This window comes from Zoogloea sp. (assembly GCF_017302315.1).
Lineage (GTDB): Bacteria > Pseudomonadota > Gammaproteobacteria > Burkholderiales > Rhodocyclaceae > Zoogloea.
In genome coordinates this window covers 1-43306 of the sequence record NZ_JAFLDT010000030.1, presented here as the reverse complement: position 1 = coordinate 43306, position 43306 = coordinate 1, and the positions used below count along the sequence as shown (strand labels likewise).

The window sequence follows — 43306 nt, the reverse complement described above, 5'->3', positions numbered from 1 at the left end:
GTAGATGCGGGCACCCCGCTTCACCGCGTGTTCATACTCCTCCAGCACCAGCACCCCCGCCCCTTCACCCAGCACGAAACCGTCCCGGTCCTTGTCCCAGGGACGACTGGCCGTCGCCGGATCATCGTTGCGTGTGGACAACGCCTTCGCGGATGCGAACCCCCCGACTGCCAAGGGCGTCACAGTCGATTCAGCCCCACCGCATACCATCACATCGGCATCCCCATACTCGATCATCCGGGCACTGGTACCAATGGCATGCAAACCGGTGGTACAGGCTGTCACCACCGCTAGGTTCGGCCCCTTCAGGCCAAACATGATCGACAGATTGCCGGAGATCATGTTGATGATCGTACCGGGGATGAAGAAGGGTGAAATCTTGCGGGGACCACCAGCGAGGAAATCGTTGTGGGTATCCTCGATCATGGGCAACCCGCCGATGCCGGAGCCGATATTGACACCAATGCGATCCGCATTGGCCTCGGTGACTTCGATTCCGGAATCACGGAAAGCCTGTATGCCCGCTGCGAGACCATAATGGATGAAACCATCCATGCGGCGCGCCTCCTTCGGCGAGAGATAGGCCCCAAGGTCAAAACCCTTCACTTCGCCGGCTATCTTCACCGGAAAGGAAGAGGTATCGAAGCGGGTGATCTCACCGATGCCGGAACGCCCATTGGAAATGGCGTCCCATGCTTCAGACACGGTATTACCGACCGGCGAAACAACGCCAAGGCCGGTGATGACGACTCTGCGACGGGTCAAGGCAGGCTCCGGGAGGATTTACTTCTTGAGGTGTGCGGTGACGTAGTCGATCGCCTGCTGAACGCTGGTGATCTTTTCGGCCTCTTCGTCGGGGATCTCGCACTCGAACTCTTCTTCAAGGGCCATCACCAGCTCGACGGTGTCGAGAGAGTCGGCGCCCAGATCGTCCACAAAGGAAGACTCGTTCTTGATCTCGGACTCGTTGACGCCAAGTTGTTCGGCAACGATCTTCTTGACACGCTGTTCAATATTTTCCATGTGATAACTCCTTCCCAGATTGTGCGGGTGAATTCAAAAACCCCCGCATTCTACCAAAAACGCGCACCCCCGCCAGCACGGCGAGATTTACGCCATGTACATGCCGCCATTCACGTGCAGGGTGGCCCCCGTCACGTAGGAGGCTGCGGGGGAGGCCAGAAAGCCCACCACGCCTGCAATCTCTTCCGGTTTGCCGAGACGGCCAAGGGCAATCTTGCCGGCCAGTTCATTGCGCTGGGCCTCGGGCAGATCCTTGGTCATGTCGGTGTCGATGAACCCCGGCGCCACGCAATTGACCGTAATGTTGCGACTGCCGAGCTCCTGGGCCAGGGCGCGGGTCATGCCAGCCACGCCAGCCTTGGCTGCAGCATAGTTGGCCTGGCCAGCGTTGCCCGAGCTGCCCACCACCGAGGTGATGTTGATGATGCGGCCCTTACGGGCCTTCATCATGCCGCGCATGACCAGCTTGGACATGCGGAAGACCGCCTTGAGGTTGGTATCGATAACCGCATCCCACTCCGCGTCCTTCATGCGCATGGAGAGGTTGTCACGCGTGATGCCTGCATTGTTCACCAGGATGCCCACAGCCCCGAAGGTCTTCTCGATCTCGCCCAGCGCCGCATCGCAGGCTTCGGCATTGGTCACATCAAGCGCCAGCCCCCGACCTTTGATGCCTGCGGCTTCAAGGCCGGCCTGGATATCGGCGGCACCGGATTCGGAGGTGGCAGTGCCCACCACCGTTGCCCCAAGACGCCCCAGCTCGAGGGCGATGGCCCGACCGATACCGCGGGACGCGCCGGTCACCAGCGCAACCTGATCTTGCAGAACCTGACTCATGCTTCCCCCGTGATCTTGAGAATGTCTTCCAGACTGGCCACGTCGGCAATCGCCCCGCCCTGGAGGCTCGCCTCGATACGCTTGGTCATGCCTGCCAGCACCTTGCCAGGCCCGCACTCGAAGACGTGGGTCGCACCACGCCCGGCGATCGCCTGGACGGTCTCGATCCAGCGCACCGGCGAATATGCCTGGCGCACCAGCGCATCCTTGATCCGTTCCGGCTGATCCTCGACCGCCACATCCACGTTGTTGAGTACGGGAATGGTAGGCACACGGACTTCGATCCCCGCCAAGGCCTGCTGGAGACGCTCGGCGGCAGGTTTCATCAGGGCACAATGGAAGGGCGCACTGACGGGCAGCAGCACCGCGCGCTTTGCCCCTCTCGCCTTGGCGGTGACGATCGCACGCTCGACCGCAGCCTTGGAGCCGGCAATCACGATCTGCCCCGGAGAATTGAGATTGGCCGCCGACACCACGTCCCCCTGGGCCGCCTCGGCACAAGCCTCAATGGCCTGGGCTTCATCAAGCCCCAGCAATGCCGCCATGGCGCCTTCCCCCTGGGGCACAGCCTCCTGCATGGCCTGGGCGCGCAGTCGCACAAGCTTGACCGCCTCGGCAAAGCCGAGGGCGCCGGCGGCGACCAGCGCCGAATATTCACCCAGGCTATGACCTGCGACAAGGGCCGGAACGGCACCACCGCGGGCGATCCATTCGCGATACACGGCGACGCCGGCAGTCAGCATCAGGGGCTGGGTATTGACCGTCTGGGCCAGCACTTCAGCAGGGCCTTCGGCAACCATCTGCCAGAGATCCTGACCGAGGGCGTCGGAGGCCTCGGCGAAGGCCTGACGGACCATTGCGGATTCGCCATAGGCGGCCATCATGCCGACCGACTGGGAGCCCTGCCCCGGAAACACGAAAGCAAAATTCATCGTTCCCTACCTTTGTTTTGGCTTGCGAAGCGAAGCGGGTTGGGCCGGTTTTGAACCGGCTCAGAACTGAATGAGGGCAGCACCCCAGGCAAAGCCACCGCCGATGCCCTCAAGGATCACCTTGTGCCCCGGCTGGATTCGGCCATCCCGCACCGCCAGATCCAGTGCCAGCGGAATGGAGGCCGCCGAGGTGTTGCCATGCATGGCCACGGTGGCAATGACCTTGTCCATGGACAGGCCCAGGCGCTTGCCGGTGGCCTGAATGATACGGATATTGGCCTGATGGGGAATCAGCCAGTCAACCTCGTCGAGGGCAAGACCACCCAGCGCGGCCACTTCACGCGCCACGTCGGCCAGCACCTTGACGGCGAACTTGAACACAGCCTGCCCGTCCATGCGCAGGAAGGGGTCACCGGTGACCGCACCACGGCTGACCTGACCAGGCACGCACAGGATGGGGTTGTGACTGCCATCAGCATGCAGGGCCGACGCCAGGATGCCGGGGGCCTCGGAGGCCTCCAGAACCACGGCACCGGCGCCGTCGCCGAAGAGCACACAGGTGCCGCGATCGTTCCAATCGAGGATGCGCGAGAACACTTCGGCCCCCACCACCAACGCACGCTTGTGGCTTCCCGAACAGATGAATTTTTCGGCGGTGGTCAGCGCATAGGCGAAGCCCGCGCATACCGCCTGCAGATCAAAGGCCGCACCACCGTTGCCGATGCCGAGCTTCGCCTGCAGCAGGGTTGCCGTACTCGGAAAGATGTAGTCCGGCGTCGACGTGGCAACGATGATCAGGTCAATGTCGGACGGCTGACACCCGGCGGCCTCGATGGCCCGAATGCTGGCCTCATAGGCCAGCTGACTGGCGGTGACATCCGGCTCGGCCAGGTGACGGGCACGGATGCCCGTACGTTCGGCGATCCATTCATCAGAGGTATCGATCCCCCGCGCCACCAGATCGTCATTGGTCACAGGATCACCGGGGAGGAAGCTCCCGGTCCCGGCCACTCGTGCAAAGATCATGCGGCAGACCTTTCTCGTTCCATGCGCTCGCTGATACGCTCGATGAGTCGATTGCGGGCCGCCTCGGCCGCCCGCCAGATGGCCTGCTCAAAGGCAAAGGAATCGGCCGCGCCGTGGCTCTTGACCACCACGCCGCGCAAGCCGAGCAGCGCCGCACCGTTGTAGCGCCGGGAATCAAGCTTATGCTTGAACCCCTTCAAGGCGGACATGGCGAAGACCGCCGCCAGCTTGGTCAGCCAGTTGCGGGAAAACTGCTCGCGCAGGAAGGTCGCCATCATCTGGGCCAGCCCTTCCGACGTCTTCAGGGCAACATTGCCGACAAATCCGTCGCATACGACCACATCGACCGTACCCTTGTAGATGTCGTTGCCCTCCACATTGCCGTAGAAGTTAAGACCACTCTTGCGCAACAACTCACCCGCCTGCTTGACGGTTTCGTTGCCCTTGATCTCTTCCTCACCAATGTTGAGCAGACCGACACTGGGGCGTTCATTGTGCTCCACCGCAGCCACCAGCATGGCACCCATGATACCGAACTGAAGCAGATGCTCCGGAGAGCAATCCACATTGGCCCCGAGATCAAGCACGTGGGTCTGACCACGCAGAGTCGGCAGCGTACTGCAGATCGCAGGACGATCGATGCCGGGCAGGGTCTTGAGCACAAAACGGGAAATCGCCATCAGCGCCCCGGTGTTGCCGGCAGACACCGCAGCCTGGGCCTCGCCGGACTTGACGAGATCCACGGCCACCCGCATCGAAGAATCCTTCTTGTTACGCATGGCCAGGGCGGGCGCTTCGTCCATGCCAACCACTTCGGAGGCACGCTGGATGCGCAAGCGCTCGCCAAACTCGGCCAGGGCCGTCCCCAGGTGCGGCTCGATGGCCTCGGCGCGCCCGACCAGCACGATCCGGGTATCGCGATCGACCCGCATGAAATGCAGGGCGGCGGGGACGGTCACCGAGGGGCCGTGATCGCCCCCCATACAGTCAATCGACAGGGTGACAGTCATTCGGCGCAGTGATATGGATACATGTATAAAAACGGCGCGAGCGCCCGAGGGCGCCGCGCCGCTTCCAGACCGGGGGGATTACTCGCCCTTGGCCTTGGCAACCTTCTTGCCACGATAGACGCCGGAGGGCGACACGTGGTGGCGCAGATGCACTTCACCGGTGGTCGGCTCGACGGCCAGCGGGGGTGCCACGAGGAAATCGTGGGAACGATGCATACCGCGCTTGGACGGGGACTTCTTGTTCTGTTGGACAGCCATGAAACACTCCTTGAGGAATACTTAAACCTTGCCGCGCAACTGGCGCAGAACGGCGAAGGGCGAAATCTCTTCATCAACGCCGGTTTTCACCGGCGGCTCGCAATCATCGTGACGCGGAACCAGGGGCAGGGACAACAACAACTCATCCTCCACCAGGGCAAGCAGGTCAGTCAGCGGCTCCACCTCCAGGGCGTCCACTTCATCATTCTCGAGCTCATCGTCCGGCAATGCATCACCGACACGCAGCAAGAGAAGACGGTTGCTGACTTCACACGGCCACACCAGAGCCTCAAGACAGCGCTGGCACTGCAAGACCAGATCTGCCCGGGCCAGCAATTCGACGTAGAGCTTTCCTTCGTCGTCCCGCTCACCTTGAAACTCGAATTCCACCGAACCCACCGGCTCCAGCAAGGACTCGACCAGACGGCCGAGACGCTCCACCGGCACCGCGCCCTGCACGCGACGTCCGTCTTTGGCTAGCGCCCGCAGGTCAATCACGAAGCTTTCTTGCGACATAAGCGCGGCATGATATTATTTTCGGCTGCCTGTGTCAAAACTCTGCTAAGCCTCCGCTCACCACGCCGACGCCTCCGAGCCCGTTCATGAAACTCGTTCTCGCCTCCACCTCGGCCTATCGCCGGGAACTGCTCACGCGCTTCGGCCTACCCTTCGAGATCGCCCGCCCCGATATCGACGAATCCCCGCAGCCCGACGAAGCGCCCCGCGCCACCGCCGAACGCCTTGCCATCGAAAAGGCCAAGGCTGTCGCGGCGCAGTTCAGCGACGCGCTGATCATCGGCAGCGACCAGGTGGCCAGTTTGGGCAGCCAGCGCTTCGGCAAGCCCGGCACGGTGGATCGGGCCGTGGCGCAACTGCGCTTGATGAGCGGGCAGACCGTCATCTTTGACACCGCACTGGCCTTGATCAACACCCGCAGCGGCCGCATTCAGGTAGAGGTTATCCCCACCGAAGTCCGCTTCCGTGCCCTCTCCGATGACGAGATCGTCCGCTACGTGGAGCGCGAACGCCCCCTCGACTGCGCGGGAAGCGCGAAATCCGAAGGGCTCGGCATTACCCTGCTCGACGCCCTGAGCGGAGACGACCCCAATGCACTCGTCGGCCTGCCCCTGATTGCCCTGGCGCGCATGCTGCGCAACGAAGGCCTGGCTTTGCCCTGACGATGCGCAAAGGCACGCTTTACCTGATCCCCGTCAGCCTCGGCCCCAGCCCCAGCAGCCTGACGACCCCGGCCGACGTTGCAAGCCGGGCGCGCAGCCTGAATTACTTTGTCGTCGAAAACGCCAAGACCGCCCGCGCCGAACTGAAGCGGCTGGAACACCCCGCGCCGCTGCGCGACCTGGATATCCGCGAACTGCCGGAAAAGCCTGGCGCTTCCGATCTGGACGGACTCCTTGCCCCCCTGCTCGCCGGCCTCGATGCCGGGCTGATGTCGGAAGCCGGCTGCCCGGCAGTCGCCGACCCGGGCGCCCTCCTCGTCCGCCGCGCCCACGAGAAGGGCATCGCCGTCGTCCCGCTGGTTGGCCCCTCCTCCCTGCTGCTGGCCCTGATGGCCTCGGGGCTCAACGGACAGAGCTTTGCCTTTCACGGCTACCTTCCGGTCGATGAAGAGGCGCGCAACAAACGCATCCGCGAACTGGAAGCGGAGTCGGCACGCCACGCCCGCACTCAGCTGTTCATCGAAACGCCCTATCGCAACGAACGCATGTTCGAGGCCCTGCGCAGCACCTGCCGGCCCGACACTCGCCTGTGCGTGGCCCGTGACCTGACCCTGGAAAGCGAACAGATCTCCACGCGCACCATCGCCGACTGGAAGCAGGTCTCCCCCCCGGACCTGGCCCGGCGCCCCACGGTATTCCTGATCCTCGCCGCCTGAGCCCGGCCAACCGGCGGGCTCCGGGCTCACTCGAGCAGATAGACCCCGCCGTCCCGCTCCTCGACCTGCAGCGGCACCAGGCGCGCACCACGGCACGGACCGGAAACGCAGCGGCCCGTCTCCGGCTCGTACATGGCGCCATGGGTCGCGCAGATCACATAGAGGCGGGAATCATCGAAGAACTTGCCGGGCAGCCAGTCCAGCTCCACCGGCACATGGGCACAACGGTTGAGGTAGGCATGGACCCGCCCTTGAAAGCGCACCAGGAAGGCGGGCTCCGCGCCCGTCACACGCGTCACGGTGAAGCGCACGCCATCCTCCCCCTCGCGCACATCGGCCGACTTGCAGATCACGCATGCGCCTCCAGCCAGGCACGCAGCTCCGCAGGGGTATGGACACACGCCAACGGCGCCTCAGCCAGCAACTGCTCGACCGGATGGGCACCGAAGCTGACGGCCAATCCAGCCACGCCCGCATTCCTGGCCATCTGCAGATCGTGGGTGGTGTCACCAATCATCAGGCTGGCGCCCCTCGCCACGCCCAGTTCATCCATCAGCTCTTCGAGCATGGCCGGATGGGGTTTGGAAAAACACTCGTCGGCACAACGGGTGGCATGGAAGAAGCGCCCCAAGCCCGAAAACTCAAGGGCACGCACCAGCCCCTTGCGACTCTTGCCAGTCGCCACCGCCAGACTGTAGCCCTGCCCATGGAGCGATTCGATCAGAGCATGAGTCCCGTCAAAAAGCTGAAGCTCATGATCACCTGACAGGTAATGATGGCGATAACGCTCCACCATCGCCGGATAGTCCTTCTCGGCCAGCTCCGGGACCGCATGCCGCAGGGCATCCACCAAGCCCAGCCCAATGACGTGCCGCGCCCGCGCATCCGGCGGCACCGGGAGCCCGAGGTCGGCACTGGCCGCCTGGATGGCGCGGACGATGGCCGCCGCCGAATCCATCAGCGTGCCGTCCCAGTCGAAGACGATCAGTTCGAAACGCTTAGCCATGCTCCCTCTCCCGGGTCTGCTCGACAAAGGCCACGAAGCCCTCCAGTTCGGCCGGCAGGGACGCGGAGAGTTCAATCGCCTGATCGGTCAGCGGATGCCGGAACGCCAGCTTCGCGGCATGCAGGAACATCCGCTTGAGTCCTTCCTTTTCAAGCTGCTTGTTCAACGCAAAATCGCCGTACTTGTCATCGCCACACAAGGGAAACCCGAGATGACTGAGATGGACACGGATCTGGTGGGTCCGGCCGGTCTTCAGCTCCACCTCCACGAGGCTGTAGCCGCTCCAGCGCTTCACCAGGCGGACAATGCTGTGGGCGGGCTTGCCCTCCGGATTCACGCTGACACGGCGCTCGCCGTTCTCCAGCAGATATTTGTGCAGCGCCAGCCTGACGTGCTGTTGCGGATTGAGCCAACGCCCCGCCACAAGGGTCAGGTAGCGCTTCTGCACCTTGCCCTCCCGCATCATGTCGTGGAGCACCGTAAGGGCACTGCGTTTCTTGGCGACGATCAACAGGCCCGACGTCTCGCGGTCGAGTCGATGCACCAGCTCAAGGAACTTCGCCTCCGGACGCTGACGGCGTAACTGCTCGATGACGCCGAAACTGACGCCGCTCCCGCCATGCACGGCCAGACCGGCCGGCTTGTCGAGGACCAGCAAGGCCTCATCCTCAAAGACGATGTCAAAAGCCTTGCCCACCGGCACCGCCGCCGCTGCGGGCTTGTCCGCCAGGCGGATCGGCGGGATGCGCAACTCGTCTCCCTCCTGCAGGCGGTAGGTTTGATCGACGCGCCGGCTATTCACCCGTACCTCGCCACTACGCAGGATGCGATAGATGTGGCTCTTGGGCACCCCCTTGCAGATCCGCACCAGGAAGTTGTCGATGCGCTGCCCCGCACTGCCTTCATCCACGCGGGTATGGCTTACTGCGGGAGCTTTACTCAAGGCCATCTTTTTGAAATATACTAATTAACGGTTTTTTCGGTCCTGATGCGTCGCGCTCACCTGTAGCTGTGTTGTCAGATTTCAACACCGGTCCGCGTCGTCCCAGAGCGACTCAACGCCTGGCTATCCAGCGCCATCACCGCTCCCGAGAAAATCACAGGAAGGTCCATCGCCGGACAAAAAGAGGGCGATGGTACTGTATTCGACAATAAACTTGTACCAATTGCGCGCAGGCGCACACGCAGATTGACGGCCCTGAAACCGGGAGCCGCGAAGCACACCAGGCAAGCAGGCCCGAGGTCGCAACGAGAGACGCCGTCGTACCCGTGAGTACGCTCCGTCCCGGAATGGCGAGACCAGGCGACGCAGCCGGCACTTCGCAGCCCCCTAGCGTATATCGCGGTTCAGGGTGCAAAAGACGAATCCCGCCACCCACTTTAGTTTGTTTCCCCCCGATGAAGGATAGTCGCGAAAACGCCAAACTAAGTCACCGCAGTTAAGCGGGTGGCGCGCTTCGTCCTGCCCGTGTGCCGCGCGGGAGAAGAAGACGAATGAAGCGCATGCTCTTCAACGCGACGCAAGCCGAGGAACTCCGCGTTGCCATTGTCGACGGTCAGAAGCTGATTGACCTCGACATTGAATCGGCCGCCAAGGAACAACGCAAAAGCAACATCTACAAAGCCGTCATTACGCGCATTGAGCCCAGCCTCGAAGCCGCGTTTGTCGACTATGGCGCCGAGCGCCACGGCTTCCTGCCGTTCAAGGAAATCTCCCGCTCCTACTTTCAGCCTGGCGTGGAAGCCAGCCGTGCCTCCATCAAGGAAGCCCTCAAGGAAGGCCAGGAGCTGATCGTCCAGGTCGAGAAGGACGAACGGGGTAACAAGGGTGCAGCCCTTACTACCTTCGTTTCCCTGGCCGGCCGTTACTTGGTGCTGATGCCCAACAACCCCCGCGGCGGCGGTGTATCCCGTCGCGTCGAGGGTGACGAGCGCGCCGAACTGCGTGACGTCATGGACCAGCTCGAAGTACCCGGTGGCATGAGCCTGATCGCCCGTACCGCCGCCATCGGCCGCAACGCCGAAGAACTGCAATGGGACTTGAACTACCTCCTGCAACTGTGGCGCGCCATTGACGGTGCCGCCCAGTCCCAGGACGGCGCCTTCCTGATCTACCAGGAAGGCAGCCTGGTCATCCGTGCCATCCGCGACTACTTCCAGCCCGACATCGGCGAGATCCTGATCGACACCGACGACGTGTACGAGCAGGCCCGCCAGTTCATGGCCCACGTGATGCCGCAGAACGTGAACCGCGTGAAGCGTTACCACGACGACGTGCCATTGTTCTCGCGTTTCCAGATCGAGCATCAGATCGAGTCGGCCTACTCGCGCCAGGTCAGCCTGCCCTCTGGCGGCGCCATCGTGATCGACCACACCGAAGCCCTGGTCTCCGTGGACGTGAACTCCGGTCGCGCCACCCGTGGTGCAGACATCGAGGAAACCGCCTTCAAGACCAACTGCGAAGCCGCCGACGAGGTGGCCCGTCAGCTACGCCTGCGCGACCTGGGCGGTCTGATCGTCATCGACTTCATCGACATGGAGTCCCAGAAGAACCAGCGCGAGGTCGAGAACCGCCTGCGTGACGCCCTGCGCTACGACCGCGCCCGCGTCCAGACAGGCAAGATCAGCCGCTTCGGCCTGCTCGAACTGTCCCGCCAGCGCCTTCGCCCGGCCCTGGCCGAGACCAGCTACATCCCCTGCCCGCGCTGCAACGGCACCGGCCATATCCGCAGCACCGAATCCTCGGCCCTGCACATCCTGCGCATCCTCGAAGAAGAGGCGATGAAGGACAACACCGGTGCCCTGCACTGCCAGGTCCCGGTGGACGTCGCCACCTTCCTGCTCAACGAGAAGCGCGACGACATCGCCAAGATCGAAGTGCGCCACAAGGTCGGCCTGGTGCTGATCCCCAACCGCCACCTCGAGACGCCCCAGCACGAGATCGTCCGCCTGCGCCACGACCAGCTCAACCAGGAAGACAGCGTCCTGCCGAGCTACCGCATGGCCACCAAGCCGGCCGACGAATCCTACTCCCCGCCCTCGGCCAGCACTGATCGCCCGGTGCGCCAGGAAGCCGCGGTCAAGGGCATCACGCCGGATCAGCCCGCCCCCATCGTGGAAGCGAAGGCTGCACCGGCCCCCGCGCCCGTACCGGAAAGCCAGCCCGGCCTGCTGGCACGCATCTTCGCCTTCTTCCGGGGCGAGAAGCAGCCCGAACCCGCCCCGGTCGTCGTCCAGCCGGAAACACCCCGTCGCGAATCCCGTCCGCGCAACGAACGCGGGCGTCGTGAAGGTCGTGAGGGCCGTGAAGGTCGCGGTCGCCGTGACGGCCAGCGTGAAGAACGCGGCGAACGCAGCGACAACCGTGAAGCCCGGGACAATGGCAATCGCAATGCCCCCGAAGCCCAGACTGAGGCCCGCGAAAAGCCCCAGCGTCAACGTGGCGAGCGCCAGGAGCGGGAAGGCCGCAACGGCGAGCGCACGGAGCGTGCCGAACGCGGTGACAAGGCGGAACGCGGCGAGCGGAGCGAACGCGGTGAACGCGGCCGTAACCGCAACGCCCAGACCCCCAAGCCGGTCGAGACCGAAGCCCTCGTGGCCACCGAGCAACTGAGCGCCGTTGCCGTCGCTGCAGCCATCACCCCCCCGGAAGCGGTGCCTCCCGTCGAAGGCGAAGCGGGTGCCGAGCGCAGTCGCCGCAGCCGTCGTGGTCGTCGTGGCGGACGTCGCAATGACGAGACCGGCAGCACCGAAGCCGCCGCCCAGGGCGAGCTGGAGATGGGCGAGCAGGCTCAGGCCGCAGAAGCCGCAGCCAGCACGGCTGCCGAGGTGGTCGCTGTCGCCACCGAAGCCGCTGCTCCGGTTCCGGCTCCCGAACCGGTAGCCGAGTCTGCACCGGCGGAAGCACCCGTGCTTGCCGCAGTGGCGGAACCGGCAGCAAGCGAATCGACACCCGAAGCCGCACCGGCTGTAGCTGTGCCGACTCAGGTGGCTGCAGCCGTCCCGGAAGTCGCCCAGGCGGCCCCTGCCGCAGTGCAGACCGCCGACCTTGACCTCATTGAGCAGGCCGTGGCCGCCAGCCTTCAGCCCGTCATCGAGCCGGCAGTTGAAGCGCCTGTCACGGCAAGTGTCGTCGAGGAAAGCATCGCGGCCCCGGTCGAAGTGGCGCCCCCCACCGTGGAAGTTGTCGAGGCGACGCCGACTGAGCCCGTCGCCGCCGAGGCCCCGGTGGAAGCATCCGCTCCGGCAGCCCAGGCCGAGCCCGACGCATCAAGGAGCATCGAGGTCGCCACCAAGGCCGCGTCCGCCCCCATCACACTGCCTGACCTGCAAGCCAGCGGGCTGGTGATGATCGAGACCCGGGCCGAGTCTGTAATCGCTGCCCAGGCGGCGATTCCTGCAGAGCCATCCCAACCCCTTGGCCGTCGTCGCACCCGCAGTGCCGCACCGGTTGTAGAGGAAGCCCTGGTCCAGGTGGAAACCCAAAAGTAAGCAACAGCACGACAAGTAAAAGGCCAGTCCCGCGGGACTGGCCTTTTGCATTGATTCTGCCCCACGAGGGCAAACCCGATCCATCAGCTCACCGACTGGCGCCTCCGATTCACCTCCGGAAGGATGTCCTCGATCAGCCCCTGCACCGCATCCTCGCACAGGTCGAGGACCGCATCAAAACCCGTAGCCCCGCCATAGTAGGGATCGGGCACATCGTCGCGGCGAAACCGGCGGGCAAAACTCATGAACATCCGCACCTTGTGCTTGCAGCCATCGGGAGCCCGGTCCCGCAGGTAGTTGAAATGGTCCCGGTCCATGGCCAATAGCAGGTCAAAATCGGCGTAATCCTTGGGCTGAACCTTGCGCGCCCGCAGCCGCGACAGGTCATAACCCCGCCTGAGCGCAGCCGTCTGCGCCCGGGGATCCGGTGCCTCCCCGGTGTGGTAGCCCTGGGTGCCGGCTGAATCAACACCAACCACCTCCTCCAGGCCCGACATGGCCAGCCAGCGGCGCGCCACGCCCTCAGCCGTGGGTGACCGGCAGATATTGCCGGTGCACACGAACAGTATTTTCATTATGGGTGTCCCTCCTACCGGTAATTTAAGCAGCCGGCGGGCGGAACGTACAAGCTCAAGGACCAATTTCTTCAGATTCTTTCAGTCAGTGACATCGGGTGACGCGGATGCATCATGCCCATCTGCTCCAAACGCCTGCTGACGCAGGCGGAAAAGCCTGTCGCGCGCGGAGGCGGCCTTTTCAAACTCCAAGTTGCGAGCGTGCTCCTGCATTTCCTTCTCGAGCTGACGGATGGTCTTGGCCAGCGCCTTCTCGTCCAGCACCTCGTACTGGGCACGGGCCTCGTCGGCCTTGACGACAGCATCCCCTGAATTTGCATCATAGACACCATCGATGATGTCCTTTATGCGTTTTGTCACGGACTTGGGTGTAATTCCGTTAGCCGCATTGAAGGCGAGCTGCTTTTCGCGACGGCGCTCCGTTTCGCCCATGGCCGCCTTCATCGAATCGGTGATACGGTCGGCGTAAAGAATCGCCGTGCCATGCAGATGTCGCGCCGCACGGCCGATGGTCTGAATCAGGGAGCGCTCCGAACGCAGGAAGCCCTCCTTGTCCGCATCCAGGATGGCCACCAGGGACACCTCAGGAATATCCAGCCCCTCGCGTAAGAGATTGATACCCACCAGCACGTCAAACTCGCCCAGGCGCAGATCCCGGATGATCTCCACCCGTTCAACGGTATCGATATCCGAATGCAGGTAGCGCACCCGGATTCCGTTCTCGGCCAAGTACTCGGTCAAATCCTCGGCCAGGCGCTTGGTCAGCACTGTCACCAGGATCCGCTCCTGGACCGCCAGACGCAGCTTGATCTCACCCAGCAGATCGTCGACCTGGGTAGTGGCTGGCTTCACGACGATGATCGGATCCACCAGACCGGTCGGGCGTACCACCTGCTCCACCACCTGCCCTTGGTGCGCCTTCTCGTAGGCGGCCGGTGTCGCGGAGACAAACACGGTCTGGGGCAGCAAGCGCTCGAACTCCTCGAACTTGAGGGGCCGGTTATCCAGGGCCGAAGGCAGACGAAAGCCGTACTCCACCAGATTTTCCTTGCGCGAGCGGTCACCTTTGTACATCGCCCCCACCTGCCCGATGGACACGTGGGACTCGTCGATGAACATCAGCCCGTCCTTGGGCAGGTAATCGATCAGGGTCGGTGGTGCATCGCCGGCATTCCGCCCTGACATGTGGCGGGAATAGTTTTCGATACCCTTGCAGAAGCCCAGCTCGTTGAGCATCTCCAGGTCGAAGCGGGTGCGCTGCTCGATGCGCTGGGCCTCCACCAGCTTGCCAGCCTTCTGGAAGGTCTCGATACGCAGGCGCAACTCATCCTTGATGGCTTCGACGGCACGCAACACCGTCGCCCGGGGCGTGACGTAATGGCTGGACGGGTAGACGGTGAAGCGGGCGAGCTTCTGCTTGAGATGGCCGGTAAGGGGGTCAAACAGGGTCAGGTGCTCGATCTCATCGTCGAACATCTCCACCCGCAGGGCGTGCTCAGCGCTTTCTGCGGGAAAGATGTCGATCACGTCACCCCGCACGCGGAAGGTGCCGCGCTTGAAATCCACATCGGCGCGGGTGTACTGCATCGCCACCAGGCGCTGCACCAGCTCCCGATGGACAAGCCTCTCGCCCTCCCGCAGATGCAGGACCATGCTGTGATAGTCGCCCGGATCACCGATACCGTAGATGCACGATACCGAGGCCACGATCACCACGTCGCGCCGCTCCATCAGGCTCTTGGTGGCCGACAGGCGCATCTGCTCGATGTGCTCGTTGATCGCCGAATCCTTCTCGATGAACAGATCGCGGGACGGCACGTAGGCCTCCGGCTGATAGTAATCGTAGTAGCTGACGAAGTACTCCACCGCGTTCTCTGGAAAGAACTCCCGGAACTCGGAATACAGCTGTGCGGCCAGGGTCTTGTTATGGGCCAGCACCAGGGCCGGACGCCCGCAGCGGGCAATCACGTTGGCCATGGTGTAGGTCTTGCCGGAGCCGGTCACGCCCAGCAGGGTCTGGAACATCAGACCGTCGTCGATGCCCTCCACCAGCTTGCGGATCGCCTCAGGCTGGTCGCCGCCGGGCTGAAACGGCTGATGGAGCCGGAACGGGCTCCCGTCGAAAAGCACTACGCGCCCGCTGTCGGATTGATCGGCCATGATAAAATTTCGAATTCCAGTCAGTCGGTGAAGTCCGGACCCAGTTTCGGGCAACCCCGCATTATCGCCCAGCGGCAAGCATAAAGCGCCCCGCACCCTTCGCCCCTTTTGGAGACCCCATGAGCTCTTCGATCTTTGCTGCGGTGGAAATGGCCCCCCGCGATCCGATTCTCGGCCTGAATGAAGCCTTCAACGCGGATACCCGCAGCACCAAGGTCAACCTCGGCGTTGGCGTTTACTTCGACGACAACGGCAAGATCCCCCTGCTCGGCGCCGTCAAGACCGCCGAGAAGGCCCGCCTCGAAGCGGCCCCTCCCCGTGGCTACCAACCCATCGAAGGCCCCGTCGCCTACGCCAACGCTGTGCAGAACCTGCTGTTCGGCGCCGACAGCGCCATCATCCGTGACGGCCGCGTCGTCACCGCCCAGGCCCTCGGCGGCACCGGTGCCCTGCGCATCGGCGGCGACCTGATCAAGCGCGTGGTTCCGGACGCCACTGTTTACATCTCCGACCCCTCCTGGGAAAACCACCGCGCCCTGTTCGAGGCTGCCGGCTTCCCGGTGGACACCTACCCCTACTACAACCCGGAAACCCGCGGCGCCAACGCCGAGGCGATGATCGCCAAGCTCAACACCCTGCCCGCCGGTTCGGTGATCGTGCTGCACGCCTGTTGCCACAACCCCACCGGCGCCGACCTCACCGAAGCCCAGTGGGCCGACGTGGTCAAGGCCTGTGCCAACCGTGGCCTGATTCCCTTCCTCGACATGGCCTACCAGGGCTTCGCTGACGGCATTGAACCCGACGCCGTGGCGGTGAACCTGTTCTCGGCCTCCGGTCTGTCCTTCTTCGTGTCCAGCTCCTTCTCCAAGAGCTTCTCGCTTTATGGCGAACGCGTCGGCGCCCTGTCCATCGTCACCCAAAGCAAGGACGAGTCCGCCCGCGTGCTGTCCCAGCTCAAGCGCGTGATCCGCACCAACTATTCCAACCCGCCGATCCACGGTGGCGCGATTGTGGCTGCCGTGCTGTCCACCCCGGCCCTGCGCCAGGAGTGGGAGACCGAACTGGCCGGCATGCGTGACCGCATCCGCGCCATGCGCACCGGCCTGGTCGAACAACTGGCAGCCCGCAAGGTGGATCAGGACTTCTCCTTCGTGATCAAGCAGCGCGGCATGTTCTCCTACACCGGCCTCACCACCGCCCAAGTAGAGCGCATGAAGGACGAGTTCGGTATCTACGCCGTCGGCACCGGCCGCATCTGCCTGGCTGCACTGAACACCAAGAACCTCGACTACGTGGCCGACGCCATTGCGGCCGTGATCAAAGCCTGACGGCCACTGCGCCATTCCGGGTTGATGTTGAAAAAATCATGCTTCCAGCCTTGACGTCATCAACCTTCGAAACTAAAATGCGCGCCTCTGTTCCTCGATAGCTCAGTCGGTAGAGCGCCGGACTGTTAATCCGTAGGTCCCTGGTTCGAGCCCAGGTCGAGGAGCCAAAGATCCAAGCAAGAGGTCACCCCTTTATGGGTTGGCCTCTTGCTTTTTCCCCTCGTCCGTAAGACCGTCTCCGTCCACCATGGCCGCTCGCGAGACGACGGCCACACCCGATACCGGATTCCCCCCTCCAAGACACGAACCCACAGACGAGGGGCAGAACGCGCTTCAGCGGCTTCAAGCCAGCGGGAAAGCAATGGCAAGCCCTGCGCACCAGCCGCCCGCCATCTTTACGACCGACACACGACGATCAACCGGCCCCAGGCCAGCAAGCTTGAGACGCGGCACAACGCCCCAATGATGTTGACTGCAAGGGGCTCCATGTCTATAATATTTGACTCAATTCCTCGATAGCTCAGTCGGTAGAGCGCCGGACTGTTAATCCGTAGGTCCCTGGTTCGAGCCCAGGTCGAGGAGCCAAGACAAGCAAAGGGCCAACCCGTAAAGGGCTGGCCCTTTTGTTTTGCGCCTCCCAGTGGCACGCGGCCAGCCTTGCGCGGGCGGCAAGGCTGGGGCATCCTTCTCCGGATTCCCGCACCAAGGAGCGAAGACTCTCCGTGCCCTTCCCCCAGGACCCGCGCTTGCAATGACCCGCTTCCTTCTCGTCTTCATGCTTCTGCTGCCCGTCCTGATGGTGCTGGAGCTCACCGCACCGGCCCAGCAGTGGTTTGTCCTCCCTTGGACTTCGCTACTCACCAGGATCACCGCCTTTCTCCTGAGCGCCTTCGACGCCAATGCCATGTCTTACGGCAAGATCCTGTTGGACACACGGAGCGGTATAGGCGTCTCTGTGGAGGCAGGCTGCAACGGCGTCGAAGCCTGCATCATCCTGCTTGCCGCCATGCTTGCCTATCCCGCACCGTGGAAGCTCAAACTGCTGGGCATACTCGGTGGCAGTGTGGCCGTGCAGGCCGTGAACGTCCTGCGAGTCATCTCCCTGTTTTATCTCGCAAGATGGGACAAGGATTTCTTTGAGTTTGCCCACCTGTATTTGTGGCAGGCCCTAATCATGCTGGACGTGCTGATCGTATGGTTGGTCTGGATCCGTATCGTGGCGCAGCGGACGCTTCCACCCCCCCCTTCCACACCCTTGGTTGCCGAGGCCTGAGAGCATGGAGAAGCACTTCAGCATCATCGGCGGCTTCTTCCTGCGCACCTTACTTCTGCTCATTCCGATGCTGGCCCTGTGGTACTGGGCGCGCGAATGGGTCGTCGCGCCTCCTGCCTGGCTTGCCGGAAAGGCTTTGCAGTTTCAGTTTCCATCCTGGGTGCTGGGTATCGAAAGAGAGGGCCTTCACCATGCCCTGCTCACAAACCTTAAGGTCGTCACCCCAAACCGCCAGGTCGGCGAACTGACGCCCGAGATACGTGCGCTGAGCTACTGCTATGGGTCGGCCCTCCTGCCTGCCTTGTTACTGGGTGGCCAAGCCCGCAAGCTATGGTGGAAACTGCCCGCGGGCCTGACCCTTCTTATTCCGTTCCAGGCCTGGAGCATCGCCTTTGCGTGGCTGCTTCAAGTCGCGGTCCAGGCCGGTCCCCAGGTTGCCAGTGAGGCGGGCTTCTCGGCCATGGGCATGAACCTCGTGGCGGCGGGCTACCAGTTCGGCTACCTGATCTTTCCCGCCCTGGCCCCGGTGCTGGTGTGGCTGGCCCTCGACCGCAGATTGATGGCAACGGTGCTGCTCGAGGGCAGCCTGTCGGGCAAACACTGAAACCCGCATCAACATCTACCCGAAGAACATTTGATACAAAATGTAAACTCGGCTATAAATATGCAGTCCTCACTTGCACAAAATCTCAAATGAAAAAAATGCTCAAATCGGCGATCGTTGCCTCTGTCGCAGCCATCTCCATGCCGGCCCTTGCCGCCATCCAGACCCATACCTTCACTGTCACCGGCACTGGCGGTGAAACCGGTGGCGGCACCCTGGTCTGGGACGACACTGTCACCGCGTCAGGCAATACGCTCTCGCTGGCCAATGCCACATCCATCTCCATCACCATCACCGGTGGCGTAGCCGGCGCCGGCCAAAGCTTTACCAAGGCTCAATGTACGTTTTTGGCCGCCAACTCCACGCCGAACTTTGCACTGGATCTTAATTTCGGTTGCAACAACGGAACAACTTCATTCTCAGGCCTCGCGCCCTACACCGCGACCTACGGTGCGAGCACCCTCACATGGGCGCCTGGCACGACCACTGCCACCACCACATCCGTCCCCACCCTCAACGAATGGGGCATGATCCTGTTGTCCGGCCTGATGGCTGCCAGCACCTTGGTCATGATGCGACGCAAGCAGGGCTGATCCACACCTGAAGCCCTGATGAATGCCCACCTCGGTGGGCATTTTTGTTTTTCCGGCCCCTCGCAAGAACACGGCCGCAGAATGCGGCTCTGTCACCCTCACCCCGCCCGCCTTGCCCTTCGCCATGGCAGCCCCCATAATTTTCGACAAAGGCGGGCGTTTTTTAGCACGGAACAAGGTGCTCCCTCGGCGTACCGGCCTATAAGATCCGCTGTGCAGCCCCACCCGACACCACGATGACCCAGCGCGTGATTCCCCTGGCCGACGAGCGCCAACTCCGGCAACAGCCGGCGATCCCGGCCGAACTCAGCGCGGCCACTGGCATGCTCCTGGACAGCAGGGGACGCCCCGTGCGGGATCTGCGGATCTCGGTGACCGATCGCTGCAACTTCCGTTGCGTGTATTGCATGCCCAAATCGGTATTCGACAAGGACTATGCCTTCCTGCCCCGCCAGTCGCTGTTGTCCTTCGAGGAAATCACCCGTTTGGCGAGGCTGTTCGCCGCCCACGGGGTCACCAAGATACGCCTGACAGGCGGCGAGCCCCTGCTGCGGCGCAATCTGGAGCAGCTGATCAGCCAATTGGGCTCCATCCCGCAGATGGAGGTGACACTTACAACAAACGGCGTCCTGCTACCCAAAAAGGCAGGCATGCTGAAAGCAGCCGGATTACGACGCGTCACCGTCAGCCTGGATTCCCTGGACGACACGATCTTCCGTGCCATGAACGACATGGATGTGCCCGTCGCGGATGTTCTCAAGGGCATTGCGGCCGCCGAGGCAGTGGGGCTCGGACCCATCAAGATCAACATGGTGGTCAAGCGGGGCCTCAATGATCAGGAAATCCTGCCCATGGTCGAGCGCTTCCGGGGTACCGGGCATATCCTGCGCTTCATCGAGTTCATGGACGTGGGGAGCTCCAACGGCTGGCGAATGGACGATGTCGTGCCCTCCGCCGAAGTGGTGCGACGCATCCACGAAAAACATGCCCTTGAGCCGATTGATCCCAACTACAGCGGAGAAGTAGCTGAACGGTGGCGCTTCGCTGACGGCAGCGGCGAGATAGGCGTCATCTCCTCGGTTACCCAGGCCTTCTGTTCCACGTGCACGAGGGCCCGTCTTTCGACGGAGGGAAGCCTGTACACCTGCCTCTTCGCCCAAAGTGGCCACGACCTTCGCAGCCTGATGCGTGAGGGCCGCAGCGATGCCGAGATCTCGGCCGCCATCGGGCTCATCTGGCGCCAGCGCATCGACCGCTACTCCGAAATCCGCACAGCGGAGACAGCCGCCCTGCGCAAGATCGAAATGTCCTATATCGGCGGCTGAACCCGGCCCCCTCGTAGGCGCGGAGTGCCCGCCAAGCTGTGACACGCTACCCATTTCGAGGGTGAATTTGTTGGTCGACCGCGTCAGCAGGTCGGATATGGTGCAAAATTTCGTGTTGCAGCAAATTGATACAAAGCCATTAGCTGGCCAAGCCGCCCCCCCAACCTTAGCCAAGAGCGGACCATGGACAACGACGTTCCGGAAGGCACCAAGCAGATCATCAACGGGCGGGAACGGGTTTTTTACTCAGGATACTGGGTCAAGACCTACAAGGTTCCCGAAGACACCCTGCAGGCCAAGCGTAAGTTGATCGGCGCCCTGACCCGCCGTCTCTTCAATCATGTGGAGCACGGCCTCAACATTCCCGGCAGCCGTCTAAATGAGGCGCGAAAAAGCTACGAGGAAGAAGCCGATTCCGACCGTCGCCGTGTCAAGGGTGCCATGCTGGCAGGCGCCCTGTTCAATCGGGCCGCAGACATCTTCACCAAGCTGGTGGAGTTGCAGAGCGTGGGCATCGAGATCCAGTCCGACAATGCCCTGATGCGCGAATGCGGGCGTTGTCTGCAAGAAGCCCTGGGTCTGGGCCGCCTGGTGCTGCACCGTTCGGGTGAAGAAGGCATCGATGAACTGTGGGGCGAGCCCTTCAAGGCGTTCTCAATCCCCCTCGAGGATTTCTACGAGAGTCGCTACGTCAAGATCGCCATGACACTACGCGACATTGATCTGCTGGCGGAGGCGATGGTCGAGACCTTCGAACCTCTGCCCTGTTTCAAGGGTGTTGAGCCCCACGTCCATGAGTTCGCCGGCGCTGCCAAGATCAAGACCGAAACCCTGCGTACCGATCCGGACATCTTCGACATCTGGACCAGTTTCGTCACCGCAGCCGAACGCATGTGCGGCCACTTCAACACTGACGCAATGCCGGTCAATCTCGAGGAACAGCACCTCGTTGCCGACGGCCGCCTGCTCATTGAGCAGGGACGCGACCTGGTGAGCTACATCACTCGGGCACGCACCCCCATGCCAAAGAGTGCAACCGAGTACATCGCACGCTGCAGGGCCTATGCCGAGCGCTGCGCCCGACGGGCAGCCCGTTCCGCCCTCTGAAAAACCATAGCCGTTGCAGGGAATTGCCGCTTCCCAGAGAATGACGGATGAACACCTCATGCTCGCCAAGGCCGCTCTTCGATTTGCGGTGACGAGCCCCCGCCGACCGCAATCACCAAGAAGAAGGAAGAAAAGCCATGAGCGCTAAACCGGACGCTGCCCCTCAACCCCCAGTCAAGGCGCCGCGCAAGCCGACGGCCCGGCGCACCAGTTCGGGCGACACCGCACCGAAGGACACGCCTGACGCCATTGAGAATTTCGAGGTCAACGAGGCCGTTGATGCCGCCCGGGATGCCAAGCTCTCCGCTGTCAGCGACATCGTCGCCACCCTGGCCCGTCACGACACCCACAGTATTGCCGAAACCCTGCAGGCCATCATGGCCGGCGCCTCACCCGACGACGCCAACATTCTGCGCAAGGCCCTGCTCGCTGAGGACGAAGCCGTCTACAAAAAGCTGCCTTCCCATCCCGATGACGAACTCGCCGAAGGCTGGCGGGAAGGCGCCTATCCCTACAAAAACCTGATGTCCCGCAAGGCCTACGAGAAGCAAAAGTACCGGCTTCAGGTCGAGCTACTCAAACTCCAGGCGTGGGTCAAAGAGACGGGGCAGCGGGTGGTCATCCTCTTTGAAGGTCGGGACGCCGCCGGCAAAGGCGGTACGATCAAGCGCTTCATGGAGCACCTCAACCCCCGGGGCGCCAAGGTGGTGGCCCTCGAAAAACCCACCGAAACGGAACGCGGCCAGTGGTACTTCCAGCGCTACGTGCAGCATCTGCCCACCGCCGGCGAGATCGCCCTGTTTGACCGCTCCTGGTACAACCGGGCAGGCGTGGAGCGTGTAATGGGCTTCTGCTCGCCGGACGAGTACCTTGAGTTCATGCGCCAGACCCCCGAGTTTGAACGTCACCTTGTCCGTAGCGGTGTGCACATCATCAAGTTCTGGTTTTCCGTCAGTCGTGAAGAGCAGCGCCGCCGCTTCAAGGAACGCGAGGCTCACCCACTCAAGCAGTGGAAACTCAGCCCCATTGACCTTGCTTCCCTCGACAAGTGGGATGACTACACCAAGGCCAAGGAAGCGATGTTCTTCCACACCGACACGGCCGACGCGCCCTGGACGGTGATCAAGTCGGACTGCAAGAAACGGGCACGCCTGAACGCCATGCGCTACATCCTCCACAAGCTCCCCTACACGAACAAGGAGATTGAGCACATCGGCCCCCTGGACCCCTTGCTGGTCGGTCGTGCCCACGTGGTGTACGAGCGCGGGGAACACGCCGGCAGCCCCCTCTTGTAACGCTTCAAGCCCCTCCGGCGTGCCACCCACGGCCCGGAGGGCACTGGCGCCGCCACGGATCCTCCGGGCGGCGCCAGGGCTCCCCCGATCCGGATGCGGTTCTCGCTCACATGCCCCCTTTCCGGCTCCGCCACTACGCCAATCCGTAGCGAACAGTTAAACTGCGGCGCGTGAACGCCCAGCCCCCCACCTTCGCCCTTTTCGACAACAATCTCGACGGCCCCGATACAAGCGGAACCTGGCTCCTCACCGAACTGAGGGAGAGTGTCGTCTGCCGACACACCGATGACTGGCAGGCCACCCTGCTGCGCCTCGAAGAGGCCGCCCGCAACGGCGCCTGGGTAGCCCTTGCGGCCACCTACGAACTCGGTTACCTGATCGAACCCCGCCTGCGGCCCCTGCTCCCCCCCACCAACGGTTCGCCCCTATTCACGGGCTGGATCTTCGAGCATGGCGAGTGGCTCAGTGACGATGCCTGCGATGCCTGGCTTACCGCCCGTGCAATAACGGTAGCGGGTGGCACCAGCCAACTGGAAGCGCACATCCTTGAAAATGAGTATCTGGCCTGCATTACGCGGATTCGCAAATACATCGAGGAGGGTGACTGCTACCAGGTCAACTTCACTTTTCCCTTGTCGGGTCGCACGTTTGGCGATCCCGCCAGTCTTTACCGGGCGCTCCGCCGAGCCCAGCCGGTACGCTACGGTGCGTTCATCAGCCATCCCGGCGGCGTCATCCTGTCGCGATCGCCCGAACTCTTCCTGGAGCGCCGGGGAAACACCCTGAGCAGCCAGCCCATGAAGGGCACAGCACCGCGTCACGTCACGCCTGACGTCCTCGCGGATTCGGCGAAGGACCGGGCCGAAAACGTCATGATCGTGGACCTGATTCGCAATGACATGGGGCGCCTGGCACCACCGGGTGGCGTCCGCGTCGAAGACCTCTTCCGCGTCGATCCCTACCCGACCGTCTGGCAGATGACATCGCGGGTCATTGCGGAACCGGTCACGGCGAGCCTCGACAAGATCTTCGCGGCCCTTTTCCCCTGCGGTTCGATCACCGGCGCACCGAAGATCCGTGCCATGGAGATCATCCGAGAACTGGAACCCGAGCCCCGCGGCCTGTACTGCGGCGCCCTCGGATGGATACGCCCGGGGGGTGATTTCCGCTTCAGTGTGCCGATTCGCACCCTGCTGGTGGAGCCGTCCGGTCAGGCCCGTCTGAACGTCGGCAGTGGCGTGGTCCATGACTCCCTCCCCGCCGCGGAGTGGACCGAATGCCATCTGAAGTCGCGTTTTCTGACCGAACTGCCGAAAGGGCTTCGCCTCATCGAAACCCTTCGCTACACACCTGGAGAAACGCCCTTCCCCTTCCTGCCCGAGCACCTGGCGCGAATCCGGGCGTCCGCACGGACTTTCGGATTCCCCTTTGATGAACCCCGATTTCTCGATCTGCTCGACAGCGTCGTCGCCGGCGAAGCTTCGCGCGTTCGCGTCACCCTGGGGCAGGCGGGTGACTTCACACTGGAGACCGCCCGCCTGGAGCATGGCGCACCGGGCTCCGATCCGAGCATCGTGCTGTCAACCCTGCTCACCCATAGCGGTGAGCCCCTCTTTCGGCACAAAACCACCGCCCGCGCACTCTACGATGCCGAACTTGCGCGTGTCACCGCACTGGGGCACTTCGACGCCTTGTTCATGAATGAAAAGGGCGAACTCACGGAAGGCGCACGAAGCAATCTCTTCGTGGAAAAGAAGGGTGTATTGCTGACCCCCCCGCTTGAGGCGGGTCTGCTCAACGGCGTGCTGCGTCAGCGTCTGCTCAAGGAAGGCAAAGCGATGGAGGCCCGCCTGAGGATGGACGACCTCCTGCGGGCTGACGCCCTGTTCATGGGCAACGGCCTGAGGGGCCTGATCCGCGTGCGGCTTGAGACCGCGGAGCAGCCCCCCACGTCAACCTGAACGATCCGGCCTTACTTTGCGCCTTTGCCCTTGGGTACCACGACCAGACGCTCGACGAGTGTCCGGATACCCGTCACGTCCTCTTTCAGCAGAAGCTGGACGCCGGCGCGCAACAGCTCAGACTTGGTGCAGATCCGTCCGGCCTTGGCCAGGGTCTCACGTAGCTGCTTGAGTTGGGTATGCTCGCTTTTCGGCATCGAAAAGGAATCCCTCACAACCTTCTCACGGCTGGCCTTCACCGGCTTGTCAGCCTTCACGGCCTTCTCTGCCTTGACGGGCTTCTCCGCCTTCTCGAGCTTGACGCTTTTCGGCGGCTTCTCGGCCTTGGCCGCTGGCGCAGGCTTGGGCGCAACCGCCTTGCTGCGCGCAGCAGGCGTGGCGGCGGCCTTCTTGACGGCCGGGGCAGTCACCTTCTCAGCGCCACCGGCAGGCTTGGATTCGGCAGCCGGCTTCGCAGGCTTCGGTGACACGGCAGGCTTGGCAGGCTTCGGTGAAGCTGCGGGCTTCGCAGCTTTCGGCGCGGTGGCCGGCTTCGCAGGCGTCTGCGCGGCGACAGCAACAGGCTCGGCAGCGATGGACGGCGCAACCGCCTCAACCGCCACCGGGTCAGCGGGTGCCGGGGTCGGGGCGCCCGCGGCGTCCTGAACCGGATCGGGCAAACGAGCCTCAAGGGCTTCGTTTTCTTTCTGCAGCGTGGAACGCAGGGCAGACTTGGTCTTGGTGTTCATCATTTCTCTCCTGTCAGTTTCAGTACTTCAACAACCAGTTTGTCCACTTCACGGGCGGCATCCGCCCCTCCGCGGCCTAGTTGGTAAACGGTTCCACCGATGACGGCACTCTGGGCGAAGGCATTTCGTTGGGACAAGGCAGCCCCCAGGACGGGCAAGGAAAAGTCTCGCATCACCTCGAGAACATCCCAGGCCAGATTCGTCCGTACCACACGGTTCGGCACCAGCGCGGCGCGCAGCCCCTTGCGACTGGCCTGAACCTGAAGGATCAGGCGCTCAACGCCTTTCGTCGACCATAGGTCCGCCGGGCTGGGCACCACAGGCACCAAAGCCACGTCGGCCTCCTGCAGGGCGGCAACGGTAGCCGGGTGCTCGATGGAAGGCGGACAGTCGAGCAGCACAATGCCCCCCTCCCGGACGATCTTACGCAAGCATCCTCCGAGCCCATCAATGGCCGTACCAAGCTGGATCACCGTTGCCGGGAAGGGCGTACCCTCTGGCGCCGCGTGGGACCACCGCAAGGCTGTCTCCTGAGGATCGAGATCGATCACAACCACCCTCAGCCCCTTGCGCACCAAACCACCAGCCAGTTGCATGGTCAGTGTGGACTTCCCGGCACCGCCCTTCTGGGACAGCACAGTCACAACCTTGGCTCTTCCCACAACGCCTCCAATAGGTAATACCGTATTATTTTACTAAAACCTGCGCGCAACACAAGCTATCGCAAGGGGCTGAGCGGATAGCGGACGGCACGGAGAAGAAAATACAGGTGAAACACAAGGCAGGGGATGGAGAACCTGCCCCCGGCACCCACATAGCAAAACGCCCCGGCGAGAGGCCGAGGCGCAAGGAAAAACCAAAACCAGCGAAGCGAGCTCAACGCATGAAATCGCTACCGAAGGAAGCTCGCCGGGGACGTGACTGAATGACGATTCGTCTTGGGCCCGAGGGAGCAGGACGGAGATTGCTGCCGTCACACTCCCTGAGGCCACGACTTCCAAGACGTAGGCATTGGACTTTCTCACAACCGCAATCTGCCGACATATCTGCCGGCTCACCCTCTTCCATGTGATCTATCCGCAGCAGTTCGAGAAAGCGAACGGCCGAGTCCCGACACCCAAAAACAGTGAGCCTGCCATCATTGGCACAAAGCCATCGGTCATCCACGGTAATACCCACACAGCATTCCCGCCCGCCGTTCAGCGCATGCAGACGCACCTGGGTTTGCCCCAGGCGCCAGAGCGGTGCAACAGCGAGTTCAAGCCAGGTCGCATTGCGTCCCTTGAGTTCCATTTGTCCCCTCCATTATTTTTTTGACGTGTCTGCAGGAAACAGCATAATCCGGGCATTTTCCGCGACACTTTGTTTATTATCGACCAATAAACCCACGATTGGGAGAGGGCCATTCCCGGAAGCAGATCAGGGAAAACCCGGACGCAAGACACCTTCCCATCGGCCCGAACGCATTTCAACCGGAGAAAAACACCAATGAAAATCGAGACACTGGCAGTACACGGCGGCTACAGCCCGGACCCGACCACCAAGGCCGTGGCCGTTCCCATCTACCAGACCACCTCCTATGCCTTCGACGACACCCAGCACGGAGCCGACCTGTTCGACCTGAAGGTGGCGGGCAACATCTACACTCGCATCATGAACCCCACCCAAGCGGTGCTCGAAGCCCGGGTGGCAGCCATGGAAGGCGGTATTGCCGGCCTGGCCCTGGCCTCCGGCATGGCCGCCATCACCTACTCGATCCAGACCATCGCGGAAGCCGGCGACAACATCGTCTCCGCCTCCACGCTCTACGGCGGCACCTACAACCTGTTCGCCCACACCCTGCCGCAGATCGGCATCAACGTGCGCTTTGCCGACCACCGCGACCCGGCCTCCTTCGCCCCGCTGATCGACGCCCGCACCAAGGCCATCTTCTGCGAATCGGTTGGCAACCCGCTGGGCAACATCACCGATTTCGAAGCGCTGGCGGCCATCGCCCACGCCCACGGCATTCCGCTGATTGTGGACAACACCGTGCCCTCGCCCTACCTGTGCCGCCCCATCGAGCACGGCGCCGACATCGTGGTGCATTCGCTCACCAAGTACATCGGCGGCCATGGCACCTCCATCGGCGGCATCATCGTCGATAGCGGCAAATTCCCCTGGGCCGAGCACAAGGAGCGCTTCCGCCGCCTGAACGAGCCGGACGTCTCCTACCACGGCGTGGTCTACACCGAAGCCCTCGGCCCCGCGGCCTACATCGCCCGCGCCCGTGTCGTCCCCCTGCGCAACATGGGCGCCGCCATCAGCCCCTTCAACGCCTTCCTGATCCTGCAGGGCGTCGAAACGCTGGCCCTGCGCATGGACCGGATCTGCGAAAGTACGCTGAAGGTGGCCGAGTTCCTGAAGGGGCACGCCAAGGTCGCGTGGGTCAACTACGCCGGCCTGCCCGACCATCCCGACCACGCGCTGGTGCAGAAGTACATGGGCGGCCGCGCCTCCGGCATCCTCAACTTCGGCGTGAAGAGCGCCGATGGCAACGGCCAGGCGGCCGGCGGCCGCTTCCAGGACGCACTCAAGCTGGTGACCCGCCTCGTGAACATCGGTGACAGCAAGAGCCTGGCCTGCCACCCGGCGTCCACCACCCACCGCCAGCTCTCGCCGGAAGAGATGAAGAAGGCCGGTGTGTCGGAAGACATGGTGCGCCTGTCCATCGGCATCGAGCACATTGACGACATCCTGGCCGACCTGGACCAGGCCCTAGCGGCCGTCTGATCGCCCCTGCACCACCAAAGAAAAACGCCGGATCTCAAATCCGGCGTTTTTCATTTCAGACCACCATCAGGAATCAGGCCGTGCAGCCCACCGCATCTTCCGCGGCAACGGGCTCGACATGGACGCCAGCGCGATTCGCCGCGCTAATGATCGCCCGCACCGACGCCGTCACGGTGTTGCGATGCATGCCCGCACCGAAGCGGCTGCCCGCCATGCCGTCCATGGCCACCTCGACGATGCACATGGCCGCCGCATCAGCCCCCTCGCCCATCGAGCGCTCCTCGAAGCTCTGCACACGGATCGGCACGCCGATAGCCGCCACCGCCGCCTCCACCGGGCCATTGCCTTCGCCGACGAACTCCACAGTGCGTCCCTTCACCTCGGCCTCGATGCGGATGCCCTGGCGGCTGCCGGCCTCGAAGAGGTGATGGGTGACGTAACGGATCGGCGCATCGGCCTCAAGGTATTCACGACCGAAAAGGGTCCACAACTGATGGGCATCCACTTCCTGGCCGGTCTCGTCGGTGAGCCGCTGCACCGCGGCACTGAACTCCACCTGCATCCGCCGTGGCATCACGAGGCCGTAGTGGGCCTGGAGCAAATGGGCTACACCCCCCTTGCCCGACTGGCTGTTCACGCGGATCACCGAGTCGTAGGTACGCCCCACGTCGAGGGGATCGATGGGCATGTAGGGCACCGCCCACGGGGCGTCGGTACGCTGCACCTCGAAGCCCTTCTTGATGGCATCCTGGTGAGAGCCCGAGAAAGCCGTGAACACGAGATCGCCCACATACGGGTGACGCGGATGGATGGGCAACTGGGTGCACTCCTCCGCCACCCGGGCCACATCGTTGATGTCGGAGAAATCAAGGCCCGGATGAATGCCCTGGGTGTAGATGTTCAAGGCAAGGGTCACGATGTCCACGTTGCCGGTTCGCTCACCGTTACCGAAGAGACAGCCCTCGACCCGGTCAGCACCCGCAAGCATGCCAAGCTCTGCCGCAGCCACAGCCGTGCCCCGGTCATTGTGGGGGTGAAGGCTGAGGACGATCTGCTCGCGCCGGGCAAGGTTGCGGTTCATCCACTCGATCTGGTCTGCGTAAACGTTCGGGCCGGCAACCTCAACGGTGGAAGGGAGGTTGATGATGACCTTCTCGCCCGGCTGCGGATCCCAGGCGGCCACCACGGCATCACACACCTCCTTGGCGAAGGCGAGTTCGGTGGCGGTGAAGGTCTCCGGACTGTACTCGAGGATGAACTCGGTCTCCGGCTGCTCGGCGGCGAGCTGCTTGACGAGAGTCACGCTATCCACGGCAAGCGCCTTGACCTCGTCCTTGCTCATGCCAAACACCGTCTCGCGGAAGACCGGCGAGGTGGCGTTGTAGATATGGACGATGGCGCGACGGGCCCCCTTGAGGGACTCCATGGTGCGGCGGATGAGGTGCTCGCGAGCCTGGCTGAGGACTTCGATGGTCACATCATCGGGAACCTCGTTCTCCTCGATGAGCTTGCGCACAAAGTCGAAGTCGGTCTGGGACGCCGAAGGGAAGGCCACTTCGATTTCCTTGAAACCGATGGCCACGAGCTTGCGGAACATCTGCAACTTGCGAGCGGGGTTCATGGGCTCGAAGAGCGCCTGATTGCCGTCGCGAAGATCGGTACTCATCCAGATCGGCGGATGGGTGATCGTGCGGCTGGGCCACTGGCGGTCGGTGAGGGCGACCGGAGGGAAGGCGGAATACTTGGTGTTCGGGTTCTTCAACATGATGATCTTGTCCTTTGCTTTCGTCGGAAACGGTTCGGGTGTTCGGATGCGGACGCGGGGCTGCCAGACTGCCGCGGGCTCGTGGCCTGGCAACCGGGACGCAGTCGTAGGGACGGCAGGACAGGGTTCAGCGTGAACATGGTGAGGCTCCGTGGAGGGCGCGTTCAATGACGCATTTCGCCGGCAAGGGCGACGTTTACGACAACAGGAAGGGGAATAGATGTGTGCCCGTCAGGGCAGCAGCAGACCCAGCCCGGGGAGGGCCAGTAGGGAGAGAAGCGTGGTCTGTTGCCTGGAGGTCATGGACGGAAATTAGCAGCTTGGCGACACCGCGTCAAACAATTGACGCGATACTCATCCGCTATGCAACGTTACAGCCGATGATCTGGTAGCCCGGCCCCCCCGCCAGCACACGTCCGGGCTCCAACTTGACCATGCGCGGGCCAAGCCGGGCAAAGACCTGCCCTTCGGAACGCATGAAACCCGGCTCGCATACGACCCTGACGCCACGTCCGCGCACCACCGGATCGCACAGGATGCCGCTCCAGCTACGGCTACCATCATCAAGAACAACCTGCTGCGGATCACTGGAAATGGTCTGCAGGCCTACGGCCGCACCGGTGTGGTCGCTGAAGCGAACCCGGCGCACCAGCGCAAGAATCCAGCGCCCGGTCTCACCGACGTGGGCGCCCACCAGCGCCCCCACCCGGCATACTTCCGGGTCCATCATTGAAGAGGCGACACCAAAGCCGTTTCGACTCGCATCCATCAGCGACCACGCCGCGGCCGGCCGAAGCTGCGCCTCTCCCGACAGCAATGACCGGATGAAGCCCAGCCCCGTTGCGAGCGCCAGTTGCCCTTGTACGGCATGCCGCCGGTATTGGCGCATCGGCGGCTGGGGCCCCCATTGCCGTGACAGGTGGCGAATGGTGGCCGTCACGGACGGCAGGCTCAAGCCCGCAAATGCAGGTGCACTGGCGGCCTCCACGAGGGTTTGTTGCAGCTCGTCGAGCATCGATACCGCATCGGCTGGACGGAAGAAACGCAAGGCCGCTGAAGGGGCTTCGGGCACGCTCAGGCAACGCCGCGGAGGCCCAAGGGTGTCCAGATCAATGGCGAACAAGCCGCCCTGGACCGGTACGCTACTCAGCTCGAGCGAGTGCTGCAGGTACCGAACAAGCTTGTCGGTGGCCTCAATACGCTCCGGAGACAACTGATCGAGGCTGGCGCACTGCAAGGCCACAAGACGGACGAATTCGCGGCCGATGGTCGAACGCGTCTCCCTGCCCTCACGGATGGCGACGGGCGTATTGAGCTCTCCAGTGGCACTGGCCGAACGAAAGGCACCGCCCGCACGCAGCCATACCTCCGGCGCCAGGCCCTGATAGTCGAAGGCCGCCCATTTCATTTCCCCGGCGGCACTGCGCACCGAACGCAGCAGGATCTCCGTTCGCAGCGCGCCCCCCGGGGCAAGCGCCGCATCACCATGCAAGCTCGCGAGCACGAGATCATATGCTCGCCCGAGGCTGGCGTGGAAATCCCGGCCCAGCGCCTTGTAACGCACACTCCGGGACCCGAAGGCATTTGAAAGATATAGACCGGCCGCCTGACGCAACTGGGGCTGGGCAGCCTCATCCAGGGTGACCACCAGCCGGGCAAGCTCGGAAACGGGCAACTCGGCTTCGTAGTGGAAGGAGTCCAGCCACCGGATGAGCTCAACGATGGCCGTGGGCGCCGCGTTGGTGGCAATGTCGGTGAGGGTTTGCGCGAGCGCGTCAGGATGCAGGAGCGGATGCGCATTCTGAACCACCGAGCCACCCCCCATATCGAACCCTGCGCCTCCACGACAGCGTGACTGAAACGTATTTTTACGCGTGCCGATGGTAGCACAAAGGAACATCGGCAACTTCGGGCAGCCGAGCGGCGACACACGCCGGACACAAACTGCGTCACATGCCGCCGGACGCTTCCCGGCCGCCGATCGGGTAAACTGATGGCTTTTGCCGACAAGCCCCATGCGACAGTACCTCGAACTCATGCGCCACGTGGCGGAACGCGGCCACCGCAAGGATGATCGCACCGGCACCGGCACGCTCTCGGTCTTCGGCTGGCAGATGCGCTTCGATCTCGCCGAGGGCTTTCCGCTGCTCACCACCAAGAAACTCCACACCCGCTCGATCATTCACGAACTGCTGTGGTTTCTGCGTGGAGAGACCAACATCAAGTACCTCAAGGACAACAAGGTGTCGATCTGGGACGAGTGGGCCGATCAGAACGGCGAGCTCGGCCCGGTGTACGGCAAGCAGTGGCGCCGCTGGGAAACCGCGGACGGGCGCAGCATTGACCAGATCGCCCAGCTCATCGAGGCTCTCAAGAAGAACCCGGACTCCCGCCGCCACATCGTGTCGGCCTGGAACCCGGGTGAAATCGAGGGCATGGCCCTGCCACCCTGCCACGCCCTGTTCCAGTTCTACGTGGCCGGGGGCAAGCTGTCGTGCCAGCTTTACCAGCGTAGTGCCGACATCTTCCTGGGTGTGCCGTTCAACATCGCATCCTACGCACTGTTCACCATGATGGTGGCCCAGGTGTGCGGCTATGAGCCGGGCGATTTCGTATGGACCGGCGGCGATTGCCATCTGTACGTGAATCACCTGGAGCAGACGCAACTGCAGTTGTCCCGCGAGCCCCGCGCCCTGCCAACAATGCGCATCAACCCCGACGTGAAAGACATCTTCGCCTTCACCATCGACGACTTCACCCTCGAAGGCTACGACCCGCACCCCCACATCTCCGCTCCGGTGGCCGTATGAGCAGGCCCGTGCTGGCCCTGATCGCCGCCTGCGGGCGGGGCCGCGTGATCGGCATCGATAACCGCCTGCCCTGGCACCTTCCGGAAGACATGAAGTTCTTCCGAGAGACCACTCGCGGCAAGCCGGTGATCATGGGGCGCAAGACCTGGGAATCCCTGCCGGAGGCCTTCCGGCCGCTGCCGGGCCGGCTCAACATCGTGGTCAGCCGCAATGCTGGTTTTCGGGCAACGGGCGGAACCGTCGTTGGTAGCCTGCCGGAGGCACTGAGCGCTGCAGGTGATGCGGATATCGCCTATGTGATCGGTGGTGCCGAGCTGTATCGTCAGGCCCTGCCTCTGGCCGACCGCCTGATCCTCACCGAGATCGATCAGGACTACCCGGGCGACGCGTTCTTCCCGGCCTTCAGCCCGGAAGAGTGGGCTGAAGCCAGCCGCCTTCCCCAGCAGTCTGCCACCGGCCTGCCCTTCGCCTTCGTCACCTACGAACGGCGGCGCTGAAGCCCGGCAGGCATCCAACAAAAAACGCCGCAGATCTGCGGCGTTTTTTGTTGTCGCATGCGCATCGGTACGCTTCAGTCCTTCACGCAATCCACGAAGTAGTGGATGCGGCCATCACGGGCTTCCTTCACCAGGCCATGCACGTCGGTCTCGAAACCCGGGAAGCGCTCGTTGAACTCGCGGGCAAACTGCAGGTAACGCACCACGGTACGGTTGAAACGCTCACCCGGAATCAGCAGCGGGATGCCCGGCGGATAGGGCGTCAGCAGTACGCTGGTGACTCGTCCTTCCAGCTCATCGATGGACACCCGGTCGATCTTGCGGTGAGCCATCTTGGCGAAGGCATCCGCCGGTTTCATGGCCGGGATCATGTCGGACAGGTACATCTCGGTGGTCAGGCGCGCCACGTCGTTGGCGCGATACACCGCGTGGATGTCACGACAGAGGTCACGCAGGCCCACCCGCTCGTAGCGCGGGTTCTTCTGGACGAACTCGGGCAGCACCTTCCACAGGGGCTGGTTCTTGTCGTAGTCGTCCTTGAACTGCTGCAGCTCTGTCACCATGCTGTTCCAGCGGCCCTTGGTGATGCCGATGGTGAACATGATGAAGAAGCTGTACAGGCCGCATTTCTCGACGATCACGCCGTGCTCGGCCAGGTACTTGGTGACGATGGCGGCGGGGATGCCCCGCTCGGCAAACTCACCATCCACGTCCAGGCCCGGGGTGATGATGGTGGCCTTGATCGGGTCGAGCATGTTGAAGCCTTCGGCCAGATTGCCGAAACCATGCCAGCGCTCGCCGGGCTTGAGCATCCAGGCGTCACGCTCCTCTATGCCTTCTTCGGACAGATCGTCCGGGCCCCACACCTTGAACCACCAGTCGGCCCCCCACTCCTCGTCCACCTTGCGCATGGCACGCCGGAAATCCAGGGCTTCGGCAATGGATTCCTCCACCAGCGCCGTGCCGCCGGGCTCCTCCATCATCGCCGCCGCCACGTCGCAGGACGCAATGATCGCGTACTGAGGGCTGGTGGAGGTGTGCATGAGGTAGGCCTCGTTGAACACGTCCCGGTCGAGGCGTTGCTGTTCAGCGTCCTGCACCAGGATCTGCGAAGCCTGGGACAGCCCGGCCAGCAGCTTGTGAGTGGACTGAGTCGAGAAGATCATCGACTCCTTGCAGCGCGGGCGGTCGGCGCCGATGGCGTGGTAGTCGCCATAGAAATCGTGGAAGGCTGCGTGGGGCAGCCAGGCTTCATCAAAGTGCAGAGTGTCGATCTTGCCGTCCAGCTCGTCCTTGATGGCCTCAACGTTATAGAGCACGCCGTCGTAGGTGGACTGGGTGATGGTCAACACCCGCGGCTTGGCGGTCTTGTCGGAGATGAAGGGGTTGGCGGCTATCTTGCGCTGGATGCTCTCCCAGTCGAATTCGCTGCGGGGGATCGGGCCGATGATGCCGAAGTTGTTGCGGGTCGGCATCAGGAAGACCGGGATCGCGCCGGTCATCATGATCGCGTGGAGCACCGACTTATGACAGTTGCGGTCCACCACCACGATGTCGCCCGGTGCCACGGTGGAGTGCCAGACGATCTTGTTGGACGTGGACGTGCCGTTGGTGACGAAGTACAAGTGATCGCAGTTGAAGATGCGCGCCGCGTTGCGCTCGGAAGCCGCCACCGGGCCGGTGTGGTCGAGCAGCTGGCCGAGCTCCTCGACCGCATTGCAGACGTCAGCACGCAGCATGTTCTCGCCGAAAAACTGGTGGAACATCTGGCCGACCGGGCTTTTCAGGAAAGCAACGCCGCCCGAATGGCCCGGGCAATGCCACGAATAGGAGCCGTCCGAGGCGTAATGGGTCAGCGCCCGGAAGAAGGGCGGCGGCAGGGATTCAAGGTAGGCCTTGGCCTCACGCACCACGTTGCGGGCGATGAACTCAGGCGTGTCTTCATACATGTGAATGAAACCATGTAGCTCACGCAGCACATCATTCGGAATGTGGCGGGAAGTGCGGGTCTCACCGTGCAGGAAGATGGGGATGTCGGCATTGCGAGCCCGGATCTCGCTGACGAAGGCGCGCAGGTCGGCGATGGCCTTGGCGGCAGCCTCGGGCGACGAGAACTCCTCGTCGTCGATGGACAGGATGAAAGCGGAGCCACGGCTCTGCTGCTGGGCAAAAGAGGCCATGTCACCATAGCTGGTCACCCCCAGCACCTGGAGGCCCTCCTTCTCGATGGCTTCAGCCAGGGCACGGATGCCCAGCCCCGACGTGTTTTCCGAACGGAAGTCCTCGTCGATGACGATGACCGGAAAATTGAAGCGCATGCTCGACTCCTCGATGCCCGATGTTCAGTGCGGGCGGATCAACAAAAAGCTTTGGGCGGACCTGCGTGGCTGCGCACGGTCCGCCCGTCATTCAAACTGTAGCTGACAAGTATTTCAGATTTTCGGCAGGGTTACGCCAGTCTGCCCCAGATATTTGCCACCCCGGTCCTTGTATGAGGTAGCGCACACCTCGTCGGACTCAAAGAACAGCATCTGGGCGACGCCCTCGTTGGCGTAGATCTTTGCCGGCAGTGGCGTGGTGTTTGAAAACTCCAGCGTCACATGGCCTTCCCACTCGGGCTCGAGGGGGGTGACATTGACGATGATGCCGCAACGCGCATACGTCGACTTGCCCAAGCATACGGTCAGCACACTGCGCGGGATGCGGAAGTACTCCACGGTGCGGGCCAGGGCGAAGGAGTTCGGCGGGATGATGCAAACATCGCCGACGAAGTCGACGAAATTGCGCTCGTCGAAGTTCTTCGGATCCACGATGGTGGAGTTGATGTTGGTGAAGATTTTGAACTCGTTGGCCACCCGCACGTCGTAGCCGTAGCTCGACGTACCGTAGGAAACAATCTTGCCGCCCTCGTTCTGGCGCACCAGTTCGGGGGCAAAGGGTTCGATCATTCGCGCGTCGCCTTCCGACATGCGGCGAATCCAGTGGTCCGATTTGATGCTCATGCTGGGCCTCGATTGCGAAAGGGGAGCATTCTACCCAAGGACGGAGCCTGGCGTGTAAGCTAAGACTGCCAAAGACGTCCGCTGCCAACCCACTGCGCGAAGGGCTTCGTGCAGCCAATCACCGAGGTGAGCACAAGATCCGGCGTGCGCCAAGGGCAAACCCGGGTCCCCGGCTGACATATCCGCATCAGGCTCCCATGCATCTACTGATCATCGAAGACGACCTCGATCTCGGCCGGGCGCTCCAGCACGCCCTCAAGGCGGAAGGAATCTCCAGCGAATGGCTGCGCCGGGCCGGAGACGCTCCCCGCGACCCAGCCGCCAGCCTGGCGGATGCGGCCCTCCTCGACCTGGGGCTGCCTGACGGCGAAGGCTTGGATCTGCTGGCCCGTTGGCGCCGTAACGGCGTGACCCTGCCCGTCGTCGTCATCACTGCCCGCAGCGCCCTTGAGGATCGTCTCGCCGGGCTCGACGGTGGGGCTGACGACTACGTGATCAAACCCTTCGCCATCGCCGAGCTGGTATCACGGCTCCACGCCGTACTGCGGCGCTCGGTGCGTCAGGCCAGCGAAGAATGGACTGTAGGCGATCTGCTCATTTCACCCCGCCGCCATGAAGTACGCGTGCAAGGCGAGGTCCTGCCCCTGTCGCCACGGGAGTTCCAGCTACTGCTAGAACTGGCGCGGGAGCCGGGCAAGGTACAGCCCAAGGCGCAACTGGCGCAACGCCTGCAGCCCCTGGGCGATCCGCTCGATTTTGGCGCCTTGGAAGTTCACCTGAGCAATCTTCGGCGCAAGATCGGTGCGGAACGCATCCACACCGTACGTGGCGTGGGCTACCGGCTGGAAGTCAGGGAATCTCCCCAAGCATGAGCCCGGAACGAAAGGCAAAGTGGCATCAGCCCAGTCTGGTGAGACGTATGGTGGTGGCAGTGGTGCTGGCCTTCGCCCTCGTGGCCATGGTTCTCATCACCAAGGACTACACCGACTTTCGGCACCTCCGCGACGAACAGGCCGCGCTGCAAAATGCCGCTGCTCAGATGGCCGATCTGCTGGCCACCAGCACCGACGCCACCACGGCTTCCCAACTGATGCAGACACTGGAGCGCCAGACCAATCGCTCCCGTCAGGACAGCCTGGGCGCGCCCCCCTTGTTGTTTGAGCTGCGCCGACAGGACGGTAGCCTGATCTACGCCAGCGAAGGCGCGCCCCCGCTTGGCGAAGCAACCGGCAAGCCGGTTCTGCAGCTTATCCAGGGCCATCCATACCATGTGGCACGAGCCGACAGGGGTTCATGGCAGATCGGCCTGGCCGAGCCCGAGCCGAGCGATGGCACGATCATCAGCTACCTGGGCCGGGAGCTGGCACCCTCGCTCCTGCTGGCCTTTCCATTCATACTGCTGCCCGTTTGGCTGGCGGTGCGTCAAGGCATCAAGCCCGTCCAGCAACTGGCCCATCACCTCACCGGGCGCGCACCGGACGATCTGTCCCCTCTGGGCGTTGATCTCAAGTATGCCGAGCTGCGCCCGGTGATCGACGCCTTCAATGCCCTGCTTCAGCGTCTGCACGACACCGTGCAGCGAGAGCGGGCCTTCGTACACGACGCCGCCCACGAACTGCGTACCCCCATGGCGGTGATTTCCGCCCAAGCCCATGTGCTGGCCCGCGCCGTCGAAGACACCGACCGACAACAGGCGGAAGCCGCAATGGATGCTGCCCTGGCACGCGCTTCCCATCTGTCCCAGCAACTGCTAGCCCTGGCTGCCCTGGATGAAGCCCGGCCACCCAAGCCCAAAGCCGTGGATGTCGCAGCCCTGAGTCAAAGCCTGCTGGCCCAGGCGGTGCCGGCTGCCCAGGAACGAGGCCAGGAGCTGTCTCTGGACGGGCCGGACAGCCTTGTCCTGGAACTGGAGCAGGCAGCCTTCCAGTCTGCGCTGCAAAACCTGCTGGACAATGCCCTACGCTACGGCGCCCGCGGTGGCCGCGTGGCGGTAAGTCTGTGCCTCGACGGCAACGAACTGCTGTTGTGCGTAGCCGATGACGGACCGGGCATCCCCACCGCTGAGCAGGCTCACATCTTCGAACGATTCGTGAGGGGTAGTGACCAGACCCAGCCAGGCACCGGGCTGGGTCTGGCCATTGTGCGGCAGGCAGCCCGACGACTGGGCGGCCACGTGAACCTGGGGCCCGGCCTGGATGGCCGTGGCGCAGGGTTTTATGTGCGGATTCCTGCTGCCACGCCAGACTTTGACGGCCGCCCTGAGCGCAACGCCCTTTGGTGCCTTTAGGGAAACACTGAACAAATCACCCTTCAGCTTGTCGCCTGCGGGCTCTTTCCCCGAATATCCTAGAAAGTGCCTCTTCAGTCATAAAACTCGATTTTCGAAGGCATTTACCCTCGCCCCCCTCCCTCAGGACGCACCTCGGCTATGGATTGCCGGCATGCGCCTGTTGGCAAGCACCAAATTGGCGAAGCCAAACAGCGAGAGCCGTTGCGCCTCGTTCTTCGCCAGCCCACGGTAGCGGGTCTTGCGATGGCGGAACAGGTTCTTGATCACATGAAAGGGATGCTCGACCTTCGCCCGGATGCTCGCCTTGAGTCTCTCGAACCGATCCTGCAGCCGGCCCAGTTCATCCGCTGGCAAGGCCTTGCGCACGCTACGCTTCATCGCCACAGCCATTCAACGGTCTTGCCCTGGTTCTCGGGACGTTTCTTGACGCCTTGGTAGCCCGCATCACCAAACACCGTGCGCTCCTGACCATGCAGCAGGGCGTGGGTTTGGCTCACGTCGCTGCTGTTGGCGGCCGTCGTGACCACGGTATGCACCAGGCCCGACTGGGCATCGACTCCGATGTGCGCCTTCATGCCGAAGTGCCGGTTGTTGCCCTTCTTCGTCTGGTGCATCTCCGGGTCGCGCGCCTTGGCTTTGTTCTTTGTCGAGGGCGGAGCCGCGATCAGTGTGACATCGACGATGGTCCCTTCACGCAGGATCAGGCGTTGATCGCCTCGCTGGTGAGCCAGCCTTTGGGGGTGTATCAGTTTTAAATCGGTGACCACTGAAAAAGCGTGTCAGTTTTCAGTCGGCATTGACAAACCACATACATACGCAGCATTCGCGACAGGCCAATCGGCGGACGCCCCCGGTCTTCGCCCTTGGGGTAGAACGGCTCGATCTCCAACTACAACGCCGCCCAAGGCGTGGCAGCGTGCATCCCGGCAAGAAAGCTGTCGCGCCGTTTCAGCTTCTTCTTGGCGGCGTACTCCAGGTGAGAAAAGCTCGATTGCATCGGTCAGGGGCTCGTGCGAGAGGGGGCGGGGAGATTACCTCGCGTGTGCTTGCAGGCCGGGGTGGGCGGGGAATAAAACAGTGGTTCCCTAAGTACTGCCGGCAGCCACGCTTCACAACGGCCTACCCACAGATTGACCTAGAGCTGAGCCGGTCGAATCGGGTCATCGACTTCGTGGATGAGGGCTTCGACATGGCCATCCGCCTCGGCGAGCCCCGCGACTCGCACCTTATCACCCATCGCCTCGAGGACGTCAGCGTAGGCATCCTCGCCACGCCGGACTACCTGGCCCGACACGGCACATCCCGCAACCTGACGGACCTAACCGTGCACGACTGCCTCAAGTTCATCCTTACCCACCAGCGGCCACCCGATGCCCTGGATCCTCCGCGATACCCGCAGACAGGACTTGGAGATGACCGTACCCAACCGCTTCCGCATCCTCGACGATGCGCGGGGCTGCATCAGCTAGGGCTTCGCCTACGGCGAGCTATTCCAGATCGACCATTTCATCGCCGCGCCACTCGTCGCCCGCGGCGATCTGGTTGAGGTGCCGCAGGACTTCGGCGGCGGCAGCCGCCCATTCTCCGTCCTCTACCCGCAGAACCGGCACCTGTCCGCACCGGTTTGTGCTTTCGTCGATTTCCTGCCCATCGAATTACGCACAACTCGCCCAAACCCCCTGTAGGGCGTGTCGGGTCGGCAGAAGCCAGCCGGATTTCCATGCGCAACAGGACGGTTCGCGGGCGAATTGATCATTTTCTGAATCGACCCTCCACCTCCCAGGCACGGAATTTAAGAAATAGAGAAGACCAGTGGGTTCGCAATGGATCCGTCGCATATCAGGGCATTTTCGCCGTCATAAAAATACCCATTGAAATCAATTCAGTAAAAACAAAATCCGGCCTCCTTCAATTCCTCTGGCAGACCTGGCACACCCATTGCACTGTCTTTCCCACGGCGTCGTCAGAACGCCCCACAGGAGACATACATGCAAAGGGACATCCCCGAGCCTGCGGGCTCATTCAATCCTTCACGCCGTCTTATCCGCGTACGCCAGTTACGCAGTGACGGCTTTGTCGAGTTCGACTTCGCCATTGGCGACGCCGAACTCTGCGTCGAACTCATCCTCCCGCGGGCGGCTTTCGAGACTTTCGCAAGCCAGCCCGGCATCGAGCGGATGAGTGAGGACGCCGCTGCCCGTGCCTTCCAGCGGCAGCAGTCCTACCTCTACGGTCCTGCCGAAGCACCGCTTTCCCACAGCAACACCTACAACAACCATCAGGAGACTTGAACCATGAGCGTCGAGATCCGGGTCGCCAGCATCGACCCGATACGCCAGACCTTTGCCCGCACGGCCCGCCGCTTCGGCGCCGACAAGCCCGCCAGCCGCTACCAGGAGGCCAGCTTCGACCTGCAGCCGCGGGACAACTTCCACTACCGCCCTGTGTGGGACCCTCAGCGCGACATCTACGACCGCGGCCGCACGGCCATCGTGATGGCGGACTGGGATGAGTTCCGCGACCCGCGCCAGTTCTATTACGCCACCTACGTCATCAACCGCGCCCGCATGCAGGAGAGCGCGGAGAAGAACTTCGAGTTCGTCGACAAGAACGGGCTGATGGCGGGCCTGCCGGCGACCACGCGCCAGGAGCTGGACAGCATCCTGCTGCCCCTGCGCCACGTGGAATGGGCGGCCAACCTCAACAACTGCTTCATCGCCGCCTACTGCTACGGCAGCCCGATGGCCCAGGGCGCCATGTACAACACCAACGACCGGCTGGGCATTGCCCAGTACCTGTCGCGCATCGGCCTGCTGATCGACGGCAACTCCGGCCAATCCCTGGCCGCCGCCAAGGAGAGCTGGCTCCACGACCCAGCCTGGCAGCCCCTGCGCCGCCTGCTGGAGCACTGCCTGGTGCAGAAGGACTGGTTCGAGGTCTTGGTCGCCCAGAACCTGGTGCTGGACGGCCTCATCCATCCCCTCCTCCACGCTCGCTTCCAGGCCCGGGCCGGAGAGGCCGGCAGCGCCATCCTCGGCATGCTCACCGACTTCATCCGCGAATGGTTCGCCGAGAACGTGAAGTGGGTGGATGCCTCCCTCAAAGTCGCCGCCGCTGAATCCGCCGACAACCGCCGCCTGCTGGCCGGCTGGGCGGCGTCCTGGACGGCGCGGGCCGCCGAGGCGCTGGCCCCCATCGCCGCACGCTTCAGCGACGGCAGCGGCGATGCTCACCTGGCCGCAGTACGCGCGGCCCTCGATGAACGGATCCGCAAGCTGGGCCTCGCCCAGGCCTGAGGAAAGAACCCATGAGCACAATCCAGAGCACCGTCTTCATGGCCCTCCAGACCAATGACGACACCCGCCCCATCATCGAAGCGCTGCAGCGCGACAACCCCCACGCAGTGGTCAACCGCCTGCCCGCCATGGTCAAGATCGACGCCCCGGGGCGACTGGTCCTCAAGCGCAGCACGGTGGAGGAGATCCTTGGCCAGGCCTGGGACCTCCAGGAGATCAACCTCAACCTGATCTCCCTGTCCGGCAACGTCGAGGAGACCGAGGACGAAATGATTCTGCAGTGGAACCGCTGACAAGGAGACACCCCATGAACACACCGAACACCGCCAAGCCCGCCGGCAAGAAGCTGAGCCTCAAGGAAAAATACGCCCTGATGACCCGCAACCTGGGCTGGGACACCACTTACGAGCCGATGGACAAGGTCTTCGACCAGCTCGGCCTCGAGGGCATCAAGATCCATGACTGGGACAAGTGGGAAGACCCCTTCCGCATGACCATGGACGCCTACTGGAAGTACCAGGCCGAGAAGGAGCGCAAACTCTACGCCGTGCTGGACGCCTTCCAGCAGAACAATGGGCACCTCAACATCTCCGACGCCCGCTACGTCAACACCCTCAAGCTCTTCTTCACCGGCATCACGCCGGCGGAGTACAACGCCCACCGCCTGTTCGCCATGCTCGGGCGGCAGTTTCCCGGCGCCGGCGCGGCGATCGCCTGTCAGATGCAGGCGGTGGACGAACTGCGCCACGTGCAGACCCAGATCCACAGCATCAGCCAGTACAACAAGTACTTCAACGGCCTGCACGACCACAGCGTGATGAACGACCGCCTGTGGTACCTGTCGGTGCCCAAGTCCTTCTTCGAGGATGCCATCTCCTCCGGGCCCTTCGAGCAGATCATCGCCATCTCCTTCGCGTTGGAGTACCTGCTCACCAACCTGGTGTTCATGCCCTTCATGTCCGGCGCCGCCTACAACGGCGACATGGCCACGGTGACCTTCGGCTTCTCATCCCAATCGGACGAGGCCCGCCACATGACCCTGGGCCTGGAGTGCATCAAGTTCGTGCTGGAGCAGGACCCGGGCAACGTGGAGATCATCCAGCGCTACCTCGACAAATGGTTCTGGCGCGGCTACAAGGTGCTGGGCCTGGTCTCGATGATGCTGGATTACATGCTGCCCAAGAAGGTCATGTCCTGGAAGGAAGCCTGGGAGATCTACTTCGTGCAGAACGGCGGCTCCCTGTTTAACGACCTCAGCCGCTACGGCCTGCGCATGCCCAAGTACTGGGAGCAGAGCGTCGCCGAGGCCGAACACCTGTCCCACCAGACCTGGAATGCCTTCTACAACTTCTCAGGCGCAACGGCCTTCCACGTGTGGCTGCCCTCCGACGAAGACATGGCCTGGCTGTCCGCCAAGTACCCCGACACCTTCGACCGCCTTTACCGCC

General features: G+C 63.0%; 40 protein-coding genes, 2 tRNA genes and 2 pseudogenes. 23 read left to right on the top strand and 21 right to left on the bottom strand.

Annotated features, from left to right (window positions below; translation table 11 throughout):
• The 8 genes from J0L98_RS10900 to J0L98_RS10865 all read right to left on the bottom strand — a co-directional run.
• On the bottom strand, positions 1 to 765 hold a 765-nt coding region (locus J0L98_RS10900), incomplete at its 3' end, for a beta-ketoacyl-ACP synthase II (RefSeq protein WP_296411827.1).
• An 18-nt stretch (positions 766 to 783) separates the two neighbouring features.
• The gene (gene acpP / locus J0L98_RS10895; protein ID WP_079435598.1) at positions 784 to 1023 is read right to left on the bottom strand and encodes an acyl carrier protein; all 240 of its coding nucleotides are present in this window, start codon (positions 1021 to 1023) and stop codon (positions 784 to 786) included.
• Between the two features lie 87 nt (positions 1024 to 1110).
• Positions 1111 to 1860: a 3-oxoacyl-ACP reductase FabG gene (gene fabG, locus J0L98_RS10890; RefSeq protein WP_296411826.1), complete on the bottom strand. Its 750-nt coding sequence runs from the start codon at positions 1858 to 1860 to the stop codon at positions 1111 to 1113.
• Positions 1857 to 2792: an ACP S-malonyltransferase gene (gene fabD / locus J0L98_RS10885; protein ID WP_296411825.1), complete on the bottom strand. Its 936-nt coding sequence runs from the start codon at positions 2790 to 2792 to the stop codon at positions 1857 to 1859. The genes fabG and fabD overlap by 4 nt, the downstream gene beginning before the upstream one ends.
• Before the next feature lie 60 nt (positions 2793 to 2852).
• The gene (locus tag J0L98_RS10880; protein ID WP_296411824.1) at positions 2853 to 3818 is read right to left on the bottom strand and encodes a beta-ketoacyl-ACP synthase III; all 966 of its coding nucleotides are present in this window, start codon (positions 3816 to 3818) and stop codon (positions 2853 to 2855) included.
• Positions 3815 to 4828, bottom strand: coding sequence for a phosphate acyltransferase PlsX (plsX, locus tag J0L98_RS10875; protein WP_296405531.1), 1014 nt, complete (start codon positions 4826 to 4828; stop codon positions 3815 to 3817). The genes J0L98_RS10880 and plsX overlap by 4 nt, the downstream gene beginning before the upstream one ends.
• Before the next feature lie 78 nt (positions 4829 to 4906).
• Entirely contained in the window at positions 4907 to 5086 is a 180-nt protein-coding gene (gene rpmF, locus J0L98_RS10870; protein WP_079435603.1) for a 50S ribosomal protein L32, read from the bottom strand.
• A gap of 21 nt (positions 5087 to 5107) precedes the next feature.
• A complete protein-coding gene (locus tag J0L98_RS10865; RefSeq protein ID WP_296411823.1) occupies positions 5108 to 5584 on the bottom strand; it encodes a YceD family protein in 477 nt (158 codons plus the stop codon).
• A 104-nt stretch (positions 5585 to 5688) separates the two neighbouring features.
• On the opposite strand from J0L98_RS10865, the gene J0L98_RS10860 reads away from it, so the two are divergent.
• Positions 5689 to 6264: a Maf family nucleotide pyrophosphatase gene (locus J0L98_RS10860; RefSeq protein WP_296411822.1), complete on the top strand. Its 576-nt coding sequence runs from the start codon at positions 5689 to 5691 to the stop codon at positions 6262 to 6264.
• Positions 6265 to 6266: 2 nt separating this feature from the next.
• Entirely contained in the window at positions 6267 to 6980 is a 714-nt protein-coding gene (locus tag J0L98_RS10855; RefSeq protein ID WP_296411821.1) for an SAM-dependent methyltransferase, read from the top strand.
• A gap of 26 nt (positions 6981 to 7006) precedes the next feature.
• Here the strand turns inward: J0L98_RS10855 and J0L98_RS10850 are convergent, their stop codons facing one another.
• From J0L98_RS10850 to J0L98_RS10840, 3 genes are read right to left on the bottom strand one after another with little or no spacing between them, the layout of a single operon-like run.
• Entirely contained in the window at positions 7007 to 7333 is a 327-nt protein-coding gene (locus J0L98_RS10850; protein ID WP_296411820.1) for a Rieske 2Fe-2S domain-containing protein, read from the bottom strand.
• Positions 7330 to 7986: an HAD-IA family hydrolase gene (locus J0L98_RS10845; RefSeq protein WP_296411819.1), complete on the bottom strand. Its 657-nt coding sequence runs from the start codon at positions 7984 to 7986 to the stop codon at positions 7330 to 7332. Before J0L98_RS10845 ends, J0L98_RS10850 begins: the two co-directional genes overlap by 4 nt.
• Positions 7979 to 8935 carry an RluA family pseudouridine synthase gene (locus J0L98_RS10840; RefSeq protein ID WP_296411818.1) on the bottom strand — a complete coding sequence of 319 codons (957 nt, stop codon included), beginning with the start codon at positions 8933 to 8935 and terminating at the stop codon, positions 7979 to 7981. Before J0L98_RS10840 ends, J0L98_RS10845 begins: the two co-directional genes overlap by 8 nt.
• A 545-nt stretch (positions 8936 to 9480) precedes the next feature.
• On the opposite strand from J0L98_RS10840, the gene J0L98_RS10835 reads away from it, so the two are divergent.
• Complete coding sequence (locus J0L98_RS10835; protein WP_296411817.1) at positions 9481 to 12477, top strand: Rne/Rng family ribonuclease; 2997 nt, start codon at positions 9481 to 9483, stop codon at positions 12475 to 12477.
• Positions 12478 to 12560: 83 nt separating this feature from the next.
• Here the strand turns inward: J0L98_RS10835 and J0L98_RS10830 are convergent, their stop codons facing one another.
• Together J0L98_RS10830 and uvrB are read right to left on the bottom strand one after the other, a co-directional pair.
• Positions 12561 to 13055: a low molecular weight protein-tyrosine-phosphatase gene (locus J0L98_RS10830; RefSeq protein ID WP_296406136.1), complete on the bottom strand. Its 495-nt coding sequence runs from the start codon at positions 13053 to 13055 to the stop codon at positions 12561 to 12563.
• 78 nt (positions 13056 to 13133) lie between these two features.
• Positions 13134 to 15212: an excinuclease ABC subunit UvrB gene (gene uvrB, locus J0L98_RS10825; protein WP_296411816.1), complete on the bottom strand. Its 2079-nt coding sequence runs from the start codon at positions 15210 to 15212 to the stop codon at positions 13134 to 13136.
• A 119-nt stretch (positions 15213 to 15331) separates the two neighbouring features.
• Here uvrB and J0L98_RS10820 point away from each other — a divergent pair, with 119 nt between their 5' ends.
• The 10 genes from J0L98_RS10820 to pabB all read left to right on the top strand — a co-directional run bounded on the left by J0L98_RS10820 (position 15332) and on the right by pabB (position 24698).
• A complete protein-coding gene (locus J0L98_RS10820; RefSeq protein WP_296411815.1) occupies positions 15332 to 16540 on the top strand; it encodes an amino acid aminotransferase in 1209 nt (402 codons plus the stop codon).
• 91 nt (positions 16541 to 16631) lie between these two features.
• Positions 16632 to 16707, top strand: a tRNA-Asn gene (locus J0L98_RS10815).
• Between the two features lie 342 nt (positions 16708 to 17049).
• Positions 17050 to 17125 (top strand) — tRNA-Asn (locus J0L98_RS10810).
• 166 nt (positions 17126 to 17291) lie between these two features.
• Entirely contained in the window at positions 17292 to 17813 is a 522-nt protein-coding gene (gene xrtH / locus J0L98_RS10805) for an exosortase H (RefSeq protein WP_296411814.1), read from the top strand.
• A gap of 4 nt (positions 17814 to 17817) precedes the next feature.
• Positions 17818 to 18417, top strand: coding sequence for an exosortase H-associated membrane protein (locus J0L98_RS10800; RefSeq protein ID WP_296411813.1), 600 nt, complete (start codon positions 17818 to 17820; stop codon positions 18415 to 18417).
• A gap of 89 nt (positions 18418 to 18506) precedes the next feature.
• Complete coding sequence (locus J0L98_RS10795) at positions 18507 to 19010, top strand: IPTL-CTERM sorting domain-containing protein (RefSeq protein WP_296411812.1); 504 nt, start codon at positions 18507 to 18509, stop codon at positions 19008 to 19010.
• A 323-nt stretch (positions 19011 to 19333) separates the two neighbouring features.
• Positions 19334 to 20335, top strand: coding sequence for a GTP 3',8-cyclase MoaA (gene moaA / locus J0L98_RS10790; RefSeq protein ID WP_365954623.1), 1002 nt, complete (start codon positions 19334 to 19336; stop codon positions 20333 to 20335).
• 183 nt (positions 20336 to 20518) lie between these two features.
• On the top strand, positions 20519 to 21442 hold the full coding sequence (locus J0L98_RS10785) for a hypothetical protein (protein ID WP_296411810.1): 924 nt from the start codon (positions 20519 to 20521) through the stop codon (positions 21440 to 21442).
• A gap of 137 nt (positions 21443 to 21579) precedes the next feature.
• Positions 21580 to 22737: a polyphosphate kinase 2 gene (gene ppk2 / locus J0L98_RS10780; RefSeq protein WP_296411809.1), complete on the top strand. Its 1158-nt coding sequence runs from the start codon at positions 21580 to 21582 to the stop codon at positions 22735 to 22737.
• 170 nt (positions 22738 to 22907) lie between these two features.
• Positions 22908 to 24698: an aminodeoxychorismate synthase component I gene (gene pabB, locus J0L98_RS10775; RefSeq protein WP_296411808.1), complete on the top strand. Its 1791-nt coding sequence runs from the start codon at positions 22908 to 22910 to the stop codon at positions 24696 to 24698.
• An 11-nt stretch (positions 24699 to 24709) separates the two neighbouring features.
• Here pabB and J0L98_RS10770 read toward each other — a convergent pair whose 3' ends face one another.
• Together J0L98_RS10770 and J0L98_RS10765 are read right to left on the bottom strand one after the other, a co-directional pair.
• Positions 24710 to 25429 (bottom strand): hypothetical protein, encoded by a 720-nt coding sequence (locus J0L98_RS10770; RefSeq protein ID WP_296411807.1) that lies wholly within the window; start codon positions 25427 to 25429, stop codon positions 24710 to 24712.
• Entirely contained in the window at positions 25426 to 26088 is a 663-nt protein-coding gene (locus J0L98_RS10765; protein WP_296411806.1) for an AAA family ATPase, read from the bottom strand. The genes J0L98_RS10770 and J0L98_RS10765 overlap by 4 nt, the downstream gene beginning before the upstream one ends.
• A gap of 826 nt (positions 26089 to 26914) precedes the next feature.
• On the opposite strand from J0L98_RS10765, the gene J0L98_RS10760 reads away from it, so the two are divergent.
• Positions 26915 to 28198, top strand: a complete 1284-nt coding sequence (locus J0L98_RS10760; protein ID WP_296405579.1) for an aminotransferase class I/II-fold pyridoxal phosphate-dependent enzyme — start codon at positions 26915 to 26917, stop codon at positions 28196 to 28198.
• A 73-nt stretch (positions 28199 to 28271) separates the two neighbouring features.
• Here the strand turns inward: J0L98_RS10760 and leuA are convergent, their stop codons facing one another.
• Both leuA and J0L98_RS10750 read right to left on the bottom strand, forming a co-directional pair.
• A complete protein-coding gene (gene leuA / locus J0L98_RS10755; RefSeq protein WP_296411805.1) occupies positions 28272 to 29963 on the bottom strand; it encodes a 2-isopropylmalate synthase in 1692 nt (563 codons plus the stop codon).
• A gap of 361 nt (positions 29964 to 30324) precedes the next feature.
• Positions 30325 to 31773: a hypothetical protein gene (locus J0L98_RS10750; protein WP_296411804.1), complete on the bottom strand. Its 1449-nt coding sequence runs from the start codon at positions 31771 to 31773 to the stop codon at positions 30325 to 30327.
• 205 nt (positions 31774 to 31978) lie between these two features.
• Here J0L98_RS10750 and J0L98_RS10745 point away from each other — a divergent pair, with 205 nt between their 5' ends.
• Positions 31979 to 32773, top strand: a complete 795-nt coding sequence (locus tag J0L98_RS10745) for a thymidylate synthase (protein ID WP_296411803.1) — start codon at positions 31979 to 31981, stop codon at positions 32771 to 32773.
• Complete coding sequence (locus J0L98_RS10740) at positions 32770 to 33270, top strand: dihydrofolate reductase (protein ID WP_296411802.1); 501 nt, start codon at positions 32770 to 32772, stop codon at positions 33268 to 33270. The genes J0L98_RS10745 and J0L98_RS10740 overlap by 4 nt, the downstream gene beginning before the upstream one ends.
• 74 nt (positions 33271 to 33344) lie before the next feature.
• Here J0L98_RS10740 and J0L98_RS10735 read toward each other — a convergent pair whose 3' ends face one another.
• Together J0L98_RS10735 and dcd are read right to left on the bottom strand one after the other, a co-directional pair.
• Positions 33345 to 35588 carry an arginine/lysine/ornithine decarboxylase gene (locus tag J0L98_RS10735; protein ID WP_296411801.1) on the bottom strand — a complete coding sequence of 748 codons (2244 nt, stop codon included), beginning with the start codon at positions 35586 to 35588 and terminating at the stop codon, positions 33345 to 33347.
• A gap of 114 nt (positions 35589 to 35702) precedes the next feature.
• Positions 35703 to 36272, bottom strand: coding sequence for a dCTP deaminase (gene dcd / locus J0L98_RS10730; RefSeq protein WP_296411800.1), 570 nt, complete (start codon positions 36270 to 36272; stop codon positions 35703 to 35705).
• A gap of 197 nt (positions 36273 to 36469) precedes the next feature.
• Here dcd and J0L98_RS10725 point away from each other — a divergent pair, with 197 nt between their 5' ends.
• Both J0L98_RS10725 and J0L98_RS10720 read left to right on the top strand, forming a co-directional pair.
• Positions 36470 to 37144 (top strand): response regulator, encoded by a 675-nt coding sequence (locus J0L98_RS10725; protein ID WP_296411799.1) that lies wholly within the window; start codon positions 36470 to 36472, stop codon positions 37142 to 37144.
• Positions 37141 to 38559, top strand: a complete 1419-nt coding sequence (locus J0L98_RS10720) for an ATP-binding protein (protein ID WP_296411798.1) — start codon at positions 37141 to 37143, stop codon at positions 38557 to 38559. The genes J0L98_RS10725 and J0L98_RS10720 overlap by 4 nt, the downstream gene beginning before the upstream one ends.
• Positions 38560 to 38682: 123 nt before the next feature.
• On the opposite strand, the pseudogene J0L98_RS10715 reads toward J0L98_RS10720, so the two are convergent.
• Positions 38683 to 39559: pseudogene (locus tag J0L98_RS10715) on the bottom strand (IS5 family transposase).
• Between J0L98_RS10715 and J0L98_RS21595 the strand changes: the two are divergent.
• Positions 39479 to 39847, top strand: a pseudogene (locus J0L98_RS21595) (LysR substrate-binding domain-containing protein); the annotation flags it as partial. The pseudogenes J0L98_RS10715 and J0L98_RS21595 sit on opposite strands and share 81 nt — an antisense overlap.
• A 202-nt stretch (positions 39848 to 40049) precedes the next feature.
• Here J0L98_RS21595 and J0L98_RS10705 read toward each other — a convergent pair.
• Positions 40050 to 40172, bottom strand: a complete 123-nt coding sequence (locus tag J0L98_RS10705) for a hypothetical protein (protein ID WP_296411796.1) — start codon at positions 40170 to 40172, stop codon at positions 40050 to 40052.
• Positions 40173 to 40550: 378 nt separating this feature from the next.
• Here J0L98_RS10705 and J0L98_RS10700 point away from each other — a divergent pair, with 378 nt between their 5' ends.
• From J0L98_RS10700 to J0L98_RS10685, 4 genes are all read left to right on the top strand, one after another.
• Entirely contained in the window at positions 40551 to 40853 is a 303-nt protein-coding gene (locus J0L98_RS10700; protein ID WP_296411795.1) for a phenol hydroxylase subunit, read from the top strand.
• Between the two features lie 3 nt (positions 40854 to 40856).
• The gene (locus J0L98_RS10695; RefSeq protein ID WP_296411794.1) at positions 40857 to 41858 is read left to right on the top strand and encodes an aromatic/alkene monooxygenase hydroxylase subunit beta; all 1002 of its coding nucleotides are present in this window, start codon (positions 40857 to 40859) and stop codon (positions 41856 to 41858) included.
• Positions 41859 to 41869: 11 nt separating this feature from the next.
• The gene (locus J0L98_RS10690) at positions 41870 to 42151 is read left to right on the top strand and encodes an MmoB/DmpM family protein (RefSeq protein WP_296411793.1); all 282 of its coding nucleotides are present in this window, start codon (positions 41870 to 41872) and stop codon (positions 42149 to 42151) included.
• A 14-nt stretch (positions 42152 to 42165) separates the two neighbouring features.
• The coding region (locus J0L98_RS10685; RefSeq protein ID WP_296411792.1) for a phenol 2-monooxygenase at positions 42166 to 43306 on the top strand (1141 nt) is incomplete at its 3' end.

Bases quoted from the DNA above. Each gene is read 5' to 3' on its own strand.
- acpP (WP_079435598.1), bottom strand. From the start codon at position 1,023: ATGGAAAATATTGAACAGCGTGTCAAGAAGATCGTTGCCGAACAACTT.
- fabG (WP_296411826.1), bottom strand. From the start codon at position 1,860: ATGAGTCAGGTTCTGCAAGATCAGGTTGCGCTGGTGACCGGCGCGTCC.
- fabD (WP_296411825.1), bottom strand. From the start codon at position 2,792: ATGAATTTTGCTTTCGTGTTTCCGGGGCAGGGCTCCCAGTCGGTCGGC.
- J0L98_RS10880 (WP_296411824.1), bottom strand. From the start codon at position 3,818: ATGATCTTTGCACGAGTGGCCGGGACCGGGAGCTTCCTCCCCGGTGAT.
- plsX (WP_296405531.1), bottom strand. From the start codon at position 4,828: ATGACTGTCACCCTGTCGATTGACTGTATGGGGGGCGATCACGGCCCC.
- rpmF (WP_079435603.1), bottom strand. From the start codon at position 5,086: ATGGCTGTCCAACAGAACAAGAAGTCCCCGTCCAAGCGCGGTATGCAT.
- J0L98_RS10860 (WP_296411822.1), top strand. From the start codon at position 5,689: ATGAAACTCGTTCTCGCCTCCACCTCGGCCTATCGCCGGGAACTGCTC.
- J0L98_RS10855 (WP_296411821.1), top strand. From the start codon at position 6,267: ATGCGCAAAGGCACGCTTTACCTGATCCCCGTCAGCCTCGGCCCCAGC.
- J0L98_RS10845 (WP_296411819.1), bottom strand. From the start codon at position 7,986: ATGGCTAAGCGTTTCGAACTGATCGTCTTCGACTGGGACGGCACGCTG.
- J0L98_RS10840 (WP_296411818.1), bottom strand. From the start codon at position 8,935: ATGGCCTTGAGTAAAGCTCCCGCAGTAAGCCATACCCGCGTGGATGAA.
- J0L98_RS10835 (WP_296411817.1), top strand. From the start codon at position 9,481: ATGAAGCGCATGCTCTTCAACGCGACGCAAGCCGAGGAACTCCGCGTT.
- uvrB (WP_296411816.1), bottom strand. From the start codon at position 15,212: ATGGCCGATCAATCCGACAGCGGGCGCGTAGTGCTTTTCGACGGGAGC.
- J0L98_RS10820 (WP_296411815.1), top strand. From the start codon at position 15,332: ATGAGCTCTTCGATCTTTGCTGCGGTGGAAATGGCCCCCCGCGATCCG.
- xrtH (WP_296411814.1), top strand. From the start codon at position 17,292: ATGACCCGCTTCCTTCTCGTCTTCATGCTTCTGCTGCCCGTCCTGATG.
- J0L98_RS10800 (WP_296411813.1), top strand. From the start codon at position 17,818: ATGGAGAAGCACTTCAGCATCATCGGCGGCTTCTTCCTGCGCACCTTA.
- J0L98_RS10795 (WP_296411812.1), top strand. From the start codon at position 18,507: ATGAAAAAAATGCTCAAATCGGCGATCGTTGCCTCTGTCGCAGCCATC.
- moaA (WP_365954623.1), top strand. From the start codon at position 19,334: ATGCTCCTGGACAGCAGGGGACGCCCCGTGCGGGATCTGCGGATCTCG.
- J0L98_RS10785 (WP_296411810.1), top strand. From the start codon at position 20,519: ATGGACAACGACGTTCCGGAAGGCACCAAGCAGATCATCAACGGGCGG.
- ppk2 (WP_296411809.1), top strand. From the start codon at position 21,580: ATGAGCGCTAAACCGGACGCTGCCCCTCAACCCCCAGTCAAGGCGCCG.
- J0L98_RS10770 (WP_296411807.1), bottom strand. From the start codon at position 25,429: ATGATGAACACCAAGACCAAGTCTGCCCTGCGTTCCACGCTGCAGAAA.
- J0L98_RS10760 (WP_296405579.1), top strand. From the start codon at position 26,915: ATGAAAATCGAGACACTGGCAGTACACGGCGGCTACAGCCCGGACCCG.
- leuA (WP_296411805.1), bottom strand. From the start codon at position 29,963: ATGTTGAAGAACCCGAACACCAAGTATTCCGCCTTCCCTCCGGTCGCC.
- J0L98_RS10745 (WP_296411803.1), top strand. From the start codon at position 31,979: ATGCGACAGTACCTCGAACTCATGCGCCACGTGGCGGAACGCGGCCAC.
- J0L98_RS10740 (WP_296411802.1), top strand. From the start codon at position 32,770: ATGAGCAGGCCCGTGCTGGCCCTGATCGCCGCCTGCGGGCGGGGCCGC.
- J0L98_RS10735 (WP_296411801.1), bottom strand. From the start codon at position 35,588: ATGCGCTTCAATTTTCCGGTCATCGTCATCGACGAGGACTTCCGTTCG.
- dcd (WP_296411800.1), bottom strand. From the start codon at position 36,272: ATGAGCATCAAATCGGACCACTGGATTCGCCGCATGTCGGAAGGCGAC.
- J0L98_RS10725 (WP_296411799.1), top strand. From the start codon at position 36,470: ATGCATCTACTGATCATCGAAGACGACCTCGATCTCGGCCGGGCGCTC.
- J0L98_RS10720 (WP_296411798.1), top strand. From the start codon at position 37,141: ATGAGCCCGGAACGAAAGGCAAAGTGGCATCAGCCCAGTCTGGTGAGA.
- J0L98_RS10700 (WP_296411795.1), top strand. From the start codon at position 40,551: ATGCAAAGGGACATCCCCGAGCCTGCGGGCTCATTCAATCCTTCACGC.
- J0L98_RS10695 (WP_296411794.1), top strand. From the start codon at position 40,857: ATGAGCGTCGAGATCCGGGTCGCCAGCATCGACCCGATACGCCAGACC.
- J0L98_RS10690 (WP_296411793.1), top strand. From the start codon at position 41,870: ATGAGCACAATCCAGAGCACCGTCTTCATGGCCCTCCAGACCAATGAC.